49 protein-coding genes and 1 pseudogene (1 of these 50 running past the window's edge) are annotated in these 57,671 nt (G+C 71.1%); 27 read left to right on the top strand and 23 right to left on the bottom strand.

All coding sequences use genetic code 11. The annotated features are described in order from the left end of the window. Positions 1-988 carry the 5' portion of a LacI family DNA-binding transcriptional regulator gene (locus tag BKA14_RS16955; protein ID WP_184951900.1) on the bottom strand. 5 nt of this gene lie to the left of the window's left edge, so the window shows 988 of its 993 coding nt (coding positions 1-988); it begins with the start codon at positions 986-988; its stop codon lies beyond the left edge, outside the window. Positions 989-1,099: 111 nt separating this feature from the next. Here BKA14_RS16955 and BKA14_RS16950 point away from each other — a divergent pair, with 111 nt between their 5' ends. Then, positions 1,100-1,951, top strand: a complete 852-nt coding sequence (locus BKA14_RS16950) for a hypothetical protein (RefSeq protein WP_203722869.1) — start codon at positions 1,100-1,102, stop codon at positions 1,949-1,951. 536 nt (positions 1,952-2,487) lie between these two features. Here the strand turns inward: BKA14_RS16950 and BKA14_RS16945 are convergent. Further along, a complete protein-coding gene (locus BKA14_RS16945; protein ID WP_184951899.1) occupies positions 2,488-3,228 on the bottom strand; it encodes an SDR family oxidoreductase in 741 nt (246 codons plus the stop codon). A 186-nt stretch (positions 3,229-3,414) separates the two neighbouring features. Between BKA14_RS16945 and BKA14_RS16940 the strand changes: the two genes are divergently transcribed. Continuing rightward, a complete protein-coding gene (locus tag BKA14_RS16940) occupies positions 3,415-5,064 on the top strand; it encodes an MDR family MFS transporter (protein ID WP_184951898.1) in 1,650 nt (549 codons plus the stop codon). Positions 5,065-5,069: 5 nt separating this feature from the next. On the opposite strand, the gene BKA14_RS16935 is transcribed toward BKA14_RS16940, so the two are convergent. Then, positions 5,070-5,438 (bottom strand): hypothetical protein, encoded by a 369-nt coding sequence (locus BKA14_RS16935; RefSeq protein WP_184951897.1) that lies wholly within the window; start codon positions 5,436-5,438, stop codon positions 5,070-5,072. A gap of 235 nt (positions 5,439-5,673) precedes the next feature. Between BKA14_RS16935 and BKA14_RS16930 the strand changes: the two genes are divergently transcribed. Then, positions 5,674-8,475 (top strand): AfsR/SARP family transcriptional regulator, encoded by a 2,802-nt coding sequence (locus tag BKA14_RS16930; protein ID WP_203722866.1) that lies wholly within the window; start codon positions 5,674-5,676, stop codon positions 8,473-8,475. Positions 8,476-8,491: 16 nt separating this feature from the next. Here BKA14_RS16930 and BKA14_RS16925 read toward each other — a convergent pair whose 3' ends face one another. The 8 genes from BKA14_RS16925 to BKA14_RS16890 form a co-directional block, all read right to left on the bottom strand. Next, positions 8,492-9,529: a hypothetical protein gene (locus BKA14_RS16925; RefSeq protein ID WP_184951896.1), complete on the bottom strand. Its 1,038-nt coding sequence runs from the start codon at positions 9,527-9,529 to the stop codon at positions 8,492-8,494. Between the two features lie 45 nt (positions 9,530-9,574). Then, positions 9,575-10,801 carry an iron-containing alcohol dehydrogenase gene (locus BKA14_RS16920; protein ID WP_184951895.1) on the bottom strand — a complete coding sequence of 409 codons (1,227 nt, stop codon included), beginning with the start codon at positions 10,799-10,801 and terminating at the stop codon, positions 9,575-9,577. Between the two features lie 18 nt (positions 10,802-10,819). After that, complete coding sequence (locus tag BKA14_RS16915) at positions 10,820-12,259, bottom strand: NAD-dependent succinate-semialdehyde dehydrogenase (protein ID WP_184956789.1); 1,440 nt, start codon at positions 12,257-12,259, stop codon at positions 10,820-10,822. A 13-nt stretch (positions 12,260-12,272) separates the two neighbouring features. Next, on the bottom strand, positions 12,273-13,349 hold the full coding sequence (locus tag BKA14_RS16910; protein ID WP_184951894.1) for an ABC transporter ATP-binding protein: 1,077 nt from the start codon (positions 13,347-13,349) through the stop codon (positions 12,273-12,275). Further along, positions 13,349-14,416: an ABC transporter ATP-binding protein gene (locus tag BKA14_RS16905; RefSeq protein ID WP_184951893.1), complete on the bottom strand. Its 1,068-nt coding sequence runs from the start codon at positions 14,414-14,416 to the stop codon at positions 13,349-13,351. Before BKA14_RS16905 ends, BKA14_RS16910 begins: the two co-directional genes overlap by 1 nt. After that, positions 14,416-15,327: a carbohydrate ABC transporter permease gene (locus BKA14_RS16900; protein WP_184951892.1), complete on the bottom strand. Its 912-nt coding sequence runs from the start codon at positions 15,325-15,327 to the stop codon at positions 14,416-14,418. The genes BKA14_RS16905 and BKA14_RS16900 overlap by 1 nt, the downstream gene beginning before the upstream one ends. Then, complete coding sequence (locus BKA14_RS16895; RefSeq protein ID WP_239093616.1) at positions 15,327-16,193, bottom strand: carbohydrate ABC transporter permease; 867 nt, start codon at positions 16,191-16,193, stop codon at positions 15,327-15,329. Before BKA14_RS16895 ends, BKA14_RS16900 begins: the two co-directional genes overlap by 1 nt. 80 nt (positions 16,194-16,273) lie before the next feature. Further along, positions 16,274-17,701, bottom strand: a complete 1,428-nt coding sequence (locus BKA14_RS16890; RefSeq protein ID WP_184951890.1) for an ABC transporter substrate-binding protein — start codon at positions 17,699-17,701, stop codon at positions 16,274-16,276. Positions 17,702-18,060: 359 nt separating this feature from the next. Between BKA14_RS16890 and BKA14_RS16885 the strand changes: the two genes are divergently transcribed. The 3 genes from BKA14_RS16885 to BKA14_RS16875 all read left to right on the top strand — a co-directional run bounded on the left by BKA14_RS16885 (position 18,061) and on the right by BKA14_RS16875 (position 20,258). Beyond that, positions 18,061-18,789, top strand: a complete 729-nt coding sequence (locus tag BKA14_RS16885) for a GntR family transcriptional regulator (RefSeq protein ID WP_239093615.1) — start codon at positions 18,061-18,063, stop codon at positions 18,787-18,789. Positions 18,790-18,879: 90 nt separating this feature from the next. Beyond that, on the top strand, positions 18,880-19,443 hold the full coding sequence (locus tag BKA14_RS16880; protein ID WP_184951888.1) for a DJ-1/PfpI family protein: 564 nt from the start codon (positions 18,880-18,882) through the stop codon (positions 19,441-19,443). Next, positions 19,440-20,258 (top strand): alpha/beta fold hydrolase, encoded by an 819-nt coding sequence (locus tag BKA14_RS16875; RefSeq protein WP_184951887.1) that lies wholly within the window; start codon positions 19,440-19,442, stop codon positions 20,256-20,258. Before BKA14_RS16880 ends, BKA14_RS16875 begins: the two co-directional genes overlap by 4 nt. A gap of 51 nt (positions 20,259-20,309) precedes the next feature. Here the strand turns inward: BKA14_RS16875 and BKA14_RS16870 are convergent, their stop codons facing one another. Beyond that, positions 20,310-21,446, bottom strand: coding sequence for an endo-1,4-beta-xylanase (locus BKA14_RS16870; protein WP_203722864.1), 1,137 nt, complete (start codon positions 21,444-21,446; stop codon positions 20,310-20,312). A 569-nt stretch (positions 21,447-22,015) separates the two neighbouring features. Between BKA14_RS16870 and BKA14_RS16865 the strand changes: the two genes are divergently transcribed. The 9 genes and pseudogenes from BKA14_RS16865 to BKA14_RS16830 all read left to right on the top strand — a co-directional run bounded on the left by BKA14_RS16865 (position 22,016) and on the right by BKA14_RS16830 (position 36,453). Next, positions 22,016-24,847: a PQQ-dependent sugar dehydrogenase gene (locus tag BKA14_RS16865; RefSeq protein ID WP_184951886.1), complete on the top strand. Its 2,832-nt coding sequence runs from the start codon at positions 22,016-22,018 to the stop codon at positions 24,845-24,847. Between the two features lie 14 nt (positions 24,848-24,861). Further along, on the top strand, positions 24,862-26,535 hold the full coding sequence (locus BKA14_RS16860; RefSeq protein WP_184951885.1) for a ThuA domain-containing protein: 1,674 nt from the start codon (positions 24,862-24,864) through the stop codon (positions 26,533-26,535). Continuing rightward, complete coding sequence (locus BKA14_RS16855; RefSeq protein WP_184951884.1) at positions 26,532-29,390, top strand: glycosyl hydrolase family 95 catalytic domain-containing protein; 2,859 nt, start codon at positions 26,532-26,534, stop codon at positions 29,388-29,390. The genes BKA14_RS16860 and BKA14_RS16855 overlap by 4 nt, the downstream gene beginning before the upstream one ends. 14 nt (positions 29,391-29,404) lie before the next feature. Then, a pseudogene (locus BKA14_RS45710) lies at positions 29,405-29,521 on the top strand (cellulose binding domain-containing protein); the annotation flags it as partial. A gap of 71 nt (positions 29,522-29,592) precedes the next feature. Then, on the top strand, positions 29,593-30,534 hold the full coding sequence (locus BKA14_RS43215) for a hypothetical protein (RefSeq protein WP_203722862.1): 942 nt from the start codon (positions 29,593-29,595) through the stop codon (positions 30,532-30,534). A 40-nt stretch (positions 30,535-30,574) separates the two neighbouring features. Beyond that, entirely contained in the window at positions 30,575-31,051 is a 477-nt protein-coding gene (locus BKA14_RS43210; RefSeq protein WP_203722860.1) for an RICIN domain-containing protein, read from the top strand. 50 nt (positions 31,052-31,101) lie between these two features. Then, positions 31,102-31,824: a cellulose binding domain-containing protein gene (locus tag BKA14_RS16840; RefSeq protein ID WP_239093614.1), complete on the top strand. Its 723-nt coding sequence runs from the start codon at positions 31,102-31,104 to the stop codon at positions 31,822-31,824. A 295-nt stretch (positions 31,825-32,119) separates the two neighbouring features. Further along, positions 32,120-33,649, top strand: coding sequence for a GGDEF domain-containing protein (locus BKA14_RS16835; RefSeq protein WP_184951883.1), 1,530 nt, complete (start codon positions 32,120-32,122; stop codon positions 33,647-33,649). Between the two features lie 389 nt (positions 33,650-34,038). Continuing rightward, positions 34,039-36,453 carry a ricin-type beta-trefoil lectin domain protein gene (locus tag BKA14_RS16830; RefSeq protein WP_184951882.1) on the top strand — a complete coding sequence of 805 codons (2,415 nt, stop codon included), beginning with the start codon at positions 34,039-34,041 and terminating at the stop codon, positions 36,451-36,453. A 101-nt stretch (positions 36,454-36,554) separates the two neighbouring features. Here the strand turns inward: BKA14_RS16830 and BKA14_RS16825 are convergent, their stop codons facing one another. After that, a complete protein-coding gene (locus BKA14_RS16825; protein WP_203722858.1) occupies positions 36,555-37,112 on the bottom strand; it encodes a TetR/AcrR family transcriptional regulator in 558 nt (185 codons plus the stop codon). A gap of 81 nt (positions 37,113-37,193) precedes the next feature. Between BKA14_RS16825 and BKA14_RS16820 the strand changes: the two genes are divergently transcribed. Together BKA14_RS16820 and BKA14_RS16815 are read left to right on the top strand one after the other, a co-directional pair. Beyond that, positions 37,194-37,991: a CE1 family esterase gene (locus tag BKA14_RS16820; RefSeq protein ID WP_184951880.1), complete on the top strand. Its 798-nt coding sequence runs from the start codon at positions 37,194-37,196 to the stop codon at positions 37,989-37,991. Between the two features lie 92 nt (positions 37,992-38,083). Continuing rightward, a complete protein-coding gene (locus BKA14_RS16815; protein ID WP_438861888.1) occupies positions 38,084-38,359 on the top strand; it encodes a hypothetical protein in 276 nt (91 codons plus the stop codon). A 20-nt stretch (positions 38,360-38,379) separates the two neighbouring features. Here BKA14_RS16815 and BKA14_RS16810 read toward each other — a convergent pair whose 3' ends face one another. From BKA14_RS16810 to BKA14_RS16800, 3 genes are all read right to left on the bottom strand, one after another. After that, positions 38,380-38,610 (bottom strand): BON domain-containing protein, encoded by a 231-nt coding sequence (locus BKA14_RS16810; RefSeq protein WP_184951879.1) that lies wholly within the window; start codon positions 38,608-38,610, stop codon positions 38,380-38,382. A gap of 254 nt (positions 38,611-38,864) precedes the next feature. Further along, positions 38,865-39,458, bottom strand: a complete 594-nt coding sequence (locus BKA14_RS16805) for a hypothetical protein (protein ID WP_184951878.1) — start codon at positions 39,456-39,458, stop codon at positions 38,865-38,867. Positions 39,459-39,657: 199 nt separating this feature from the next. After that, complete coding sequence (locus tag BKA14_RS16800) at positions 39,658-40,665, bottom strand: ArsR/SmtB family transcription factor (RefSeq protein WP_184951877.1); 1,008 nt, start codon at positions 40,663-40,665, stop codon at positions 39,658-39,660. 111 nt (positions 40,666-40,776) lie between these two features. Between BKA14_RS16800 and BKA14_RS16795 the strand changes: the two genes are divergently transcribed. From BKA14_RS16795 to BKA14_RS16775, 5 genes are all read left to right on the top strand, one after another. After that, the gene (locus BKA14_RS16795) at positions 40,777-41,871 is read left to right on the top strand and encodes an epoxide hydrolase family protein (RefSeq protein ID WP_239093612.1); all 1,095 of its coding nucleotides are present in this window, start codon (positions 40,777-40,779) and stop codon (positions 41,869-41,871) included. Between the two features lie 252 nt (positions 41,872-42,123). Then, complete coding sequence (locus tag BKA14_RS16790; RefSeq protein ID WP_239093610.1) at positions 42,124-44,877, top strand: transglycosylase domain-containing protein; 2,754 nt, start codon at positions 42,124-42,126, stop codon at positions 44,875-44,877. A 63-nt stretch (positions 44,878-44,940) separates the two neighbouring features. Then, complete coding sequence (locus tag BKA14_RS16785; protein ID WP_184951874.1) at positions 44,941-45,615, top strand: pyridoxine/pyridoxamine 5'-phosphate oxidase; 675 nt, start codon at positions 44,941-44,943, stop codon at positions 45,613-45,615. 13 nt (positions 45,616-45,628) lie between these two features. Then, positions 45,629-46,009 carry an HAD family hydrolase gene (locus BKA14_RS16780; protein ID WP_184951873.1) on the top strand — a complete coding sequence of 127 codons (381 nt, stop codon included), beginning with the start codon at positions 45,629-45,631 and terminating at the stop codon, positions 46,007-46,009. 106 nt (positions 46,010-46,115) lie between these two features. Continuing rightward, the gene (locus BKA14_RS16775; protein ID WP_184951872.1) at positions 46,116-47,072 is read left to right on the top strand and encodes a hypothetical protein; all 957 of its coding nucleotides are present in this window, start codon (positions 46,116-46,118) and stop codon (positions 47,070-47,072) included. 63 nt (positions 47,073-47,135) lie between these two features. Here the strand turns inward: BKA14_RS16775 and BKA14_RS16770 are convergent, their stop codons facing one another. Together BKA14_RS16770 and BKA14_RS16765 are read right to left on the bottom strand one after the other, a co-directional pair. Beyond that, positions 47,136-47,600, bottom strand: a complete 465-nt coding sequence (locus tag BKA14_RS16770; RefSeq protein WP_184951871.1) for a MarR family winged helix-turn-helix transcriptional regulator — start codon at positions 47,598-47,600, stop codon at positions 47,136-47,138. A gap of 45 nt (positions 47,601-47,645) precedes the next feature. Beyond that, positions 47,646-48,041, bottom strand: a complete 396-nt coding sequence (locus tag BKA14_RS16765; protein WP_184951870.1) for a nuclear transport factor 2 family protein — start codon at positions 48,039-48,041, stop codon at positions 47,646-47,648. Between the two features lie 161 nt (positions 48,042-48,202). On the opposite strand from BKA14_RS16765, the gene BKA14_RS16760 reads away from it, so the two are divergent. The 3 genes from BKA14_RS16760 to BKA14_RS16750 all read left to right on the top strand — a co-directional run bounded on the left by BKA14_RS16760 (position 48,203) and on the right by BKA14_RS16750 (position 50,613). Continuing rightward, complete coding sequence (locus tag BKA14_RS16760; protein ID WP_184951869.1) at positions 48,203-48,679, top strand: MarR family winged helix-turn-helix transcriptional regulator; 477 nt, start codon at positions 48,203-48,205, stop codon at positions 48,677-48,679. 90 nt (positions 48,680-48,769) lie between these two features. Beyond that, positions 48,770-49,933 carry a CE1758 family FMN-dependent luciferase-like monooxygenase gene (locus BKA14_RS16755; RefSeq protein ID WP_184951868.1) on the top strand — a complete coding sequence of 388 codons (1,164 nt, stop codon included), beginning with the start codon at positions 48,770-48,772 and terminating at the stop codon, positions 49,931-49,933. After that, positions 49,930-50,613, top strand: coding sequence for a CE1759 family FMN reductase (locus tag BKA14_RS16750; protein WP_184951867.1), 684 nt, complete (start codon positions 49,930-49,932; stop codon positions 50,611-50,613). Before BKA14_RS16755 ends, BKA14_RS16750 begins: the two co-directional genes overlap by 4 nt. Positions 50,614-50,620: 7 nt before the next feature. On the opposite strand, the gene BKA14_RS16745 is transcribed toward BKA14_RS16750, so the two are convergent. The 3 genes from BKA14_RS16745 to BKA14_RS43205 form a co-directional block, all read right to left on the bottom strand. After that, a complete protein-coding gene (locus BKA14_RS16745; RefSeq protein ID WP_203722856.1) occupies positions 50,621-51,814 on the bottom strand; it encodes an MFS transporter in 1,194 nt (397 codons plus the stop codon). Between the two features lie 31 nt (positions 51,815-51,845). Then, entirely contained in the window at positions 51,846-52,619 is a 774-nt protein-coding gene (locus tag BKA14_RS16740) for an alpha/beta fold hydrolase (RefSeq protein WP_184951866.1), read from the bottom strand. Between the two features lie 83 nt (positions 52,620-52,702). Next, positions 52,703-53,677, bottom strand: a complete 975-nt coding sequence (locus tag BKA14_RS43205; protein ID WP_203722854.1) for a helix-turn-helix domain-containing protein — start codon at positions 53,675-53,677, stop codon at positions 52,703-52,705. 89 nt (positions 53,678-53,766) lie between these two features. Between BKA14_RS43205 and BKA14_RS16730 the strand changes: the two genes are divergently transcribed. Beyond that, on the top strand, positions 53,767-54,579 hold the full coding sequence (locus BKA14_RS16730) for an SDR family oxidoreductase (RefSeq protein ID WP_184951865.1): 813 nt from the start codon (positions 53,767-53,769) through the stop codon (positions 54,577-54,579). Between the two features lie 8 nt (positions 54,580-54,587). Here BKA14_RS16730 and BKA14_RS16725 read toward each other — a convergent pair whose 3' ends face one another. Both BKA14_RS16725 and BKA14_RS16720 read right to left on the bottom strand, forming a co-directional pair. Next, positions 54,588-55,844, bottom strand: coding sequence for an FAD-binding oxidoreductase (locus BKA14_RS16725; protein WP_184951864.1), 1,257 nt, complete (start codon positions 55,842-55,844; stop codon positions 54,588-54,590). Between the two features lie 74 nt (positions 55,845-55,918). Then, positions 55,919-56,872, bottom strand: a complete 954-nt coding sequence (locus BKA14_RS16720) for a CPBP family intramembrane glutamic endopeptidase (protein ID WP_184951863.1) — start codon at positions 56,870-56,872, stop codon at positions 55,919-55,921. Between the two features lie 91 nt (positions 56,873-56,963). Between BKA14_RS16720 and BKA14_RS16715 the strand changes: the two genes are divergently transcribed. Further along, positions 56,964-57,566 (top strand): TetR/AcrR family transcriptional regulator, encoded by a 603-nt coding sequence (locus tag BKA14_RS16715; RefSeq protein ID WP_184951862.1) that lies wholly within the window; start codon positions 56,964-56,966, stop codon positions 57,564-57,566. Positions 57,567-57,671 lie beyond the last annotated feature (105 nt).

Genomic DNA, 57,671 nt, shown 5'->3' with positions numbered 1-57,671 from the left:
TCGTGGATCGAGCGATCAGGCGGACGTCGAGCACGGTGGTCGAGCGCAGATCGGACCCGCCGAGGTGCCCCAGCAGCACGCTCAGCGCGGTGCTGCCGGACTCCTCGAACGGCTGGCGCACTGTGGTCAGGTCGGCCGCCACTGCCATCTCGCCGTCGTCGAAACCCATCACGGCCACGTCCTGCGGCACCCGCAACCCACGGTCCCGGGCCGCGAGCAGGACACCGATCGCGAGCGCGTCATGGTGCGCCATGATCGCCGTCGGCCGGTCGGCCGCATCGAGCAGGGCAGCGGCGGCGCGGCGGCCGTTGTCGACCGAGTTGTCGCTGCGAGCCACGGTGACCGAACCGCCGGCCGCGGCGATCACCTCGCGGAAGCCGGCCAGCCGCTTGATCGCCTGCGACTCGTAGTCCGAGACCTGCCGCTCGAGCAGATAACCGACGTGGCGGTGACCGCGCTCGCGCAGATGCTCCGCCGCCGTCCGGCCGCCCGCATGGTCGTCGATCATCACCCGGCTGAACAGCGCGCTGTCGGCGTCGACGGCCACCGTGGGCAGGCGCCGCTCCCGCAGCCGGTCGGCGATGGCGTCCTCGATGCGCAGACCCATCACGACCAGCCCGTCGAGCCGTCCGTGGACCGGCATGCTGGCCAGCACCGGCGAGGAGGCCAGCGCGGCCGACTCGTGGTCGAACACCAGCACGTCGATCTCGAGCTCGGTGGCCGCCGTCAGCAGGCCGGACAACCGGCGCAGATACGACCCGTACGAGGTGAACGGGGCCATCACGCCGATCCGGCCGGTGCCCCGCCGGGCCAGGCTGACCGCCTGCACCTTGGGGACGAAACCCAGCGCGTCGACGGCCGCCAGCACCCGTTCCCGCGTCTCCCGGCTCACCCGGTCCGGCTTGTTGAGTACGTTGGAGACGGTCGAGATGCTGACCCCGGCACGGTCGGCGACCTCGTAGATGGTGACTCGATGACCCGCCGCCAACGCTCCAGCCCCGCTTCCGGCGGGCGCACCGACCCGGGCCCGCACCGCTTCAAATGCTTTGCTGGAAGCACTCTACATGGCCTTCCCAGCACCGGCGGCGACAGTCGACCGGTGGTCCTCGGCCTGGCCGGCGCGCTGGGGTCGGCGCTCTGCTACGGCGTCGCCTCGACCCTGCAGGCCCTGGCCGCGCGGCTCACGGCGCCGGCCGGAGGCCTGGATCCGCGCCTGCTGGTGCGGCTCGCCCGATCGTGGCGATACGTGCTGGGCCTGGTCCTCGACGGCGCGGCCTTCCTGCTCTCGCTGGCCGCCCTGCGGACCCTGCCGCTGTTCGTCGTGCAGCCGATCGTGGCGAGCTTCCTGGCCGTCACCGCGGTTCTGGGGGCCCTGGTCGGCAAGCTGCCGCTGCGGCGAAGCGACAAGATCGGCATCGCCGTCGTGGTGGCGGGCCTTGCCCTGATCGGTCTCGCCGCGACCGGCGACTCCCCGCGACCCGTCCCCGCTGCCGTCAGCTGGGCCGTTCTGCTCACGGCGATCCTGCTCGTCGCGGTGGCCCTCCCGCTCGGCCGGCTGCCGGGCCCGCGCGGCGCGGCGGCCCTCGGGGCTGTCGCCGGCGCCGGGTTCGCCGTGGTCGCGGTGGCCACCCGCACGCTGCCGGCCCCGCTGACGCTCGGCGGCGTGCTCGCCGATCCGGCGGCCTACGGGCTGCTCATCGGCGGGGCGGTCGCCATGCTGGCCTACCCGACCGCGCTGCAACGCGGCTCCGTGACCCTGGCGACGGCGCCGCTCGTCGTCCTGGAGACCGTCCTGCCGGCCGCGGCCGGTCTGCTCCTGCTGGGCGGCACGACCCGGCCGGGCTGGGGCGCGGTGGCCGCGGCCGGCTTCGTGACGGCCGTCGCCGGGGCGCTGAGCCTGGCCCGGCACGGCGAACTCCAGCCCGGACGTCCCGCGCGAGGCCCCCGGTAAGCACCCCGGCCGGGCGCGCCTCAGGGCGCCCGCGCCGACCAGGTGACGGCGATGGCGCGGGGACGGGCCGGGTGCCCTCCGCGGAGCCGGCCGTGGCCCGTTGCGGCGCGTAACCGGGCGGCTGCCGGGGTGCGGCCGGCAACGGCTTGAACGGCACGACCGTACGCTCCACGGGCTGGCCCGAGGCCTGCTCGCGCAGCCCGCCGAACCCCCTCGACGATCGCCGGCCGGGCCCCGGCCGGCGAGGCCAGGTGCAACCCGTGGCGACAGAGCTGGACGTACGGCGCCCGCAGCATCAGCGGCTCACCCGGATGCTCCGGGGTGAAGTCCCGCGGCGCGTACCGATGAAACCGGTGGACTGCTGTTGCACGCCGAGCCGGTCGTCGCAGGGGAGGTGCGCCGCGTGCCACGACGCGATGCCGTCGACCTCGCCGGCCTGACGGCGTACGGGTGGGCGGCGAGCTGTGTGACCGCGAACACGGCACCTCCGGCGAGCTTCCAGCACGTCGCTCCACCCGCGCGCCGAGAACCCGTGCTCAGCTCTGCTGCTCGGTGCTCCACAGCTGCCACACCGTCGTCCGCACCGAGCGGGGCTGCTCCAGCACGACGCGGATCGTGTGCGCGACGTCTTCGGGACGAAGGTAGGCGTCGAGGTCGGGGGAGCCTTCGGTGCGGCCGGCGCCGATCGCGAACTCGGTCGCCGTCCCGGCCGGGCAGATGAGGGTGACGCGGATACCTTCGGCGCGCAGTTCCCGGTCGAGGGAGCCGGCCAGGCCCACCTGAGCGTGCTTGGTGCCCGCGTACACGGCCTCGTCCGCACCGCCGCGGAACCCGGCCACCGAGGAGACGACGATGATGTCACCGCCGCCGTCCTGCGCGCGGAACTGCTTGACGGCCGACCGCACACTCCAAACGGTGCCCAAGTAGTTGGTCTCGACCATTTCGGTCAGGGTGTCGTCGTCGAGGTCGAGGATCCCGCCGTACGCGCCGATGCCGGCGTTGGCCACCATCGTGTCGAGCCGTCCCCACTTGTCGACGGCCGCCTTGACCAGGGCGTCGTTCAGGCCGGGATCGCGGACGTCGCCGACGACCGGCACCACCTTGTCCTCGCCCAGGTCACTGACGATCTTGGCCAGGCGGTCCTCGCGGCGCGCCGACACGGCGACGCGCGCGCCCGCGTCGACCAGGGAATAGACGGAGGCCGCACCGATACCGGCGCTGGCACCGGTGATCGCGACGACGGTGCCGTCCAGGGAACGAGTGGTGGCGTAGGGCATGAGGCTCTCCCGGTTGATCTGATCTTGTGCAGTGTGCGCTTACCCAGCCTCGCCCGAAGTACAGCTGCGCGCGGACGCTTCTTCGGGTTTCGCCGGTCGGCCGCGGGGGATGCATCGCCGGCGCCACCGCTTCACCCGGTTCCTCGAACGGTCCCTGACCAGCCACGACAGCCTGGAGGCGGCGCGATGAGCGCATCCACTACGCCGGCCGGCACGGCAGCCGCCGGACCGATGAGCCACCGGCAGACGCTGCAGGCTCTCAGCGGACTGCTGCTGGTGCTCTTCGTCGCCATGCTCAGCGCCACCGTCGTCTCCACCGCGCTGCCCACCATCATCGGCTCGCTGAACGGGTCGCAGACCCAGTACACGTGGGTGGTGACGGCGACCCTGCTCACCGCCACGGCGGCCACGCCGATCTGGGGCAAGCTGGCTGACCTGTTCAGCAAGAAGCTGCTGATCCAGGTCGCGATCGGCGTCTTCGTCGTCGGGTCGGTCCTGGCCGGCTTCAGCCAGTCCGCCGGCCAGTTGATCGCGTCCCGCGCCTTCCAGGGCGTCGGGGTCGGCGGTCTGCAGGCCCTCGTCCAGGTCGCCATCGCCGCGATGATCCCGCCGCGGGAGCGCGGCCGCTACAACGGCTACCTCGGCGGCGTCATGGCGGTGGCGACGGTCGGTGGTCCGCTGCTGGGTGGTCTGATCGTCGACACCTCGTGGCTGGGCTGGCGCTGGTGCTTCTTCGTCGGCGTCCCCGTCGCGGCGATCGCGCTGGTGCTGTTGCAGTTCACCTTGAAGCTGCAGACCGTGCGCCGCGACACCGTGCGCATCGATTACCTGGGCGCCACGTTGATCGCCGCGGGCGTCAGCCTCCTGCTCATCTGGGTCTCGTTCGTCGGCGGTTCGTTCCCCTGGTTGTCCTGGCCGACCGCCGCCATGGTGACCGGCTCGGTCGTCCTGCTGGCTCTGGCCGTACGGGTGGAGGTGCACGCGGCCGAGCCGATCGTGCCGTTGCCCGTCCTGCGCGCCCGTAATACTGCCCTGGCCATCGTGGCCAGCCTCGCGGTCGGCATGGCCATGTTCGGCGGTGCGGTCTTCCTGGGCCAGTACTTCCAGGTCGGCCGTGGTTACAGCCCCACCCAGGCGGGCCTGCTCACCGTCCCGATGATGGCGGGTGTGCTGCTCACCTCGATCGTGGCCGGCCGCATGATCACTGCCAGCGGCCGGGTCAAGCCCTACATCGTCACCGGCACCGTCGTGCTGGTGGCCGGCTTCGCCGTGCTGGCCACGATCGACCACCGGACCCCGCTGTGGTTCGTCGGCGCGGGCATGTTCCTGGTCGGCGCGGGCGTCGGCCTGGCGATGCAGAACCTGGTCCTCGCGGTGCAGAACAGCGTCTCGCTCTCCGACATCGGCGCCGCCAGCTCGGCGGTGGCGTTCTTCCGGTCGCTGGGCGGCACGATCGGCGTGTCAGTGCTCGGTGCGGTGCTGGCCCGCCGGGTGGCCGACCAGATCAGCCGGGATCTGGCCGCGGCCGGGATCCCCGCCGCCGGTAGCGGCGGCGGGGGCAGCAGCCTCAACCTCGACGTGCTGCCTGACGCCGTGCAGCAGATCGTCCGCGCCGCCTACGGTGACGCCACCGGCCACATTTTCCTGCTCTCGGCCGTCATCGCGGTGGTCGGCGTCCTGGCGGCGGCCGCCCTGAGGCCGGTCACCCTGCGCGACAGCCTGGACCTGAACGACCGGGGCGCGGCCACTGCCGTCGGCGCCCACGCCCTGCACTGCGCCCCGGCCATCGACCAGGTCGGGCCCCTGGCCGGTCAGGAGCCGGCCGGCCGGCGTTGAGGCGGTCAGGGGCGCCTGGGTGAGCCCGGTCGCCGGGAGCCGGGTCGCCGGCCGTGACGCGGGGATCCGGAGCTGCGCCGGGCCGGCTGGTCGGACGGGCCGTCGACGGCGCCGGGGCTCGAGAACGTCACCGAAGGCGCGGTGGGCCGGGAGGACACCGGTGGCGGCCATTGCGACGCGACGAGCTGCGCTCCGGTGACGGGCAGCGCGGGTGAGATCTGGTCGAGCAGGCGCTGCGCGGTGGCGGCGTCGATCTCGAGATCGGCGCTGATCCGCACGTCGGCCGCCGTGGCCAGGTCCACGACGTCGTCGTCGGTGAAGTCATCGGTTCCGAGGGCACTGAGCCGCCGCGCCAATTCATGCACATTCACCATCTGCTGCCTCACCACGCATCGCTGTCGACCCAGCGTAGCCGCCGCCCTCACGGTCCGGCGGCGGGCCTCGCCCGAACCGCACTCGTGGATGCGAATCTGCCGGTGATCGGCGGCCGGAGTGTTCCGGCCGCCGATCAGCGACCCCCGTTGTGACGTCCTCATCCAGGATCGCTGATGCCGCCCTGCGGTTCGCTTGTGAAATCCTTGTGGCTCGGAGCAAGTGGGCGGGAGCGGCGTGATCGAGTTTCAGTTGCTGGGCCCGGTGGAAATGGTGGCCGGCGGCCGGCGCGTCGACGCCGGCCAGCCACGGCAGCGGGCGATCCTGGCGGCGCTGCTGGCGGACGCCGGTCGGCCCGTCCCGGTCGGCACGCTGATCGAGCGGGTGTGGGGGCCGGAGCCGCCCCGCACGGTCCGCGCGTCGCTGCAGGCACACATCACCCGGATCCGGCAGACGCTCGAGCAGGCGGCGGCACCGGGTGAGAAAGTGATAACGCTTGGCAACAAGGCTGGCTCGTATCTGCTCGACGTCGATCCGCTGCAGGTCGATCTGCACCGTTTCCGGCATCTCGCCGCCTCGGGCGGGCTGGAGCCGCTGCGCCAGGCCATCGGGCTGTGGCACGGGGAACCGCTGGCCGACGTGAGCGGGGCCTGGGCCGAGCGGGCCCGGCAGGCCTGGCGGCGCGAACATCTGGCCGCGTCGGTGGCCTGGGGCCGGGCCGAGCTGACGGCGAACCCGGCCGCCGTCGTTCCGGCCCTCGGCGACTTGGCTCGGGAACATCCGCTCAACGAGGCGCTGGCCGCGGTCGTCATCGAGGCGCTGGCCGCGGCGGGCCAGCCGGCCGAGGCGTTGTCCTACTACGAGGACGTACGCCGGAAACTGCTCGAGGAGCTCGGTGCCGACCCGAGCGCCGAGCTGCAGAAGATTCACCGGTCGATCCTGCGGGGCGTGGCGCCGCCCGCGCCGGCCCCCGCGGCCCCGGCCCCGGCCGCTCCGGCGCAGCTGCCCGCCGACGTCTCCGGCTTCGCCGGCCGCGACGACCAGCTCGCCCTGCTGGACGACCTCCTGCGGACCACCCCGCCGGGGAGCCTTCAGGCGGGGCCCGGGGCGCCGGTCATCGCCGTCTCCGGTGTGGCCGGGGTCGGCAAGACCACCCTGGTGGTGCACTGGGCGCACCGGGTCGCGAACGACTTCCCCGACGGTCAGCTGTACGTGAATCTTCGCGGGTTCGACCTGTCCGGGCGGCCGATGGACCCGGCCGACGCCGTGCGCGGCTTCCTTGACGCCCTCGGTGTGCCCACCGGCCGCATCCCCGCCGGCCTGGACGCTCAGGCGGGGCTCTACCGTAGCCTGCTGTCCGGCCGGCGGATCCTGATCGTGCTCGACAACGCCCGGGACGCCGAGCAGGTCCGCCCGCTGCTGCCGGCCACGCCCGGGGCCCTGGTCGTGGTGACCTCCCGCAACCGGCTGACCGGGCTGGTGGCGACCGTCGGCGCACATCCGGTGACACTGGGCGTGCTGTCCCTGCCGGAAGCGCGTGACCTGCTCAGCCGCCGGCTCGGCACGGCCCGGACTCGCCGGGAACCGCACGCGGTGAACAGCATCATCGCCTCCTGCGCGCGCCTGCCGATCGCGTTGGCTATCACCGCGGCCCGCGCCCGGCAGAACGACTTCCCGCTCGCCGCGCTGGCCGGCGAACTCGCCGGCCCGGACGACCGCTTGGACGCCTTGGACACCGGCGACCCGGCGGTGCAGGTGCGGGCGGTGTTCTCCTGGTCGTACGCCGCCCTGAGCGACGCCGCGCAGCGGCTGTTCCGGCTGCTGAGCCTGCATCCCGGGCCGGACGTCGCGACGTCCGCGGCGGCCGCCCTCGGCGGGCAGCGCCCGGCCCAGGCCCGGCGCCTCCTGGGCGAGCTGACCCAGGCCAGCCTGCTCGCCGAGCACTCCCCGGGCCGGTACTCGTGGCACGACCTGGTGCGCGTGTACGCCGGCGACCTGACCGCCGTCCACGACTCCGACGCCGACCGCGACGCCGCGACCGTCCGTCTGATCGACTACTACGCGCACACCGCGCACGCCGCGGACCGGATGCTCTATCCGGCCCGCGACCCGATCGACGTGCCGTTGCCGCCGGACACCGGCTCCGGTGCGGACGCCTTCACCGACCACCGGCAAGCCCTGGCCTGGTTCGCCGCCGAGCGGCCGGCGCTGCTGGCCGTCGCCCGCACTGCCGCCGCCTCCGGGCGGGACGCGCGGGCCTGGCAGCTCGCCTGGGCGCTCGACACCTACCTCTTCCGCGGCGGGCACCGCCACGACCGGCTCGAGGCCTGGACGAACGCGCTCGCAGGGGCGGAGCGCCTCGGTGGGGAACCACTGGCCGGCGCCCACCGGAGTCTGTCCCGGGCCAACATCATCCTCGGCCGGCTCGACGTGGCCCGCTCCCATCTGGGCCGCGCCCTGGAGTTGAGCGTCCGCTCCGGCAACCGCGGCGGTCAGGCGTTCGTGCACAACACCTTGGCGGTCATCAACGGCATCGAGCACCAGCACGCGCAGGCCCTGGAGCATGCCCGCAAGGCCCTCGCGCTCTACGAGGAGGCCGGCAACCTGCGGGGACAGGCCGTGGCGCTGAGCAGTATGGCCTGGCACAGCACGCTCGGCGGGGACCATCACGAGGCCATCGAGTACGGGCAGCGGTCGCTCGCGGTGAACCAGCGGGTCGGCGACAAACGCGGGCAGGCCGACGTGTGGGACACCATCGGCCACGCCCATCACCACCTCGGCCGCTACGACGAGGCAAGGGAGTGTTACCGGCGCAGCGTGGACCTGACCCGCGACATCGGCGACCGGCTGGCCGAGGCGCAGATCCTGGTGCATCTGGGCGACACGCACGAGGCGGCCGGCAACCCCGCGGCGGCGCGCGGCGAATGGACCGATGCGCTGCGCATCTTCGTCGACCTCGACCACACCGACGCGCAGGGCGTCCGGGACCGGCTGGAGGCTCTGCCCGGCGTCGGCCACGGCTTGCGGCCGGCGCACTGACGGCGGGCCGGCCCGCTCACGGCGGGGCGAACCTCGTCCGGAGGATGCTGCTGGTCACGCCGAGCAGCAGCAGGTCGACGCCGAGGCCGGCGACCGCGGTGAACTGGGAGGCCGCGAAGTGGAACACCTGCGTCACCAGCAGGCTGGTCAACGCCGAGCGCTGCAGCCACTCCACGGCGGCGCGCCCGGCGCCGGTCCGCCACCGCCACAGCCCCACGGTGGTGCAGATCAAGCAGACGGCCGTTCCGGTCAGGGTGCCCGCGGTGACCAGGACGTACGACTCGTTCGCGCGCCACAGTGAGACGACGACGGCAGTGGCGCCGAGTGCCTGCAGGACCAGCAGCGTCGCCACCACGGTGACGGCGAAACGGGACGACGCCACCCGGGCCAGGGCCGCCGTGACCCGATGCCACAGCAGCTCGAAGCGCTGGGGGAGCGGGGAGACCCGCGGTTCCACGTCGGCCAGCAGGTCGCGCAGCTGCTGGGCACCCTTGACGGTGCTGATCGCGTCGAGGGTGCGCAGAACCTCCTGCCGCCGGCGGTCGGGCAGTCGTCCGGCCAGCCCGTCGACGAGCACGTGGGCCGCGTTGGCCACCTTCTCCTGGTCGCTCAGGGGGCGCCGGCGGCGACCGGCCTGGGCCGCCACGACGAGGGTCACGAAAACGACGTACATGATGGCCGGGGCCGGCTCGAAGAAGTAGTCGTTGTCGGCCGTGACGAACTTGCCGACCTCGTCGATGAACAGCCCGAAGCCCACCCCGCCGAGCAGCGCGGCCACCGGACGGGGGCCGCGGCCGATGAAGGCGAACCCCGTCACGAGGCCGGCCAGCATCAGCAGGCCGCCGGGAAGCACATGGGCGATGTGCAGGCCGGTGTCGCCACCGATCTGCGGGTATCCGGTCAAGGCCAGAAACGCGCGGGTGATCAGGATGGTCGAGACCGCCGAGACGACGAACGTCGTCAGGTGAACGGTCGCCTTCTCCGACCGTACGAGATCGAGGTGAAGCAGCTGCCGCACCTGCTGAGCTGCGGCAATCTTGGTCGGTGGGGGCACCGGCCCACGATAGGCCGTACCGGCGGTGACGCGGGGAGCGGCCGGTCACGGCGTCAGGACGGGGCGGCTGCGGTCTCCGGTCCAGGCCGCTTCGAGCAGCGCGGTCAGGCTGGCGGTGTCGGTCGGGCCGGGATGGTTCTGGATCAGGCGGGTGACACCGCTCGCCATCTCCGCGAAACGCGGGAGGTCGGCCCGGGCGACCCCGATGTCGGCCAGGGTGGCCGGAATGCCGATGTCCGCCAGGAGTGCGTCGAGCCAGGTGAGAAACGTGTCGGCCGCTTCGCCCGCCGAGGCGCCGGCCACGTCCAGCCCGCACACCGTGGCCAGGGTGGCCAACCGGTCGCCGATGGCCTCGCGCGCCGCGTCCAGCGCGTAGGGCAGCAGCAACCCGACGCCCAGCCCGTGCGGCGTGTGCGTGGCCGCGCCGATCGGGTACTGGAGGGCGTGCGGGGCCGCGTTGCCCGCGTGCGAGAACGCGAGGCCGGCGAGCATGGACCCGTAGGACATGTCCGCGCGCGCCGTCGTGTCGCCACCGTCCTCGACCGCGCGGCGCAGGCTCCGGGCGATCCGCTCCGCGGCCTGCAGCGCGTAGTGGTCGGTGACCGGGTTGCGGCCGAGGAAGACCTGCTCCACCGGGTCGCGCGGCCCGTGCGCCCGCGGCCGCGCGGTGTAGCTCTCGACCGCGTGACAGAAGGCGTCGATACCGGAGTGGGCGGTGACGGTCGCCGGGCAGCTGTAGGTGAGCTCGGGGTCGACGATGGCGAAGTCGGGCACGATGTGAACGCTGGAGACCCCCACCTTCAGCGCCCGGTCCGGGTCGGTCAGCACCGAGACGGGGGTGAGCTCGGAGCCGGTGCCGGACGTGGTGGGCACGGCGACGAGCGGAATCGTCGGTCCCGGCACCTTCGACTCGCCGTAGAAGTCGCGCGGCGTCCCACCGTGACGCCGGATGACGCCGACGATCTTGGCGAGGTCGATCACCGTGCCACCCCCGACGGCCAGGATCACGTCGGCGTCCACCTCGGCCGCGGCCGCGACGGCCAGGCTCACGTCGGTCAGCGGGACGTCCGGGGTCGCGTCGGCGAAGACCTCCACGAGCTCGACCCTCTCCCGTACGGCGGCCACGATCGCGGCCACGGCCGGCTGCCCCAGGAGAATGCGATCGGTCACGACGAGCACGCGCGAGCCGCTCTCGGCCACCACTCGAGGGATGTTCTGCGCGACCCCTTCGCCCACTATCAACTGGCGTGGCCCGCGGACGGTTTCCAGCATGTCGATGCCTTTCCGAGGTCACGGTAGGTCGATCGCGGCGTAGGTGAGGTCGAGGTACTCTCCGATGCCCTCGTGCGACCCCTCCTTGCCGATCCCGGACTGTTTCACGCCGCCGAACGGGGCCGACGGGTCCGATATGAGGCCGCGGTTGATGCCGAGCATTCCGGTGTCCAGCCCTTCGGCGAACCGGAGCGCCCGCTGCAGGTCGCGGGTGAAGACGTACGCGACCAGGCCGTACTCGGTGTCGTTGGCCTTCGCCAGCACCTCGTCGTCGGACGTGAACGCGAGAATCGGGGCGACCGGGCCGAAGATCTCGGTCCGCAGCATCCGCGCCTCCGCGGGCACGTCCACCAGGACCGTGGGCGGATAGAAGGAGCCCGGCCCGTCCGGACGCGCGCCGCCCACCAGGACCCGGGCACCGCGCCCGGCCGCATCGGCGACGAGTTCGTCGATCCTGGTCACCGAGGCCTCGTCGATCAGCGCGCCGACGGTCACGCCGTCGTCGAGTCCATGGCCCAGGCGCAGCGCGCCCATCCGCTCGGCGAAGCGCGCCGTGAACTCCTCGCGCACCGGCTCCTCGACGTAGATCCGGTTGGCCGCGACGCAGGACTCCCCGATGTTGCGCATCTTGGCCACCATGGCCCCGTCGACCGCGACGTCCAGGTCGGCGTCCGCGCAGACGATCAGGGCCGCGTTGCCGCCCAGTTCCATCGAGGTGCGCAGCACGTTGTCCGCGGCCTGCCGCAGCAGCACCCGCCCGACCTCGGTCGACCCGGTGAACGAGAGCTTGCGGGTGCGGCTGTCGGCCAGCAGCGCCGAGACCACCGCGCCGGACCGTCTGGTGGTCACCACGTTGACCACGCCCGGCGGCACGCCGGCTTCCTCCATGATGCGGGCCAGCAGCAGCATGGTCAGCGGGGTCTGCGCGGCCGGCTTGGTGATCGTCGTGCACCCCGCGGCCAGCGCCGGAGCGATCTTGCGGGCGCCCATGGCCAGCGGGAAGTTCCAGGGTGTCACGAAGACGCACGGCCCGACCGGCTTGGGCACGGTGAGGATGCGGTAGCCGCCCTGCGGAGCGGTGTTGTAACGCCCCTCGACGCGTACGGCCTCCTCGGCGAACCAGCGGAAGAACTCGGCGCCGTACGCGACCTCGGCCCGGGCTTCGGCGAGCGGCTTGCCCATCTCGAGCGTGATCAGCCGGGCGACCTCCTCGGACCGCGCGGTCAGGGCCCGGTACGTCGCGGTCAGCAACTCCGACCGTCGCCGCGGCGGGGTCGCCGCCCACCGCGGCCCGGCCGCGCTCGCCGCGTCCAGAGCGGCGAGCCCGTCCGCGACATCGGCGTCCGCCACCTCGGCGAGGGGTTTGCCGGTGGCCGGATCTTCGACCGTGAAGGTGGCTCCGCCGGTGGCGTCGCGCCAGGCGTCGCCGATCCGGAGCCGTCGGTGCCCGGGAGCCAGAACGTCCACGCGATCACCGCCCGGCCGAGGACAACGACAGCCCGGTGCCGGCGTCGAACAGATGCGCCCGGTCCAGGTCGACCGTGACGTGCAGCCGCTCGCCGGGCGTGCCGGTGATGGTGGGCCGGGCCTTGACCTTCAAGATCTCCGTGCCGACCCGGACGTCGACCACCGTGCGGTCCCCGAGCGGCTCCAGCCCGTAGACCTCGCCCGGCAACGACGCGTTCCCGCGCCGCTCGACGGACAGGTCCTCGGCCCGCAGGCCCAGCAGCAGCGGGCGGCGGTCCTCGGCGGTGGTCCAGCGCGGCCGCGGCAGCGTCCAGCCGTCCGCACCGACCAGACGGTCGCCCTCGGCGTGGCAGGCGAGCAGGCTGATCGGCGGGCTCCCGACGAACCCCGCGACCCATCGGTCGGCCGGACGCTCGTACACCTCGGCCGGCGTGCCGACCTGCTGCACCTTGCCCTCCTTGAGGATCGCGACCTGATCGGCCATGGACAACGCCTCCACCTGGTCGTTGGTCACGTAGACGAAGGTGGCGCCGAGGCTGCGGTGGATGCGGGTGAGCTCGGTGCGCATCTCGACGCGGAGCTTGAGGTCGAGATTGGTCAGCGGCTCGTCCATGAGGAACGCGCGCGGGCGGCGCACCAGCGCCCGGGCCAGGGCGACCCGCTGCATCTCGCCGCCCGACAACTGCGCCGGACGCCGTTGCAGCAGACGTTCGATGTGCAGCAGGCTCGCCACCCGTTGCACGGCCTCGGCGATCTCGCCCGCGGAGCTGCGGCGGGCCCGCAACGGCGAGGCGATGTTCTCGTACGCGGTGCGTCGCGGATAGAGGGCGTAGCTCTGGAAGACCATAGCCAGGTCGCGTGCGGCAGGGGTGTCCGCGGTGGCGTCCCGGCCGTCCAGGTGCACCGAGCCGGCGTCGAGGCGCTCGAGGCCGGCGATCGCCCGCAGGGTCGTCGTCTTGCCCGCCCCGGACGGCCCGAGCACGACGAAGAACGAGCCGTCCGGCACGTCGAGCGTCACCCCGTCCAGGGCTTGGACCTTGCCGAAGGACTTGCGCAGCCCGTGCGCCGCCACGGTTCCCATCAGGCCACCAACTCTTCCGTGCGTACGTCGTAGACCGCCGGGGTCCCGCCGGTGTGCCGCAGCCCGACCGGTGCGTCGGCGGCGAAACGGACCGTCGGCGCCATCCGCACCCGCACGTCGCGCCGCCCGCCGTGGTCGACCACGTAGATGATTTCGTCGCCCAGCCACTCCGCCGAGATGACGCGGGCCGGGATCGAGCGGTCCGCACCGGGCTCGGTGACTTCCAGCGCCTCCGGCCGGACACCGGCGACCAGGGCACGGTCGCGGGGCAGACCGGGCGGTGGGGTGAGGGCCAGCCCGCCCTGACCGCGCAGCTTCCCGTCGGCCACGTCCACCTCGATCAGGTTCATCGGCGGGGAGCCGATGAAGGCGGCGCAGAACAGACTGGCCGGACGGTCGTAGACCTCCAGCGGGGTGCCGATCTGCTCCACGCGGCCCTTGTTGAGGATGGCGATCCGGTGCCCGAGCGACATGGCCTCGACCTGGTCGTGGGTGACGTACACCATCGTCGTGCCCAGCTCGCCCTGCAAGTGCTTGATCTCCGTACGCATGTCCGCCCTCAGCTCCGCGTCCAGGTTGGTGAGCGGCTCGTCCATGAGGAAGGCGCGCGGCCGTCGCACCAGGGCGCGGGCGAGCGCGACGCGCTGCTGCTCGCCGCCGGACAGCTGGCGGGGGCGCCGGTCCAGCAGGGGAGCCAGCCGCATCAGCCGGGCGGCCTCGTCGACGCGCTCGCGTACCTGCGCCTTGGGCAGTCCCTCGGCCCGCAGCGGGAACGCGAGGTTGTCGCGGGTCCGCAGGTGCGGGTAGAGCGCGTAGAACTGGAACACCATGGCGATGTCGCGCTGGGCGGGCGGCAGATCGTTGACCAGGGTGGGCCCGATGCGGATGTCGCCGCTGGTCTGTCTCTCCAGGCCGGCCACGGCTCGCAGTGTGGTGGTCTTGCCGCAGCCCGACGGGCCGAGCATCACGAACAGCTCGCCGTCGCCGATGGACAGGTCCACGTGCTCGACCGCCACCGTCCCGTCGGGGTAGCGCTTGTGCAGGGCGGTCACCTCGATGCCGGCCATCAGCGTCGCACCGCCCCGAGCGTCACACCGGCGACGAGGTGCTTGCGCACCAGGTAGGCGAAGACGAGCACCGGCAGGGCGAACACCACCGATGACGCGGCCACGAGCCCCCAGTCCACTGTGGTGCCGCCGATCAGACCCGCGATCGCGGGCGGGGCCGTCCGTACCTCGTCGCTGGAGGTGAGGAAGATGGCGAACACGAACTCGTTCCACGAGAAGATGAGGGCGAAGACCGCGGTGGCGGCGATGCCGGGCACGAGCAGCGGCAGCGTGAACTTGCGGAACGCCTGCAAGCGCGTGTAGCCGTCGAGCATCGCGGCATCCTCGTACTCCGCGGGCACCTCGTCGACGAACCCCTTCATCATCCAGATCGTGAACGGGACGTTGAATGCGGTGTAGATGAGGATCAGGCCGAGCGCGCTGTCGATGAGCCCGACCTGGCGGTACATCAGGAAGATCGGGATCACGACCACCACCGGCGGCATGAACCGGGTGGACAGGATGAAGAACAGCTGGTCCTTCTTGGCTTTCAGGGCGAAGCGCGAGTAGGCCCAGGCCGCCGGGACCCCGAGCACAGTGGCCAGCAGCGTGGAGACCCCGGCGACGATCACGGAGTTGAGGAACGACGTGGACAGGGTGGAACGTCCGCCGCCGGAGGAGACGAACACGTCGCGGTAATGGTCCAGGGTGACCGTGAAGTCGAAGAACTTGGCCGGTACGGCGTAGACGTCCCGGTTCTCCTTGAGCGAGGTCTCGATCATCCACAGCACCGGGAAGAGCATCACGACGGCCAGCAGGGTCAGCAGCGCGATCTCGAGCACGGAGCGGCCCCGGCCGGCGAGACGGCGCGTGGGTGGCGCGTGGTCCCGGACGGGACCCGGGGCGACGGCCTCGTTGACGGAGACGGCCATCAGTCCTCCTTGAGCTTGTTCAGGTAGCGCAGGTAGAGCTGCGTGAGGACGATGACGACGAGGACCATGAGGATCCCGTACGCCGACGCGGTTCCGGTGTTGAAGCCGAGGAACGCGACCTTGTAGACGTGGAACGACAACGTCTCGGTCGAGACCCCCGGCCCTCCGCTGGTGAGGATGTAGACGAGGTCGAACAGCCGGAACGCCTCGATGGCCCGGAACAGCACGGCGATCAGCAGCAGCGGCCACACCAGCGGCAGGGTGATGGTGCGGAAGCGGAACCACTCCGACGCCCGGTCGATCGAGGCCGCCTCGTACAGGTACTTGGGCACCGCGGTCAGCCCGGCCAGGGCGATGAGCATGATGAACGGCGTCCACTGCCAGGTGTCCACCACGATCAGCGAGACCAGCGCCGTACGCTGCCGGGTCAGCCACTCCACCGGTTCCAGCCCGAGCGAGCCGAGCAGGCTGTTGACCACGCCGAACTGCGCGTCGAGCATGAAGCGCCAGAACAGCCCGACCACGACCGGCGACAACATCATCGGCACCAGGAACAGGGTGGTCAGCAGGCCCCGCCCGTGCGTACGCCGGGAGATCAGGTAGGCGATGGTGAACCCGAGCACGGTCTGCAGGCCGACCGCGCCCACCACGTAAACCAGCGTCGTCAAGGCCCGCTGGTGGACCTGCGCCGACGTGAGAATGGCGGTGTAGTTGCCGAACCAGACGAAGGCCGCCGGCCCGCCCCGGGTGGCCGAGTAGTCGGTGAAGGACAGGTACAGCGCCCACAGCAACGGGAACACCGACATGGCGAGCAACAGCAGCAGCGCGGGCGCGATGAAGACCACGGCGAGCCGGCGGTCCGTCATCCTCGGGGACCGGTCCCGGGCCGGCGGCGTCGGCGTCGCCACCGGCCCGGGACGGTCGGTCGTCGCAGCGGCGGGATCACTCACAGTCCGCCGCCGCCCTTGCGGCCACTGGAGTCGAGCACGCTCTGCTGCTCCTTGGCGATGTCGTCGAGCGCCTGCTTGGGCTCCTTCGCGCCGTTGAGGGCCGCGTTCACGTTGGTGTTCTCGATGTCGACCAGGCGCGCGTACTCCGGCACGTTCCACATGTCGCGCATCCGTGGCACCGAGTCGGCGTACACCTTGTTGAAAGGCCCGGCGTTGAGGAACTCGGGCGACTGGATGGCGTCGGTGCGCGAGGGCACCCCACCGGCCGCGGCCCACTTCTTCTGGATGTCGGCCTGCTCGAACCACTTCATGAAGTTCAGAGCCTCGGCCTGCTGCGCCGCGGGGGAGTAGGCCGACACGTGCATCCCCATGCCGCCGAGCGGAACCAGGTCCGTCTTCTGTCTGGGCAGGGTGGCGAAACCCAGCTTGCCGAGGATCTGCTCACGCGTCTTGCCCAGAGCCGACTGCTTCGGGTCGAGCAGACCGCCGCTGGCCGCGATCCAGTTGAATGCGATGCAGGCCTTGCCCTGGGCGACCGCCGCGTTCACCTCGTCGATGAACCAGTTTCCGGAGCCCTTGGCCGTCAGCGGCTTCATCTTGGTGACCAGGACGTCCATCGCCTCCTGGCCGGCCGCGTCGTTCAGCACGCCCTCGATCTTCTTGGTCTTGGCGTCCCAGAGGTTGCCGCCGTAGACGCCGTTGACCGTGTTGTAGGTGACGGCCGCGGCGTCGGAGCCGTTGGCCTGGTGGAAGGCCAGCCCGCTGACGCCGGGGTTCTCCGCCTGGCACTTAGCGGCGGCCGCGATCATGTCGTCCCACGTCTGCGGCGGATCGCCGATCAGGTCCTTGCGGTAGATCATCGTCCAGGTGTCGCCGAGCAGCGGCAGCCCGTACAGGCTGGCGTTCTCGTCGCGTTGACCGGTCTCGGCCTGCGGGAACTGGCCGTAGGCGGCCAGCAGGTACGGGTCGTAGGCGTCGACCTCGATGTTGTTCTTGACGAAGTCGGTGAGGTCGAGAATGTTGCCGTTCGTCACGGCCTCGCCGATGTGCTGCGAGTCCAGGATCGCGATGTCGAAGTCGGTCTTACGCGCGGCGAACTGGGTGAACATGGCGTCGTGCCAGTTCGCGTTGGGCACGGTGTTGACCTTGATGGTCGTGTTCGGCCGCACCTTCTTGTACTCCTCGTTCGCGAAGGCCTCCAGCGCTTTCGCGGGGGGCCACTCGAACCAGACGAAGCTGAGAGTGAGCGGGTCCGTGCTGAGTTCCGGAACGGCCGCCGGCGCCTTGGGGGCTCCCGTCGTCGCGTCGTCGTCCTGACCGCCGCCGCACGCCGCCACTGTGGTGACCATGAGCAGCATGGCCGCCGTGGCCAGCCGCACGCGACCGGGAACGGCCGGTCGTCCTCTTCGCTTCGGGTACCGCATATCGCTGCCTGCTTTCTGGGAGGGGACGTGTGCGGCCTCGCTTCGGTGCGCTGAGCGGCAGGTCTCGGGTCTCGGCCACGGTGTTCGCGTGGTCTGCGGACCGGCGCGGCGAGCGCACTGCGGCGTCCGTACGCCGATCGCCCGATGCCGTCGGAAAGGCCCGGTGGTCCGGTGGCGGACCGAGCGGGACGTCGAGCATGCTGACGGTGCTGGAAATGATCAAAGGAGGTGCTCGACGAAGATCATTCGTCGTGTTTCCTATACGATCTGGTGGGCGTCAGCATGTCGCAGCCCTGTAACTGCTGTCAACAGGCTCGCGACGACGCGAGAGAGGACCTCACGTCACGATGGACGAAGCGATGATCACTCGGAGCCGCCGGGACCCGACGGGAGGTGTGCCACCGGGGCGATCACGCGGCCGGCTGGCCGACGAGGTGTACGACACGCTGCTGGGGCAGTTGATGTCGCTGCGGATCGAACCGGGCTCGCGCGTCACGATCGACGTCCTCGCGCGTGAGCTGGGAGTCTCGCAGACGCCGATCCGGGACGCCCTGAACCGGATGGAGGCCGAGGGGCTGGTCGTCCGGGTGCCCCACGCCGGCTACCGCATCCCGCCCCAGATCACCCGCGACCGGTTCGAGGACATGCTCGAAGTTCGCCTGCTCCTGGAGCCGGCGGCGGCCCGCCGCTCGGCTGAGCGCGCCTCGTTGGAGCAGGTGGCGGCCCTGCGGCGGATGCTGACGGAGATGGCCGAGCTGGAGGGCAGCAGCGGGCCCATGGCCTACGGCGCCTTCGGGCTGCGCGACGCCGCGCTGCACGATCTCGTCGCCGCCAGCGCGGAGAACCAGGTCATCCGGGAGGCGCTCGCGCGCCTGCACAGCCACGTGCATCTGTTCCGGCTGCACCGCGACACGCAGGTCACCCACCTGGCCATGGCCGAGCACGAACAGGTCGTGGCCGCGATCGCCGCGCGGGACCCGGACGCCGCCGCTTACGCGATGCGCCGGCACATCCTGCGCTCGGGCGACCGGTTCCGGCGGGTGTTCGACGAGATCGAGGATGCGGGCCCGGAGGCGGTGGAGGCTTGACGGTCGGCCGGGGCAGGGTAATGCTGGCTCCACCGGATCAGATCGGATTGGATCCGCCCTCACCCGACCCCCCGATGCGAGGAGAAGCAGGTGCCCAGAGCGCTGCTCCTGACCGGCGACGCCGCCGAGGAGCTCGACACGATGTACCCCTACTATCGCGTGCAGGAGGGCGGCTGGGACGTCGACGTCGCGTCCCGGACGACGCGCGACGTGCAGCTGGTCATCCACGAATTCGACCCCAACTCCGACGCCTACGTGGAGAAGAACGGTCGCAAGCTGCCGGTCGACGTGCCCTGGGCCGAGGTCGACGTCGAGCGCTACGACGCGCTCATCATCCCCGGCGGGCGCGCTCCCGAGTGGATCCGGGTCGACGCCGACGTCCGGCGCATCACCGAGCACTTCTTCGCGCGCAACCTGCCCATCGCGCTCGTGTGCCACGGCGCGCAGGTGCCGGCGGTGTACGGACTGCTGAAGGGACGTAAGACGGCGTGTTTCCCGCCCATCACCGGTGACATGGAGAACGCCGGCGCGACGGTCATCGACGCTCCCGACGTCGTGGACGGCAACCTCGTCTCGTGCCGGGGCTGGCCCGACATGCCGCAGTTCGGCCGGGCGATGATGGAGGTCTTCTCGAAGTCCGTCAGTTCCGCGTGACGGCTCGGACCGTCACCGTCGGCGGTTCCGCCGTCCACGTCCTGGAGGTCGGCACCGGGCCCGTGGTGCTGATGCTGCACGGCTCCGGACCCGGCACGACCGGGGCCGGGGCCTGGGCCGCCACCGCGCAGGCGCTGGGCCCTTCCTGGCATCTGGTGGCTCCCGACCAGGCGGGCTTCGGACGCACCCCCGTGCCGCCGGGCGCCCGGGGCGGGCTTCGGCTGTGGACGGAGCAGGCCGCGGCTCTGATGGAGACGATCGGTGCCGAGCGCTATGCCGTCGTGGGTCATTCCATGGGCGGGGCCGTGGCGCTGGCGCTGGCCGCCGCGCGGCCGGAGCAGGTCACCCGGGTCGTGGCGGTCTCGACGATGGGTGCCCCCGGAGCGCCGCTGTCGGCCGATCTCGACGCGCTCTGGGCCGCTCCCGCCGGACCGGCCGGGGCCCGCGACATGCTGAGCCGCCTCGTGCTCGACCAAGCGCTCGTCACCCGGGCCGCAATCGACGCCCGGGCCGCCGCGATGCGAGCGGGGGCGGCCGCCTTCGCGTCGTTGTTCCCGCCGCCGAGGGCGCGGTGGGCCGAAGACCTCACCCTCCCGGCGCCGGCCCTGGCCGCGATCCGGGCCCCCGTGCTGCTCGTGCACGGCGCGCAGGACAGCGTGACCCCGCTCGGGACCGCGGCCCTGCCCCTGCTCGACCACCTGACCGACGTCCGTCTGCACGTGCTCGGCCGGTGCGGGCACGTGCCGGCCATCGAGCACCCGGACGAGTTCCGGCAGCTTCTGTCGTGCTTCCTGGCCCGCGGCCGAGGCGGCTGACTGCCGCCGCCCGTTGCCGCCGGCTGCGCACCGGCGGCAACGGGCGCGTGCTCAGCGGCGCGGAGCCCCTGAGGCTAGCGCCAGATCCTGCCGCAGCACGTCGAACTGACCCTTCGGGTTCAGCTGCTCGTCGTAGATGAGGGCGGCGCCCTCCTGCGGTTCGGTGAACCAGCCCGGCACCCACGAGTAGGCGTCGCCGAAGCCCCACGGCGTGAACGAGATGCAGGCCCGGACGGCCAGGCACGCCTGCAGGGTGCGCGACCAGTAGCTCTCCTGGGCGTACGGGGCGAGCGCGTTCACCGGCTCGTTCACCGCGTCCGGCTTGGTCTGCGTGCGCACGTCCACCTCGGTCAGCGCGACCTTCAGCCCGAGGGCGGCGAAGCGCTCGAGGTTGTTGCTCAGGTCGGGATAGCCGTACTGGGTGGAGAGGTGGCCCTGGAACCCGACGCCGTGGATCGGCACGCGCTGCGCCTGCAGCGAGCGGACCATCGCGTACACGGCGTCGCTTTTGACCCCGGTGAACTCGAGGTTGTAGTCGTTGTAGAACAACAGGGCCTTGGGGTCGGCCTGGTGCGCCCAGCGGAACGCGTCGGCGATGTAGCCGGTGCCACCCCACGCCTTGTACCAGATCGACTGGCGGGGCTGCCCGTTGTCGTCGAAGGCCTCGTTGACCACGTCCCACTGCCAGATGTCGCCCTTGAAGTGGCGCATCGTTTCGAAGATGTGCTTCTTCAGGGCCGCCTTCACCTCGTCGTCCGACAGGGTGGTCGTGGTGCCGTCGGCGGACAACCACGTGGGCAGCTGGTTGTGCCAGACCAGCGTGTGACCCCGGACCAGCTGCTTGTTCTTCTTCGCGAAGGCGACGAGCTGGTCGGCCTTCTGGAAGGTGTAGGTGCCGCGGACGGCCTCCACCTCGGCCCACTTCATGGCGTTCTCCGCGGTGACTGAGGAGAACTGCTGAGCGGTGATCTGCGTGTATTTCTCGTTGGTGCCTAGTTGGTCGGCGTTCACGGCCGTGCCGATGCGCAGGCCCACGCGGGCGGCGAGCGCGCGCAGCGAATCGGCGGGGTAGGCCTGGGGCGCCGACGGCTTCGCCGGCGGCGGTGTGGCGCCGGCCGGGGGCGGGCCGGCGAAGGTCAGCAGCATCGCGGCGCTGACCACAGAAAGGGGAAGTCGAAGACGACGCACGGGAACTCCTGCAGCGGGACGGTGAGGACGGGATTCCGAAACTTCCGGAAATCTTCCGGAAGTAACGACAGGAATCTATGCGCTGCCGCTCCGGCCGGTCAAGAGTTCCGGCACCGCTCCGTAGCGCAGCGTGATCATGGACCGGTGTTGCGACGGTGGCCCGGCTGAGACTGAAAAGTGTGCGGATTGTTCGCAGGGCGCGATTTTTCCCGGCCGGAAAGTGTTACGCCGGGCGCGCCGTCGAATCGCGGTCGGGCGCAAATGAACTTGACCTTGTTGCAGCTATGTGAACGATGCATCAACTATTGACTGCTTTCTATCTTCCGCTTAGCGTGTGACGTCATACGAATCCCCCCCCACATCTGCTGCCCGGCAGGCTTGTAGCCCCTTGGGCGGCCGGTTGTTAACGCTCACTCCACATGTGGCTCCTCGCTGCTCCGGTGCCGGATGCGTTGGAATGCATCGTGTCCCGCCGGCATGAGCCAGTGGCTTTTCAGCTCATTGTCGGGCGGTCTGCCCCAAGCGCGGACGCCATTTATCGAATGCGAAGCCGACGAGGTGATTAATCCATGAGAAAACGAGCTCTGGCGGTGGTCGCCACCGCGGTCCTGGCGGCCGCCGGGCTGGTGTCAGCCGTGACCGGCCCGGCCTCCCCGGCCTCCGCCCATCCGGTCAACGCGTCCGACTATCAGCAGGTCGAACTGGCGCGCGGCGTGGGCGAACTGGGCGAGCCGATGTCGATGGCGGTGCTGCCCGACCGCTCGGTGCTGCACACGGCTCGCAACGGCGTCCTGCGCCGCACCACCGCGGCCGGGGTCACCTCGGTGATCGGCACTCTGCCGGTCTACACGCACGACGAGGAGGGCCTGCAGGGCGTAGGGGTGGATCCCGGCTTCGCGAGCAACCGGTTCATCTATCTCTTCTACGCGCCCCCGTTGAACACACCCAGCGGTGACGCGCCGGCCACCGGCACGGACTTCTCGGTCTGGAACGGGGTCAACCGGCTGTCCCGATTCACCCTCAACGCCGACTACACGCTCAACACCGGCAGCCAGGTGACCGTCCTGGAGGTCGCGACCAACCGGGGCATGTGCTGCCACGTCGGCGGTGACATCGACTTCGACGCGGCCGGCAACCTCTACCTGTCCACCGGCGACGACTCGAACCCGTTCGACTCGAGCGGCTACACGCCCATCGACGAGCGCAGCAACCGCAATCCGGTCTACGACGCCCAGCGCACCGCGGGCAACACCAACGACCTGCGCGGCAAGGTGCTCCGGATCAAGGTGAACGCGAACGGGACGTACTCGATCCCGTCGGGCAATCTGTTCCCGCCCGGCACCGCCGGCACCCGGCCCGAGATCTACGCCATGGGCCTGCGCAACCCGTTCCGCATCGGCGTCGACAAGGCGACCGGCGCGCTGTACGTCGGCGACTACGGACCCGACGCCGGCACGACCAGTTCGACGCGCGGCCCGGCGGGCCAGGTCGAGTTCAACCGCATCACCTCGGCCGGCAACTACGGCTGGCCCTACTGCACCGGCTCCAACACGACGAACGAGACCTATGTGGACTACACGTTCCCGTCCGGGCCCTCGGGGAACCGGTTCAACTGCGCCGCCCCGGTGAACAACTCACCGCGCAACACCGGCCTGACCAGCCTGCCGGCCGCACGGCCCGCCTGGATCAAGTACGACAACTGCTCGCTGGCCGCCTTCGGCTGCGGGTCGGAGTCGCCCATGGGCGGCGCGGTCTACCGGTACGACGCGGCCAACCCGTCCACGGTCAAGTTCCCGCCCCTGCTGGACGGGCACTTCTTCGCGATGGAGTTCGGCCGGCGCTGGATCAAGAGCATCGACGTCAACGCCGACGGATCGGCCGGGCAGATCAGCGAGTTCCCGTGGCGCGGCACGCAGGTCATGGACAGCGCCTTCGGGCCCGACGGCGCCCTGTACGTGCTCGACTACGGCACCGGCTGGGGCAACGGCGACGCCAGTTCCGCCCTGTACCGCATCGAGTACCGGGGGGCCGGCAACACCAACCAGGCGCCGATCGCCCGCGTCGCGGCCAACCCCTCGTCCGGAGCGGCTCCGCTGACCGTCGCCTTCTCCTCGAACGGCTCGTCGGACCCCGAGGGCGGCGCGCTGACCTACGCCTGGAATTTCGGCGACGGCGGCACCTCGGCGGCGGCCAACCCCACCCACACCTACACCACAGCCGGCGAGCGCACCGTGAGCCTGACCGTGACCGATCCCGCCGGCCTCACCGCCAGCGCCTCCATGACGGTCACCGTCGGCAACACCGCACCCACGGTCGTGCTGAACACACCGGTCGACGGGGGGCTGTTCAGCTTCGGCGACAGCGTGCCGTACACGATCACGGTGTCCGACCCCGAGGACGGCACCATCGACTGCAGCCGGGTCAAACTGAGCTACCTGCTCGGCCACGACGACCACGCGCACCCGATCAGCTCGAGCACCGGATGCACGGGCACACTGCAGATCCCGGTGGACGGCGAGCACGACACGGCGGCCAACCTGTTCGCGGTGCTCGACGCCGAATACACCGACCGGGGCGCCAACGGCCAGCCCGCGCTGACCACCCGGGCCCAGAAGATCCTGCAGCCCCGGCACCGGCAGGCCGAGCACCGCAACAGCCAGTCCGGCACCGCGCTCTACAGCAAGACGACAGCCGAGGGCGGGCAGACCGTCGGCGACATCCAGAACGGTGACTGGATCGCGTTCCAGCGGTACTCGCTCGCGGGCGAGACGCGGTTCACGGCCCGGGTCTCGTCCGGCGGAGCCGGCGGCACGATCTCGGTGCGTGCCGGATCGGCCACCGGCACCGTGCTCGGAACCGTCACCGTGCCGGTCACCGGCAGCTACGAGACCTTCACCGACGTCTCGACGACCCTGTCCAACGTGCCCTCCGGCCCGACCACCCTGTACCTGACCTTCTCCGGCGGCTCCGGGACGCTGTTCGACGTCGACGCCTTCACCTTCGGCGGCGCCCCGGGCAGCGGTGGCACGGGCCGGATCGTCGGGGCGAGCGGCTCGTGCGTCGACGTCAACGCCTCCGGCACCGCCGACGGCACCAAGATCCAGCTGTGGACGTGCGGCACCGGCGCCAACCAGCAGTGGACCCGCACCGGCAGCACCTGGCGGTCCCTGGGCAAGTGCATGGGCGTGGCCGGTGGCGCCACGGCGGACGGCAGCGCGGTGCAGCTGTCGGCCTGCACCGGCTCGGCCGCGCAGAACTGGACCGCGGGCACCAACGGAACCCTGGTCAACGGCTCGTCGAACAAGTGTCTCGACGCCAACGGCGGCAGCACCGCCAACGGCACCCAGCTGATCATCTGGACCTGCCACGGCGGCACCAACCAGCGCTGGACCCTGCCATGAGAGGAATCCCCGTCATGCGCCCCCTCACCCGCGTTCTCGCCACGGCCGCAGCGGCGCTGCTGGCCATGGCCGGCACCGGCGGCACCCCGGCCAGTGCGGCCGACGCGCCGTACGACGTGTTGGTCTTCTCCAAGACGGCCGGCTTCCGGCACGACGCCATCCCGGCCGGTATCCAGCTGATCCGGGACCTCGGGGCGGCCAACAGCTTCACGGTGACCGCGACCGAGGACGCCGGCCGGTTCACCGCGACCAACCTGGCCCAGTTCGAGGCCGTCGTCTTCCTCAACACCACCGGCGACGTGCTCAACTCCACCCAGCAGACCGCCTTCGAGAACTACATCCGGGCCGGCGGCGGCTACGTGGGTGTGCACGCGGCCTCGGACACCGAATACGACTGGCCGTTCTACGGCGAGCTGGTCGGGGCGTACTTCGCCTCGCACCCGGCGATCCAGGCGGCGACCGTACGGACCGAGAACCGGGCGCACGCCGCCACGGCCGGGCTGGCTCCGGCCGCGACCCGCACCGACGAGTGGTACAACTTCCGCAGCAACCCCCGATCGTCGGCCCGGGTGCTGTCCACCCTGGACGAGTCGAGTTACTCCGGCGGCAGCATGGGTGGCGACCACCCGCACACCTGGTGCAAGACCTACCAGGGCGGGCGCTCGTTCTACACCGGCGCCGGTCACACCCAGTCCTCCTACACCGAGTCCGGCTTCCGGGCGCTGATCCTCGGCGGCATCCGGTACGCGGCCAACCGTACGAAGGCCGACTGCCGCCCCGAGACCGGCTACACCACCCTCTACAACGGCTCCACCACCGGCTGGTCGCAGGCCGGACCGGGCTCGTTCGGCAACAGCAACGCCACGCTGACCTCCACCGGGGGGCCGGGACTGCTCTGGTACAACGCCAAAGAATTCCGCTCGTACTCGCTCAAGCTCGACTGGATGACGCCGGGCAACGACGACTCCGGGGTGCTGATCGGGTTCCCGGCCGGCAGCGACCCGAACGCGGCGGCCGCCGGCGGACACGAGGTGCAGATCGGCGCCGGCGGTACCGGGGCGGTGTCCGGGTTCCAACCGGCCGACACCACTGCCCGCGACGCCGCACTGAACCCGCCGGGGGAGTGGAACACCTACGAGCTGCTGGTCGAGGGGGAGAGGCTGCAGGTCTTCCTGAACGGCGTACGGGTCAACGACTTCACCAACACCGACCCGGCGCGCTCGCTCACCTCCGGCTACCTCGGGCTGCAGAACAACGGCACCGCCTCCTTCCGCAACGTGCGGATCAAGGAGCTGGGCGGTACGACACCCCGGACCGGCCGGATCACCAGCTCCACCGGCAAGTGCGTCGACGTGGCCGGGAACAGCTCGGCCGACGGCACCAAGATCCAGCTGTGGAGCTGCACCAGCGGCACCAACCAGCAGTGGACGGTCAACGGGAGCACCCTGCGCGCGCTCGGCAAGTGCATGGGCGTGGCCGGCGGCAGCACCGCGAACGGTGGCCTGGTCCAGTTGTCGTCCTGCACCGGCGCGGCCGGGCAGAACTGGACCGCCGGGGCCAACGGATCCCTGGTCAATGTCGCCTCGGGTCGATGCCTGGACGCCAACGGCGCCAGCACCGCGGACGGCACCCAACTGATCATCTGGGGCTGCCACGGCGCCGCCAACCAGAGGTGGGTTCTGCCATGACCGACGTGACACGCAGGAAGCTGCTCGCGGCGGGTATGGCCGGGGCCGGGGCCACCATGCTGCCGACGGGGTGGGCCGCGGCCGCGCGGCCCGGCGGGGCAGCGGTGACGGCGGCGGCCGGGGATCTGGCGCTGCGCTACGACGAGGGCGCCGGAACGGACTGGCTGCGGGCCCTGCCCGTCGGCAACGGACGCCTCGGCGCCATGGTGTTCGGCAACGCCGACACCGAACGGCTGCAACTCAATGAGGACACCGTGTGGGCCGGCGGCCCGTACGACTCGGCCAACACTCAGGGTGCGGCCAACCTGGCCGAGATCCGGCGCCGCGTCTTCGCCGACCAGTGGATCCCGGCCCAGGATCTGATCAACCAGACGATGCTCGGCAACCCCGCCGGGCAGCTGGCCTATCAGCCGGTGGGCAACCTGCGGCTGGCCTTCGGCAGCGCCAGTGGCGCGTCGCAGTACACGCGGACGCTCGACCTGACGACGGCCACGGTGACCACCTCGTACGTGCTCAACGGGGTTCGCTTTCAGCGGGAGGTGTTCGCGAGCGCACCCGATCAGGTGGTGGCCGTGCGGCTGACGGCCGACCGGGCCGGCGCCGTCACGTTCACCGCGACGTTCGACAGCCCGCAGCAGACGACCGTGTCCAGCCCCGACTCGGCGACGATCGGCCTCGACGGCATCTCCGGTTCCATGGAGGGCAAAGCGGGGTCGGTCCGGTTCCTCGCCCTGGCCGGCGCGAGCGTCACCGGGGGCACCGTCAGCAGCTCGGGCGGCACCCTGCGGGTCAGCGGGGCCACGAGCGTGACCGTGCTGGTGTCCATCGGCTCCAGCTACGTCAACTACCGTACGGTCAACGGTGACTACCAAGGCATCGCGCGGCGGCACCTGACCGCGGCCCGGACGGTGGACTTCGACCAGCTGCGGGCCCGCCACGTGGCCGACCACCAGGCGCTGTTCAACCGGGTGACGATCGACCTGGGGCGCACGGCGGCGGCCGACCAGATGACCGACGTCCGCATCGCGCAGCACGCCTCGCAGAACGACCCGCAGTTCGCCGCCCTGCTCTTCCAGTACGGCCGATACCTGCTGATCGCCTCGTCCCGGCCGGGCACCCAGCCGGCCAACCTGCAGGGCCTGTGGAACCAGGAGATGGCCCCCTCCTGGGACTCCAAATACACCATCAACGCGAACCTGCCGATGAACTACTGGCCGGCGTGCACCACGAACCTCGCCGAATGCCACCTACCGGTGTTCGATCTGATCAAGGACCTGGCGGTGACCGGGGCCCGCACCGCGAGCGTCCAGTACGGCGCGGGCGGCTGGGTGACGCACCACAACACCGACGCCTGGCGCGGGTCCTCGGTCGTCGACGGCGCGCTGTGGGGCATGTGGCAGACCGGCGGGGCCTGGCTGGCCACGCTGATCTGGGAGCACTACCTGTTCACCGGGGACGTGGAGTTCCTGCGCACCAACTACGCCGCGATGAAGGGGGCCGCCCAGTTCTTCCTCGACTCGCTGGTCACCCACCCGTCGCTCGGCTACCTGGTCACCAACCCGTCCAACTCCCCGGAGCTGCCGCACCACGCGAACGCCAGCGTGTGCGCCGGGCCGACCATGGACAACCAGATCCTGCGGGACCTGTTCAACGGCGTCGCCCGGGCCGCGGAGGTGCTCGGGGTGGATCCGGGCTTCCGTACGCAGGTCCTGGCCGCCCGCGACCGGCTGGCCCCGATGCGGGTCGGCTCGCGCGGCAACATCCAGGAGTGGCTGGCCGACTGGGTGGAGACCGAGCGCAACCATCGCCATGTCTCCCACCTGTACGGCCTGCATCCGAGCAACCAGATCACCCGGCGCGGCACCCCGCAGCTGCACCAGGCCGCGCGCCAGACCCTGGAACTGCGAGGTGACGACGGGACCGGCTGGTCGCTCGCCTGGAAGATCAACTTCTGGGCGCGGCTGGAGGACGGCGGACGGGCCCACAAACTCCTGCGCGACCTCGTGCGGACGGACCGGCTGGCGCCCAACATGTTCGACCTGCACCCGCCGTTCCAGATCGACGGCAACTTCGGCGCCACCTCCGGGATCGCCGAGATGCTGCTGCAGAGCCACAACGGTGAGCTGCACGTGCTCCCGGCACTGCCGTCGGCCTGGCCGTCCGGCAGCGTCACCGGGTTGCGCGGCCGCGGCGGTCACACGGTCGGCGCCGCCTGGAACGCCACGAGCACCGAGCTCACCGTGCGACCCGATCGGGCGGGGACGGTCCGGGTCCGCAGCCGGGTCTTCGCCGGGACCTTCGAGCTGCGCGACGAGACGGGCGGCACCGCGGTCCAGCCCACCCGGATCGAGTCCGACCTGGTGGAGTTCGCCGGACAGGCCGGCCGCGTCTACCGGGCGTCGGCCGTCCGATCGAGCACAGGTCCGGTCGAGACCGGCGTCCACTACCGGCTGGTGGCCCAGCACAGCGGGAAGGCGGCCGACATCAGCGGAGCCTCGACCGGCGCCGGGGCCCCGCTGATCCAGTGGACACCCGGCAGCGCGGCCAACCAGCAGTTCGACTTCGTGCCCGCCGACAGCGGCTACTACCGGATCCGGGCCCGGCACAGCGGCCTCGTGCTCCAGGTGGCCGGCACCGGCACCGGGGCCGACATCACCCAGCAGGCCGACGCCAACGCCACGAGTCAGCAGTGGCGGGTCGACGACCAGGGCAGCGGGGTGGTCCGGCTGATCAACCGGCTGAGCGGAATGGCCATGGACGTCTGGCAGGCGGCCACAACCGACGGCGCTCGCATCTCCCAGTGGACCCCCGGGTCAGGCGCCAACCAGCGCTTCCAGCTCGTGGCGGCGTCATGACGGCCTTCCTGCGGTTCAGCTACGGCGGGGCGATGAGCTACGCCCTGGCGTGCGCCCGGCCGGCCGTGTTCCGGGCGGTGGCCGCCGTCGCCGCCCCGGGCCCGATCAGCGGGTGCGACGGCGGGCACCAGCAGGGGCCGGTCGACAGCTGCGCGGGCTGTGAGAGCGGCGCCCCCGCTCCCGGCCAGCGCTGGAACAGAGCGTGAATAACGCCCGGCGGATACGCGCCGGCGCCGCCGCGGCCGTCACCGGCCCCGTTTTCGCGGCCGATCAGACCGTCTACGCCGCCCCGTCCGGATCCGGTACGCGTTGCCCCGCGGCCCAGCCCTGCTCGCTGTCCACAGCCCAACTGGTTCAGGTGGGTGGCACCTACGACACACCCGCGCACCACATCACGTTCAGCGACATCACCACCGGCACGAGCTGGCTGGGCCCGGACAGCAGCCAGGGCTACGCCGACCAGCAGACCGGGGCGTACATCACCGGCAACGGGAGCCGGCCCGCCTTCACCTCGTGCCATCAGGGCTGCCCGCAGTTCGAGGCGACCCGTCCCCACTGGCAGCAGTCACCTGCCGCGGTGCAGGTCTCGGCGGCCGACAACGTCACCTTCACCGGCTCGCAGTTCGCCGATCTGGGGCAGACCGCGATCGGCATCGGCGACGACGCCAACGCGCACGGCGGCGGCGTCGGGCTCGGTGCCACCGACATCACGGTGAACCGGTCGGAGATCGCGCGCAACGTGGCCGGTGGCATCATCGTGGGCAGCGTCCGGGCCGGCGCGCACCACCCGGGCGACTCGCGCATGGTCAATCGCAACATCACCGTCAGCCGTACACCGGAATGTCCATCGGCTCCGGCTGGGGCTCCAACGACGCCGGGGGCAGCAACCACTACGCCGACCGGGGTTGTACAACTACCAGCCGCGCTGTTCCACGGCCACCACCGCGTCCGGCAACCAGATCGTCGGCAACTACATCCACGACGTCATGCAGCAGATGAACGACGGCGGCTGCATCTACACCCTCTCGGCCACCCGGGCTCGCCGAGAACATGGGCAACTTCACCGTCACCGGTAACTGGTCGACCAACGGCAGCACCAACGTTACGAACGGCGACCGGGGCAACGTCGTGTCGGGCAACGTGACCGTGAGCGGTGGCAACCGGCCGGCCGGGCCCGGGCCGTGATGGCCGCGGCCGGGCCGCAGAGCACCGGGACCGAGCAGGCCGTCCAGCTCGTGGGCACCCGGTCGGGCCGCTGCGTCGAGGCCGCGGCCACCGGCAACGGCAGCGCGGCGCAGCTCGGCAACTGTGTCAGCGGCAGCAACCAGCGGTGGACGTACACCACCGGACGGCAACGGTGCCTGGACGGCAACAAGTGCCTCGACGCGTCCGGCCAGGGCACGGCGAACGGCACCGCGGTCATCGTCCGGGACTGCGGCGGACAGGTCAACCAGCAGTGGAACCTCAACGCGAACGGCACCGTCACGGGTGTGCAGGCCGGGCTGTGTCCCGACGCCGTCGGCAACGCCACCGCCGCCGGCACCAGGATCGATCTGTGGGCCTGCCACGGCGGCGCCAACCAGCAGTGGAGCCCGCGAGGCGTCGGAGGCGCAAGGCGGGTCCGGCGCTGTCGCCCCGGCACCGGACCCGCCTTCAACTGATCGTCATTCTTCGATATACATAGGGGGCGGCCGACGTGGAGGAGGTAGCTGTGCGCCACAGATTCGCTGTTGTGCTCGGTGGGGCGATCCTGATGCTGACGACGTTCGCGGGCGGCGCGGCCGCGGCCCCGGTGCCGTCCACGCCCGTCCCCACCCCCGGGCCCACCTGCCCACCGGCGTTGCCGCTGACCGGGTCTGTCACGGGGGCGACCACCGACAGCCTGACCGTCAGCTATTCACTGTTCTTCGCCCCACCCTGTGGCTACAACCCGCCCGTCACCGTCACCCTGTTCGCCGCCGCTCAGGACGCCCGGGACTGGGTGAACCCGGTGGCCGAGGCGGTGTCCGGTCCCGAGCGCAACGGAAAGGTCACCATCGGCGGGCTGACTCCGGGCACCGAGTACTGGTTCCGGTTCAGCGCCGACGGCAAGCGCGACCCGTACATGATCGGATCGGGGCGCACGGAGGCCACGCGGGCCTGCGCCGCGACCGTGGCGGTGGGCAGCGCCTGGAGCGGGGGCTTCGTGGCCACGGTGACCGTGCGCAACACCGGCACCGAGCCGGCGGCTTCCTGGTTGGTCTCGTGGCGCTGGACCGGGGACGAACGCATCGTGTCGCTGTGGAACGGCGTGGAACGGCCCGGCGACGACGGCGTCACGATCGGCAACGCCACCTGGAACGGGAGCCTCCCGCCGGCCGGCTCGGCCACCTTCGGCCTCGTCGTGGCCACGAGCGGAGCGCCCGGCACCATCGTGCCCACCTGCCGGGTCTGATCCGGGCTTCTTGCTGGCTCCTCGCGAGCGGGCCGGAGCCTGATCCGGGCTGTGTACGCCGAACAGGCAGAAAGAACCGGCATCACGATCATGATCGCTGCGGGCGGCCAGGACATTCCGGGCCGCCCGCAGCGAGCCGTCGGCGTACCGGCGGAAGGCCCGGACCGCGGTGAACGCGTGACGGTCTGACCTTTCCCGGCATCGGCCAGGGATGCCCGGCTAATGCCTCACCCGAGACGACTGGCGTCCGAAGAGAAAGGCGGGAGCTCGTCGCGGCGTACGGGAGGCGGTCGAGATGGCAGAGCCGGCCACCGCCGGCCGGCGCATGCTGGCCGATGGTCCGTGCCGCGTCGCGGTGATCGCCGGCCTGGCCTGGTTGGTGTGCTACGGCACGCTGACCGGGCTCACCGCGGATTCGCCGCGCGGGGCCATGTTCGTGGGCGACATCCTGTACTTGCTGCCGATCATCGCCGGCCCGATCGCGGCCACCGTCGCAGCGCGCCGCCTGACCGGCCGGCACCGCCGGCTCTGGCTGTTGCTGGCCATCGCCTACGGCGCGCAGCTGGCCGGGGAGTGCACCTGGGCCGGGTACGACTACCTGACCACGGACGGGCCACCGGATCCCTCGGTGGCCGACGTGTTCTACCTGACCGCTTCCGTGACCACCGTGGTCGCGATCCTGGCCGGTTTCGGTGGTGCGGGCCGTCTCCGGCACCTGCGTGGTCTGCTCGACTCGCTGCTGCTGATCGTCAGCGCCGGCGCGATGGGGTGGCAAGTTCTGGTCCGGCCGCAACTGTCCGGATCGCTGGACTGGTCGAACCTGTTCACCGTCGCCTACCCGATGCTCGACGTCATGCTGATCTGTGCCCTGAGCATCGTCGGCATCGGTGGACACCAGCGGGTGCCGCTCTCGCTGCGCCTGGTCGGTTTTGCCGGCGCTCTCAACGCGGTCAGCGACATGTTCTACACCTACCTGCTGGTGTTCAGCCACTATGAGAGCGGCAGCTGGGTCGATGTCGCCTTCGAGGCGAGTTCGGTCTGCTCGTTCGTGGCCGCGGTCGTGGCCGTCCGGCTGCGGGAGCCGGCGGCGCAACGGCGGGTCTTCGACCGCGGCCTCACGGTGCTGCCCGTGCTCACCGCCACGCTGGCCTCGCTCGCGCTGGTCGTCGTCGAACGGGTGACCACCGGGGTGACCAGCGTCTTCACCCTGGTCGTGGTCGGCCTGCTGTTCGTGGCCATGATGGTCCGGCAGTACCTCTTCGTGGCCGACCGGGCGGCGCTGGCCGAGGAGCTGCGGGAGGCGGTGCGCGAGCAGGAGCGGCTGGCCGTCACCGACGGTCTGACCGGCCTGCACAACCGGCGATTCCTGACTGAGCGGATGACGGCCGAGGAGAGCGCCGATCCGGTCCGGCCGCTGAGCCTGCTCGTGATCGACCTCGACCACTTCAAGACGGTCAACGACACGTGGGGGCATCCGGTGGGCGACGTGGTGCTGCGTGAATGTGCCGGTCGCATCACGGCCGCGTGCCGGGCCGGTGACGTCGTGGCCCGCTACGGGGGCGAGGAGTTCGTGGTCTGCTGCCCGGACACCGGCGAGCCGGAGGCGCTGGCCCTGGCCGAGCGGATCCGCGAGCGGATCGCCGGCACCCCGGTCGAGCACGACGGCCCGTCCATCCGGGTGACCGCCTCGGTCGGCGTGGCGACCCGGCCCGCCGGGGCCGCGGCCGCGTTGATGGTTGCGGCCGATCAGGCGCTGTACCGGGCCAAGGTGGCGGGCCGGGACCGGGTCGCTGTGGCCGTCTCGCCGGTCGCCGAGCACCACTGATCAGCCGGACCGGCCGGCGTCGCGACGTCATGTGAACCTTCACGACGACCCATCATTGACAGCCGTATTTGTTCAAGTCTGTTTGACGCAGAGCGAAAACTATTGCTGGCCGGGAACTGTTACGCGACCCGGGACGATACACGGATCGGCAGGAGCGAGGGCGCCAAAACCGAACTTTACCGGCATTACTACCCGCTTTCTGATCCGCGGAAGACTGCGGAGGCATCGAATATTGATCGATGAACGTCATTGCCGTGTTACCTCGTTATCGCTAACTTAACAATTCTCCACCGGCCTGGCGGACGGACGGCCGTGAGTTCCGTGCACCGATCCCCGGGACGTCGAGAAAGTATCGGGAGGCGGTAGTGACCATGACCGGCAAGATCAGAATGAGGCGACCGGAACGGGCGGGCCGGTCGGTCCGCCGGCCTCGGCACTCGCGCGTCCGGGCCGGCGCGCTCGCGTTCCTGCTGACGGTGGCGGCCGTCCTGACCGTGTCCCCGCAGCCGGCGCAGGCCGCGACGGCGATCACGATCAACGGGTCGTCCGGCGGGCGGGTGTTCGACGGGGTGGGCGCGATCAGCGGCGGCGGGGGCAACAGCCGCCTGCTGATCGACTACCCCGAACCGGAGCGCGGCGAGATCCTCGACTACCTGTTCAAGCCGGGTTACGGCGCGGCCATGCAGATCATGAAGGTGGAGATCGGCGGGGACACGAACTCGACCTCCGGAGCGGAGCCGAGCCACCAGCACACCCGGGGCGCGGTGAACTGCGACCGCGGGTACGAGTGGTGGATGATGGAGCAGGCCAAGGCCCGCAACCCGAACATCAAGCTGGTCGGGCTGTCCTGGGGCGCCCCCGGGTGGATCGGGAACGGCAACTTCTGGTCGAACGACTCGATCGACTATCTGATCTCCTGGCTCGGCTGCGCCACCTCGCACGGCCTGACCATCGACTACCTCGGTGGCTGGAACGAGCGGGGCCGCGACCTCACCTGGTACAAGAACCTGCGGTCGGCGCTCAACTCCCGCGGCTACGCGAGCGTGCAGATCGTCGCGTCCGACGACTTCGGCTGGGGCTCGGCCGACGACGCGCTGCGCGACCCCGCATTCGGCGCCGCGATCTCGGTGTACGGCAGCCACTACGTCTGCGGCTATCGCAGCGCGCAGACCTCGTGCCCGAGCTCGGCCACCGCGATCAACTCCGGCAAGACGCTGTGGGCCAGCGAGAACGGCTCCGACGACTACAACGGCGGCGCGCCCGCCCTCGCCCGCGGCATCAACCGCGATTACGTCGACGGGAAGATGACCGCGTACCTGAACTGGCCGGTCATCGCCGCCGTGACCCCGAACGTGCCGTGGGCGACCACGGGCGTGGCGGTGGCGCCGCAACCCTGGTCCGGCTACTACTCGATCGGCCGCAGCACCTGGACGATGGCGCAGACCACCCAGTTCACCGCGCCCGGCTGGCGGTATCTGGACAGCTCCAGCGGCTACCTCGGCGGCAATCGCGGCAACGGCAGCTTCGTCTCGCTGAAGTCGCCGAACAACCGCGACTACAGCACCATCATCGAGACGATCGACGCCTCAGCGGCCCAGGATCTGCAGTTCACGGTGACCGGGGGACTGTCCACCGGCACGGTGCACGTGTGGTCGACGGACCTGCGGTCGAACAACCCGGCCGACCACTTCGTGCGGCGCGCCGACCTCACCCCGGCCAACGGCACGTTCGCGCTGACCGTGCAGCCCGGCCACGTCTACAGCCTCACCACCACGACCGGGCAGGGCAAGGGCACCGCGACCAGCCCGGCCCAGGGTGGGCTGGCCTTGCCCTACAGCGACGACTTCGACGCGTACGCCACCGGCCGCGAGGCGAAGTACCTGGCCGACCACCAGGGCTCGTTCGAGGTGACCCCGTGCGCGGCGGGGCGGGCCGGTCAGTGCATCCGCCAGATGTCGGAGCAGGCGCCGATCTTCTGGACGACCGGTCACGCCGAGCCGTTCACCCTGCTCGGTGACGTCAACTGGCGCAACTACACGGTCTCGTCCGACGTCCTGCTGGAGAAGAGCGGCTACGCCCAGCTGATCGGCCGGGCCGGCAACTACAACCACGACGGCCCGCAGAACCTCAACGCCTACTACCTGCGCGTCGCCGACAACGGGTCCTGGTCGATCCGCAGCAACAGCACCGCGGGCGCCCAGCGGACCCTGGCCGGCGGCACGACCGCGGCCCTGGGCACCGGTCGCTGGCACAAACTGGCGCTCACGGTCAACGGCTCGACCCTGACCGCCGCGCTCGACGGTGTCACCCTCGGCAGCGTCACCGATGCGGCCTGGGTCGCCGGTCAGGTCGGCTACGCCACCGGGCAGGGGGTGACGGCGCAGTTCGACAACCTGTCGATCACGCCGCTGGCCGGGCCCGCCCCGACCGGTGAGATCCGCGGCGCCGGCTCCAACCGGTGCCTGGACGTCAACGGGCAGAGCCAGGCCGACGGGTCGGTCGTGCAGATCTGGGACTGCAACGGTGGCGCCAACCAGAGGTGGACGTCGACCTCGAGCAACCAGCTGACCGTGTACGGCTCCAAGTGCCTGAACGCCCCCAACCCGACGGCGGGCGCCCGCGTCCAGATCACCACCTGCAACGGCGGCGCCGGCCAGCAATGGCGGATCAACGCCGACGGCACCATCACCGGCCTGCAGTCGGGTCTGTGCCTGGACGTCACCGGGCAGGGAACCGCCAACGGCACGGCCGTCGCCCTGTGGGCCTGCAACGGCGGCAGCAACCAGCGGTGGATCCGGTCCTGACCCGCGAGCTTGCCTCGGGTTCCTCCCGGCCGCCTCGATCGCGGTGCCCCGGACAATGGCTGTCCGGGGCACCGCGATCGAGCCGGTGGCCGGGCTCACCGTCACGCGCGGACGGCCAGGCCTTCGAGTACGACATCGAGGTAGCGGCGGGTCAGGCCGGGGCGTTCGCCGGGTGCCGCGTGCACCGTGGCCGCGAACACCACGCCGCACATCAGCCGCACCACGTCGGCTCGCTGCACGTGCGGCCGGATGCGGCCCGCCGTGTGCGCCCACGCCAGCAGTTCGCCGGTCAGCGCGTCCAGGCGTGCCACCAGCTCGGCCGTCTCGGGCAGCTCGTGGGTGGTCGCGGCGAAGATCGGCTGCAGTGCCGGGTCGGCCAGCTGTGCGTCGATGCCGGCCACCAGGAAACCCGCGAACGCCGCCCAGGCATCGTCGCCCCGCAGGGCGGCCTCGGCTTCCCTGACCAGCTTTTCGAGGCCGGGCCGGGCCAGGGTTTCCAGCAAGGCCTCGGCGGTCGGGAAGTGGCGGTAGACCGTGGCCACCCCGATCGCGGCCTCGCGGGCGACCTCGTTGAGCCGCAGCGGACGACCCTCGTCGAGGAAGGTGCGGCCGGTGTCGACGATGTGCTGCCAGTTGCGGGCGGCGTCTCTGCGGGTCACGGTGACCAGGATAACCGGATACGTCATCCGGATACTGCTACGCTGAAACGGATAGATTATCCGTACGGCGAAGGGCGCACTGTGCAGATCGATGCGGCGGGACGTACCCGCAGTTACACGTTGCTCGAGCCGGCCGGCGGACACGACCGCCTGCTCCTCGTCTTCCACGGCTCCACCCAGAACGGCGCCAAGTTCCGCTCCTTCACCGGCCACGCGTTCGACGCCGTACCCGGCACGGCCGTCGCCTACCTGGACGGCTACCGCGGGAACTGGAACGACGCCCGCCTCGGCAGCCGCTTCCCGGCCCGGCGGGCCGGTGTGGACGACGTGGCGTTCGCCGAAGCGGTGATCAAACGACACGCGTACGGCCGTGAGGTCTACGCGGCCGGCTATTCCAACGGTGGCGGCCTGGTGGTGCGCCTGCTGCACGAGCGCCCCGATCTGCTCGCCGGCGCCGCGATCATCGCGGCGCAGCAGCCTGCCCCGTCGAACTTCCTGGACCCCGGACTGCCGGTTGTGCCGAAACCGGTTCTGATCGTGCACGGCACCGCCGACCGGATCATCCCCTACCGGGGCGGCGAAATGGCCGCGTGGGCCCGGCTGGCCTTCAAGGTCAGCGGGGAGATGCTCAGCGCGCCCGAGACTGCCGCCTACTTCGCCGCCCGCAACGGCATCACCACGCCCCCGACCTCGGTCGACCTGTCCGGCTCGCTGACCCGCACCGACCACCGCCAGGACGGCAAGCCCCCCGTACGCCTCTTCACCGCCCATGGCGCCGGCCACACCGTCCCCGGTCCCCACGCGGCGCCCCGCCTGGTCGGCCGCACCAACCACGAACTCCACGTCACCACAGCAATGGCCGACTTCCTCTGGCCGTGACGCCACGACCCGCTGACTGCCTCGCGCGTCGAAGATTGCGATGGGGAGTCTGTGGGCATCACTGCGCTGCCGCAGATCCTGCCTTGGAGAACATGATGATCAATCCGCGTGTCACGCTCGACGCCGACACTCTCGGCCCGGTCGGCCAGAAGCTGCAGAAGCCCCTGGAGCAGCAGCTCACCTCGGCCCTGCAGCACGCCACGCAGACCGTCGACGATCACTACCACGGCGAAAGCGTCCCCGAGGTGGCTCTGGAGCTGCTGGAGGAAACGAAGGAAGGACTGCACCCCGACATCGCCGACGCTTTCGAGCCGAGCACCGACCAGCTGCAAGCCGTCGCCGCCGCCATCGTCGACGAGCACCGCTAGCGGGCCCGCCGTCCGCCGCACTACCGGCGCTTGCGGGCCGGGGAGGGCGAGACGGTGAGCTGGTTGAGCACGTCGCGTACGCCCGGGGTGGCCATTGCTTGCTCCGCCGCGGCGTCGCAGGCCTCCTGCGTCTCCAAGGAGCCGGCGAGGACGGCCACGCCGTTCTGGACGTCGACGACCAGGTGCCCGCTGGCGACCAAGGGAGCACGCAGGAGCGCCATCGCCACGCGCCGGGCGAGCGCATCGTCCACCGTCAAGTCGTCGCCGCCAGGACCCGGCGGATGTGCGCGCCGGGGACAGCTTTCCGAGTACGGCCAGTACGGAAACATCTGTGCCTCCTCACCTCGCTGGCGTTCCAGGCTGGCGGCGGGATGTCGCACGGCTGCCGCGACCACGTGACGAACACATGACAGTCGGCCGCCGTGACCCGCTCGGCCGGCCGCGGAGGCGCCACGGCGAAAGCCCGCGGATGCCGAAGCATCCGCGGGCTTGAGGGGCCGGCAGGTCAGGCGAGGAAGCGGAGAGCTTCGATGCTCAGCGACCGGCCGACGGTGCCGACCTCGAGCTGTCCGTTGCGGCCGGTGCACTGCAGCTTCTGCCAGCCGATGGTGGCCACGTGGGCCTGGGCGCAGACGCCGGGGCGGGTGCTGAGCCGCAGGGCCTCCAGGCGCAGGGACCGGCCCTGGGTGCCGATGGCCATGTTGCCCCGCGGACCCGTGCACCTGGTGCGCTGCCAGCCCTGATCCTGCACGTGGGCCTGAGCGCAGACGCCACCGGCGCGGCGGGTGGAGACGGCCAGGGCCTCCAGGCGCAGCGAGCGGCCGACGGTGCCCACCACAGCGGCACGGCGGTTGCTGGAGCAGCGCCAGCCCTGCCAGCCGACGTTCTGCACGTGCGCGTTGACGCAGACGGCGTTGCGGTCGCGCCGCATCGCCAGCTTGGCCGCGGGGCTCAGCATCGGAGCGTTGACGACCGTGGGCGGGGCGGCGGGAGCGGCCGGCGCGGCCGAAGCGGAGCCGCCGGCCACGGACAGGGACATCGCGGAGACGGCGAGGCCCGCCATCACCGCACTGCGGAGAAACTTCGTGAGCTTGGACATGCCGGGGGCAACTGCGGAAACCGGGCCGAGGTTGTGTGTCGTCGGCCAGTTGGCGCCTTCCCCTCCGTACGGGCTAAAAAATGTCGGATTTCAGCGGGTATTTGCGAGCAACTGCGGTGTTTGAACCGGGTCGGACACGCCTTGAACCGGCTCGGCTTGATAACAATGAAGGTGGCGTTGTGCGGCCGGCCCGGGCGGGTCAGCGCAGCAGGACCTGGGAAAGATCGGTGCCGAGGGCGTTGACGGCGGTCATGTCGAGGCGGTAGAGCACCGAGCGGCCGCTGCGGTGGCAGTGGGCCAGCCCGGCCTCGTGCAGGGTGCGCAGATGGCGGGCCACCCGGCTGCGCTGCAGATGCCACAGCCGGCTGATCTCGGATGCGGAGCGGGCCTCCGTGGTGATGGCCCGCGCCACCTGCAGGCGCTCGGGATGGGCCAGCGCCTGCAGGCGCCGGTGCAGAACGCCCGCGGTGAGCGGCGCCGAGCCCACGGGAGGGTAGATGACCGTGATCGGCAGCGCCGGCTCGTCGGCCAGATACAGATGGGGTGCGACCGCCGACGAGGGGATCAGCACCAGCCCCGGCCGCTCGGCTGCGGAAAGCCGTTTGCCGCGGATCTTGTCCAGCACCACCGTGCCGTCGCCGGCGTAGCCGATGCCGGGCAGGTCCTGCAGCGCCGCGGCCAGCCCCTGGCGCTGCAGCAACTGACGCCGGTGCAGCACCTCGCCGGCCAGGACCGTGCCGTGCTGCCCCCACCACGCCCCGAAGAATCGCTCCCAGCAGGTCTGCAGCAAGGCCACGAACTGCTCACGGGCCGCCCGCGGATCGGCCAGGACACCGGCGACCGTGCCGGCGTCGAGGCTGTCCCGGTCGCGATACCGTTGCGCGCCTGCCGTCCCGCCCAGCGGACGGAGCAACGCATCACGCATCGCCGTCGCGTCCAGGCGCTGGACTGCCTCCAAGCAGGAGTCCCAGCTGGTGTGGCCGGCGATCGAGACGTCGACGAACATGCGCGCGCGGATGGCCCGGACCACGAACGCCCACCGCGTCAGCGCCGGAAGCAGCTCGGCCACAGCGGGCTTGGCGGCCCATTGCGCGGCTTGGCTGTGGTGTTCCGGGGTCAGCACCGCGTGCAGCACGTTGCCCAGCTCGACCAGCGCGCCGGTGGCGAAACGCACGTTGCCGCCCGGTGCCGCGTCGAGCCCTACCACGGTGACGGCGATGCTCGGCCTCCTGTGCTGCGATCGGACACACCACGCCGCATGAACCCTCGTACGCGGAAATCATCGCATCTGTCGTCGACCGTACGAGGGAGCTGTTTCGTGACCACTCCGACCGTAGACATCCGTCCGCTTCATGTCGGGATCCCCGAGTCCGCTCTCGAGGACCTGCGAGCCCGGCTGGCCCGGACCCGTTATCCCCGCTCGGCCCCGGGCGACGACTGGGCGTACGGGACGCCGGTCTCCTACCTGACCGACATGGTCAGGCGCTGGCAGCAGTTCGACTGGCGCGCCGAGGAGGCCCGGATCAACGCGGTGCCGAACTTCACCACCGGGGTCGACGGCCAGACCCTCCACTTCGTCCACGTCCGCTCGGCCCGCGCGGACGCGCCGCCGCTGCTGCTCCTGCACACCTACCCGGGTTCGTTCACCGAGTTCCTCGACCTGGTGCCGCTGCTCACCGACGACTTCCACCTCGTCATCCCGTCGATGCCGGGGTTCGCCTTCAGCGTTCCGGTCGTCGGCAGCGGCTGGACGATGGACCGGGTCGCCCGCGCGTACGACACCCTGATGCGCCGGCTGGGCTACGACTCGTACGGCGCGCACGGCAGCGACGGCGGCGCGATGGTCGGTCGGGAGCTCGCGGTGCTCGACCCTGCCGGTTTCCTGGGCGCACACGTGCTCCAGCTGTTCTCCTTCCCGTCCGGTGACCCGGCGGAGTTCGAGGCGTTCGGGCCCAAGGAGTACGCCGCCCTGGAGTTCGCCGGCTGGTTCCAGTCGGTCGGCGGCTACAACGCGATGAACGGCACCCGGCCGCAGACGATCGCGGCCGCGCTGTCGGACTCCCCGGTCGGCCAGCTCGCGTACAACGAGTTGTTCGAGAACTTCGGCAACGGCACCAGCCTGGTCACGCCCGAGCAGGTGCTGGCACAGGTCTCGCTGTACTGGCTCACCAACACCTCGGCCGGCGCGGTCCGCTACCACTACGCCGAGCAGCACCCGCCCCGGGAGACCGTGGTCAGCCACGGCCGGCTCGGTGTCGCCGTCTTCAAGGACGACTTCCAGACCATCCGGCCGCTCGCCGAGCGCGACAACAAGGGAATCGCGCACTGGTCCGAGTTCGACCGCGGCGGGCACTTCGCGGCCCTCGAAGTGCCCGACCTGCTCGCCGCGGATCTGCGCGCCTTCTTCAGCTGAAGGAGCGCAGACCGACAGCTCGATCAGGGCGGGCGGGCTCGTGTTCTGCCGGAGGGCGTCGCGGAACCCGTCCGCCCTCTGCTGACGGCGATGACGACCAGGGCCTCAGCCGGCGGTGTCGTAGAAACGGAGGGTTGCACAGATTGGCGGTGAAAAGAACCACATAGGCCAGGGTGCACGAAATCGCTGTCGCATCCGTCTTGGTCTATGGCGCCGGCCGGCGTCCTCGCCGCTGCGAAAGGGACCGTGTGCGTGGCTTCGTCCGAGGGCAGACCCGCGTGGAAGAGGCCGGTCGACTGGTTCCGGCGGTGGCCCCGCTGGTGCCGCTGGACGGCCGCCGCGGTCGTCGCGGTGGAGTTGGCGCTGGTCTCGGTGGCCGTCGTCTACGTCGCGAGCGTCGACCTGCCGCCGGACCCGGCGCCGCCGCAGGCCTCGGTGCTCTACTACCGCGACGGCCGGACCGTGCTGGCCCGGGTCGGCCTGACCGATCGCACCGATGTGACGCTCGACCAGATTCCGCCGGTGGTGCGGCAGGCCTTCCTGGCCGCCGAGGACCGCGGCTTCTACGACCACTTCGGCATGTCGGTGCGCGGAGTGGTGCGGGCGCTGTGGGCGAACGTCGTCACCGACTCCGGGCAGGGTGCGTCCACGATCACCCAGCAGTACGTGCGTAACGCCTATCTGACCCAGGAACGGACCGTCAGTCGCAAGAGCCGGGAAGCCGCGCTCGCGCTCAAGGTCGAGCAGCGGTACAGCAAGGACGAGATCCTCGAGCGCTATCTCAACACGATCTACTTCGGACGAGGCGCGTACGGCATCGAAGCGGCCTCCCGCGCCTACTTCGGTACGGGGGTGGGCCGGCTCGACGGGTACCGGGCCGCCGTGCTCGCGGCACTGGTCAAGGATCCGACCCGCGGCGATCCTGCCGCCGACCCGAAGTGGGCCCGGGAACGCTGGGTGTGGGTGCTGCGCGCCATGTCCGAGCAGGGCTGGCTGCCCGAAGGGGAGGCCGATCGGGCGCCGTACCCGAAAGTGGCCCCGGAATCGGTGACGGCGAGCGCCGTCGAGGGACCGGCCGGGCTGATCGTCGACCGGGTCGAGGACGAGCTCGTGGCCGCGGGCATCAGCCGGCAGCAGCTCCGCACCGGTGGGCTCCAGGTGACGACCACGATCGACGCCGGTGTCCAGAAGGCGGCCACCAGCGGCATCGCGACCGCCCTGCGCGGGCAACCGAAGGAACTGCGCAGCGCCCTGGTGGCGGTCGGTCCCGAGGACGGCGGGGTTCGTGCCTACTACGGCGGCGACCGGGGCCGCGGGTACTACGACGACGCGCTCGCCGCCCGTCCGCCCGCCTCGACCTTCAAGCCGGTCGTGCTGGCCGCGGCCGAGGAGCGCGACATCGGCTACCAGTCGCTCTACAACGGCAGCTCACCGCGGCTGTTCTCCGATCGCGACGGCGCACCGCTCTACAACCAGAAGAACCTGCAGTGCCCGGTGTGCCCGCTGAACATCGCGATGGTGTACTCGCTGAACACCCCCTTCTACGCGCTGACCGAGCAGATCGGGCCGGACTCCGTACGCGACCTGGCCCACCGGCTCGGCGTGCCCCGCCGCTACGGCGACCAGGAGACACTGGTCGACGTCAAGGGTGAGCCGGAGCCCGGCCGTACCCGCTCGGACATCGCCCTCGGCCGTTACCCGGTCACCCCGGCCGACCTGGCCAGCATGTACGCCACGCTGGCGGCGGGCGGGCAGCGGGCGGAAAGGCACTTCGTCCGCTCGGTGGCCCGGGGCGACGGCGTCAAGATCTACGAGTACGAGAAGCAGACGCGTCAGGTGCTCTCCAGCGCGGTGGCGGCCGACGTCGGCGCCGTGCTGTCCGAGGTGGTCGATCACCACGGCCGGGTGCCCGGCGTACCGGCCGCGGCGAAGACCGGTTCCCAGCAATGGGGCAACACCGGCGACTCGTCCGACGCCTGGACCGCCGGGTGGGCCACGGGCCTGGCCGCGGTCGTCTGGGTCGGCCGCGAGCTGCCCGGCCCGATCCGGGAGAAGGGCGGCCAAGCGGTCAACGGGGAGGGCATGCCGTACCGGATCTGGCGGGCCTTCATGGCCGGCGCGATGCGGGGCCGGACCGGCGAGGCGCTTCCCCGGCCCGCGCGGATCGGGCGGGTGGGAAAGGGCGATCTCGCGTCACTCGGACCCGACGTTCCCCGGGGCAAAGCCCTCGTCTTCCCCGGGCCGCAGCGCGGTGACCTGGTCGACCGGTCGAAGGCGACCGGTTCCTGGGCGGAACGCGTCGAACGGCTGACCGGTGCGCTCGGTAAGTACGCGGAGAGCGCGCCGGACTTCTCGGTCGCGGTGGTGGACCGCCGTTCCGGGCGCAGCTACGACTACCGCGGGGACCGGCGGTTCGAGACGGCCAGCATCGTGAAGGCCGAGCTGCTGGCAGCGTTGCTGCTGCGGGCGCAGGACGAGGGGCGGGAACTCACCGCGGACGAACGGGCCCGCGTCCGCAAGATGATCGTCGCCAGTGACAACGACGCCGCGGCCCGGGTCTACGACGACCTCGGCGGCGCGACCGGGCTGCGGCAGGCCGGTGAGCGTCTGGGGTTGCGAGCCACCGACCCGGCCCGGCAGGTCGGGCTCAGCCACACCACCGCGATCGACCAGACTCGGCTGATCGGCGCGCTGACCGCGTCGCAGAGCCCGCTCAACCGTGCGTCGCGCGAGCTGATCCTGTCGTTGATGTCGTCGGTCAACGCCGACCAGAACTGGGGGATCAGCGCCGCCTCCTTCTCGGGCGAACAGGTGGCGCTGAAGAACGGCTGGTTGTCCCGCTCGGCCGAGCAGGGCCGGTGGATCGTCAACAGCATCGGCCGGATCAGCGACGAGGACACCGACGTCTCGGTGGTGGTGCTGTCCCACGGCCACGCGAACCAGGCCGACGGCGTCGCCGAGGTGGAACGTATCGCCGCCCTGACCCGCAGCTACCTCGGCTGGTGACTGTCGAAGTGGCTCAAGGGCGGGCTTGACCTGCACCCCGAGGTGCGGGTTTAGCGTCACGACATGACCGATGCTCCCGCGCTGCGCCCGATCATGAGGGACTTCCTGCGCAGCCTGCCCGTGTTCACCGGGGACCTGCCCGCCTTCGACCCGGCCTCGGCGCCGTCGCAGCCGCACGAGCTGTTCGCCGTCTGGCTCACCGCGGCGGTCGAGGCCGGCGTACGGGAACCGCACGCCATGACCCTGTCGACGGTGGGCGCCGACGGCAACCCGTCCGCGCGCATCCTGATCCTCAAGAACGTCGACGAGCACGGCTGGCAGTTCGCCGCTCACGCGGACAGCCCCAAAGGCCAGGACCTGGCCCGGCACCCGGCGGCCGCCCTCACTTTCTCCTGGCCGGCGCAGGGCCGCCAGATCCGCGTGCGGGGACCCGTACGGCCGGAACCCGCCGACCGCAGTGCCGCCGACTTCCTCGCGCGGCCGCTCGGGTCGCGGGCCGAGGCGTCGATCGGTCGCCAGAGCCGGCCCCTGCCCGACCGCCGGACGCTCGACGCCGCCGTGGAGCAGGCCGGCCGCCGGATCGCCGGCGAACCCGGCTTCGTCGTGCCGCAGTGGACGCTGTACAGCCTCATCGCGGGTGAGGTCGAGTTCTGGCAGGCCGATCAGCAGCGCAAGCACACCCGGCTGCGCTACACCCGTACGGAGGCGAGCTGGACCCACGAGATGCTGTGGCCGTGACAGGGTCACCCGCATGACGCTGCCCGCGACCGCCGTGGCCAGCAACAGCCCACGCGCGTTCGTCGACGCCGTGCTGATCTCGGCCGGGCTCGACGACCTGTTCGCCGAGATTTTCTCCGCCGCCGACGTCGAACACCCGAAGCCGGCGCCCGACCTCTACCTGACGGCGTGCGCCGCTCTGGGCGCCGACCCGGTGCGGGCCGTGGCGTTCGAGGATTCCCGTACGGGGGTGGCCTCGGCCCGTGCGGCCGGCATGGTGGTCGTCGGCGTACCGTCCCGGCCCGACGCCGACCTAGGCACGGACGCGCTGTTCGCCAGGCCCACTTCCGGGCCTCCCTCGACTTCGTCGAAATACTCGACTTGCTCCGCGCCGTACCCGACGGCCTTGATCTAAGAGACAGACCCCAAGGCGCTCGTGGTGTTGTCCGATTGCGCGTGACCGTGCGGCCTCATTGATTCACGCATGCAGATCAACCGATAGGCCTGCCTACGGTGCCCGTATGAGAAGAGTCCTGTACCGGCTGTCGGTCGCCGGTCTGATCGTCCTCGTCGCGCCGGTAGCCGGCCCGGTTCCGGTGGCCCGGGCGGCCCTTCCGGCTTTCTCGGTCGGCGCCACCACCTCGGCCGGCGACACGGTCGGCAGTGGCAACACGTGTGCCGGTTTTCTCGACGAGCGAACCCATCTCGGTGACCTGGGGGTGCGGCGGGTTTTCGCCTCCGCCGGACAGGTCCCGCCGGCGGACGCGATCGACTGTCACACCATGTTCGGGGCCACGCTGTGGTACTCGTTCAAGACGTCCTGTGCCCCGGTGTCCGTGGCGGCCGGGCTGTGTGACACCGAGATCCAGAACATTGCGCTGGCGATGCCGCCGGGCAGCCTGCTCACGTACTTCCACGAGCCGGAGGACGACATGACGGGCACCCAGTTCGTCAACGCCTTCATCCGCGCCTATCAGGTCGCCAAGGCCGTGAACGCCGCGGTCAGTGTGGTGCCGGTCCACATGTCCTACCAGTGGCGGCCGGGTTCGTCCGGTGTCACCAACAACGGTACCGGCGGCGACCGTGAGGTGCGGGACTGGATCGTTCCGCCGCAGTACGCCGACGCGTACGCGTTCGATCTGTACTGGCAGGCCAGTACGCGCGGCAGCGAGCCCGACAATCCCGTCAGCGTCGGCAGCGACCCCCGCATGACCCGCTGGTACAACGCTTTCAGCGGGCGGGGGCGTCCGCTCGCACTCGCGGAGTGGGGTATCGACGACGACCTCGGGGTCCGGGCGTCCCGCGGACCGGCGATCAGAGCCTCGCGAACGTGGCTGACTGCCCGTGACTTCAGGATCGTCAACTACTGGCAGATGGACAACTGGTATCTGGGCGCGACCACCGTTCCGGCCGGCGCTTATCCGGACCCCGACGGCGTGGCCGCGTATCAGGAGTTCGTGGCGTCCGCGACACCTTGAGCGGGCCGGGACATCCACCGCGCCGCCCGCCAGTTGCTGTTCAGCTGACGGCGATCCGGCCCGCTATCCGGTCATCTCGTCGAGCACCTTGATGACGCGGGCGCTCAGCGCGCCGAGGGTGGCGGTGCCGGACGGGCCCAGGTTGTCGAAGATGGCGTCGCGGATCTCCTCGCGTTGCCCGCGAAGCACCCGGGCCACGAGCCGCCGGCCCGACGGGGTCAGGGTGGCCTCGTACGCCCGCCGGCCTTCGGGCACCCGTCCGCGGGTGACCAGACCCTGGCGCTCCAGGACGGTCAGCGTGTGGCTGACCCGGCTGGGGGAGAAGCGCAGCGTGCCGGCCAGCGTCTTCAGCCCCAGGGTCCGGTCCTCCGCGGCGTTGAGCAGGAGCAGCACCTTGAAGTGCCCGTGCGAGATGGTCCCGTCGCGCTGGGACTGGCGTTCCAGCGCGGCCTCGAGGAGGTGGGCCGCGAGCACCAGGTCCTGCCATGCCGCGGCCCGTCCGGGATCGTCGTCACGTCGCTCGGTCACGGTGCCCATCTTCGCGTCGGCACCGCGACGTGTCGACGTGCCCCGCTACACCATCGGGTTGCCGTTGGCGGACGCGTCGGCCGCGACGATGTCCTGGACGACGTCCCAGTGCTCGACTATTCGTCCGTTCTCCAGGCGGAAGATGTCGACGATGGCCACCGGGTTCGGGGCCCAGCCGTGCACGATGCTGTGCCTGAAGACCAGGTCGCCCTGGGCCGCGGTGCGTTGCGGCTCCCAGGAGAAGCCTTCCAGGCCGGGCACGACGCTGCGCAGGGTGCTGAGCCCGTTGGGCATCTGTGGGCTGTGCTGGACGTACGGTTCGGCCCAGTAGCGGTCGATCGCGGTGAGGTCCTTCTGCCCGAACAGCTCGCGCATCGCGGTCAGCACGATCTCGGTGTTGCGCTTCGCCTGGTCGTCCTGGGTCGGGTCGGTGCCGGTCATGGTCAGGCCTCCGTGATCGTGCCGATCTCGTGCAGGTCCAGGGCCACGCTGAGTTGAACCTTCAACTCAGCACCGCTGTTCCGGGCTCCCGTGGGATCCGGGTCACAGTGTTGACATGTCAATCCGTACGTTAGGGTTGACGTGTCAATCCGGGAGGCGTGATGAAACGGGTCAGGCGCAGGGCGTTGCCGACCAGGGAGCAGTTGCGGATCTGGCGCAACTACGTCGAGACGGCCGAGGTGGTGCGGCTGCGCCTGGCCGGCCGCTTGCAGAGTGAGACGTCGTTGTCCTCGGGTGACTACGTGGTGCTGCTCGCGCTGAGCGAGGCCGAAGGGCAGACCCTGCGGTCCTCGGTTTTGGCGGCCCGGATCGAGTGGGAACGCAGCCGCTTGTCGCACCACCTAGGGCGGATGGAGAAACGCGGGCTCTTGCGCCGGGTCCCCTGCGCCGACGACGTGCACGGCATCGACGTGGTCATGACGGAGGTGGGCGCGGAGACCTTCCACGCGGCCACCGTGCCGCATCTGAAAGCCGTGCGGGAAATGTTCGCCGACGCGCTCACCGACGACCAGCTGAGCCACCTCGACGAGGCGACCCAGGCCTTGCGGCGGCATCTCGCCCTGGACCCCCGCGACTGACTTCCGACCCGTCTCGCGACGACCGCGCGCTCCGGCCTCCATGCACCCGCACGGTCTCTTCACTTCGTCACCAGTGAAAGGACCCTTGTCATGCAGTTCGGCATCTTCGGCGTCGGCGACATCGCCCCCGACCCGGCCACCGGCATCCCCCGTTCCGAGGCGCAGCGCATCCAGGACACCATCCGGGTCGCCCGGGCCGCCGACGAGCTGGGCCTGGACGTGTTCGCCGTCGGCGAGCACCACAACCCGCCGTTCGTGGCGTCCAGCCCACCCGCCCTGCTCGGCTACCTGGCCGCGGCGACCCGGCAGATCCTGCTGTCCACCTCGATCACCCTGGTCACCACCAACGACCCCGTACGGATCGCCGAGGACTACGCGTTCGTGCAGCACCTCGCCCAGGGCCGGGTGGACCTCATGCTGGGCCGGGGCAACACCGTGCCGGTCTACCCCTGGTTCGGCCAGGACATCCGCCAGGGCATCCCGCTCGCGCTGGAGAACTACAACCTGCTGCACCGGCTGTGGCGCGAGGACGTCGTGGACTGGGAGGGCAAGTTCCGCACCCCGTTGCAGGGGTTCACCGCGACGCCGCGGCCCCTCGACGGAGTCCCGCCGTTCGTGTGGCACGGCGCGATCCGCACGCCCGAGATCGCCGAGCAGGCCGCCTTCTACGGCAACGGCTATTTCGCCAACCACATCCTGGCCCCCGACTTCCACTTCAAGCCGCTGGTCGACTTCTACCGGCAGCGGTTCGAGCACTACGGGCACGGCCGGGCCCAGGACGCGTTCGTCGGGCTCGGTGGGCAGGCGTTCATCGCCCAGAGGTCGCAGGACGCGTACGACCGGTTCCGGCCGTACTTCGAGAACTACCCGATGTTCCGGGGCAGCCGCCTGGAGGAGTTCGCCCAGGGCACGCCGCTGTCGGTCGGCTCACCGCAGGAAGTGATCGACAAGACGCTGACCTTCCGGGAAGGCTTCGGCGACTACCAGCGGCAACTGTGGCTGCTCGACCTCGGCTCGATGCCTGTCGAACTCGTGCTCGACCAGGTCGAGCTGCTGGCCACCGAGGTCGTGCCGGTCCTGCGGAAAGAGATGGCGGCCCGGCGCGCGCCCGGCGTCCCGGACGCCCCGACCCACGGCTCCCTGATCGCGGCGGCCTACGGCGACGGCGAGACACGCAAGGCCCGGCCCCGGCCCAACCAGGGCGACAACACCTCAGGCGCGCTGCCCTACCTGGACACGGCGAGGGCCGCATGAGCTTCGGTGAGGCCCCCGCGCAGATCACCGTGATCAGCGCCGGCACCAGCGAACCGTCCACCACGCGCCTGCTCGCCGATCGGGCCGCGCACGCGGTCGTCACCCGGCTGCGCGACAGCGGGCGCAACACCACGGTCCACGTGATCGAGCTGGCACCGATCGCTGCGGAGGTCGCCCGTACGCTGGTCAGCGGGTTGCCGGCCGCAGCCGTGCAGGAGGCGATCGGGCACCTCGGGGCGGCTGACGCCGTCATCGCCTCCACCCCGGTCTACAAGGCGGGGATCAGCGGGCTGTTCAAGTCGTTCGTCGACGTGCTCGACAACGACCTGCTGATCGCCAAGCCCGTCCTGCTCGCCGCGACGGCGGGTTCGGCCCGCCACGCGATGGTGGCCGACGACCACCTGCGGCCGCTGTTCGCGTTCCTGCGGGCCATGCCGGTGCCCACCGCCCTGTTCGCGGCGCCCGAGGACTGGGGTGCGGCCGACCTGTCCAAGCGCGTCGACCGGGCCGCCGGCGAGCTGGCCGCCCTGGTCGTCAGCGGCGTCGGCCGCGAGATCGCCGACGGTGGCTGGTCCGGCTACCAGCACACCTTCGGCGGTAACGCGACCCGGGCCCAGCGCACCGCGGCCGATGTCGATCTGGACAGCGACCTGATGCGCCTGGCCCGCGGCGAAAGCTGACCGGCGGTCAGGCCGGGCCGCCCGGGACGGGGGCGGGCGCGGCGGTGCGGGACCGGCCGAGGCCGGCCAGCACTGCCGCGCCGATCAGGGCGGCACCGGCGCCGAGCCCGAGCGCGCTCGGTTCCCCGGAGCGGTCCACCATGATCCCGCCGAGCAGGGCGCCCGCGCCGATCGAGGCCTGCGACACCGAGACGAACGCGGCGGCGACGCTTTCCAGGCGGTCCGGGGCCGCCGTGAACAGATAGGTCTGCGTGGCGACCGGGATGGCGCCGAACGCGAACCCCCATACGATCACGGCGGCCACGGTTCCGATCGCGTGGCCCGCCACGAGCAGCATCACTGCCACGGCCGCGCTCAGCAGGGCGGGCGCCGCGGCGGCGGTGGGGCGCACCGCGTACCGGGCCGCGAAGCCGCCGGCCAGGTTGCCGAGGAACCCGGCCCCACCGAAGGCGAGCAGGACGGCGCTCAGCGTGGCCCCGTCGGCCTCGAGGGCGTCGTTGAGGAACGGGGTGATGTAGGTGTAGGCGGCGAAGTGACCGGCGAACACGAAGACCCCGGCGATCAGACCGGCCCGCACCGCTGCGGACCGTAGAACCATGGGGACGCCTCGAATGCCGGCGCCCGGTTGCGGCGCAACCGGCGGCACGAACGCCACGATCGCGGCCACCACCAGCAGCCCGAGGACCGCGGAGGCCACGAAGACCAGCCGCCAGCCGAGCAGCGAGCCGATCAGCGCCCCGGCCGGGAGCCCGGCGACGGTGCCCAGGGAGACGCCGGACAGGATGATGGAGCTGGCCCGGGCGCCGTCGGGTCCCTCCCGCAGCCGGGGCCCCAGGGAGCCGCCGATGCTCCAGAAGCCGCCGATCGCGATGCCGAGCAGGACGCGTCCGATCAGGAGCGGCACGACATGCGTCGCGGAGGCGACCACGATGTTCGACGCGACGAGCAGAAGCAGCAGGGCGTAGAGCACCCGGCGCCGGTCGACCCCACCGGCCAGCGCCACGACGGCCGGTGCCGCGACGGCGGCGGCCACGCCGGGGATGGTCACCATGAGGCCCGCCGTGCCCTCGGTGATGCCGAGGTCGCGGGCGATCTCGGGGAGCAGGCCGATGGGCAGGAACTCGGTCGTCACGAGAGCGAAAGTGCCGACACCGACGGAGACGACCGCCGCCCAGGACGCCGGCTTGTGGTTGGTCTGCACGGGAATCCTTTCTCCAGGAGCGGACCCGGCGTCAGACGGTCGCCCAGAACGCGGTCAGCATGAGGGCGGCTCGCTTCGGGTCCTCGAGCATCCACCAGTGATCGGAGCCCGCCATCTCGCGGATCTCCTTGGCGCCGGCGCGTCCGGCGGCCCGGCGGCGCTGCTCGACCGAGCCGACGGCGTGGTCGGCTGTGCCGATGATGGCCAGCCCGGGCCGGGCGGCCGCCTTGGTCAGGTCCCGGCCCCGCTCGGCCATGACCGGCTGGGCGGCCGAACGGTACAGCGAAAGAACCGCCCGTTCCATGTCGGCGTTCAGAGCCGGGGCGACCTGTTCGGCCGTCGGTGACGGGATGCCGGCCTTGCGCAGCAGGCCGGCCCGGTAGGCGTCGGTGCCGGTGAACACGTCCTTGTTGAAGGCCTCGCCGACCTCGGGGGTCTGCCAGATCCGGGCGGTCTCGTGCCACTCGTAATCCGGCTCCAGGACCCCGAGCACGTCGTTGGCCCAGCTGTGGATCAGATCGGGACGGTCCATCATGACCCAAGCCGCGTGAATGCCGCCGAAGTCGTGGCCCACCAGGTCGACCGGCGCGTCGAACGTCGTGAGCTCGTCGATCAGCCAGTCCCGGTAGCCGTCGAGGGTCGCCTCGAAGCCCGCGGGCAGCGGTGCGCCGAAGCCGGGCGGGTTCAGCGTGACCACGTTCCCGGCGCCGAGCGCGGCCAGTTCGCTCAGCAGCGGCTGCCAGATGGCCGTGGTCTCGGGAACTCCGTGAACCAATACCCGCGTACGGCGGTTGTCGCTGGACATCGCTCGTCCTTTCATTTCCAGATCGATCGGTACGGAAGTCAGCGTAACACTTCTGCACCGATCGATCCAGAACTATTGCGTGATCAGCGCCACCCCGATCGGCGGGCCTGGGCTTCCGACCGGGCGTACTCCCCGGGCGTCAAGCCGTAGTGGGCCTTGAAGGCCCGGCTGAAGTGGCTGCTGTCCGCGAAATGCCAGGAGGCGGCGATCTCGGTGACGCTCACGCGGCGGCCCGGCGCGCCCAGGGCCAGGCGTGCCTGTTCCAGCCGCCGGCGCCGGATGTAGGCGCCCGCGGGCTCCCCGGCCGCGGCGAACGCTCGTTGCAGGGTGCGCGGCGAGACCCGAAGCGCGCGCGCCAGCATCACCGGCGACAGCTCGCGATCACGCAGCCGCTGGTCGGCCAGATCCTTCGCGGCCCGCGTGAGCGCGGGCGCCAGCACCGGCTCCGCATCGTCGAACCGGCCCGCCGCAACGGCTTTCGCCAGCTCCAGCAGACTGCGGTAGGCGGCTTCGGCACCGGCCGGGCCCAGGCCGGCGAGGGTGGCCATGACCATGCCGGTGTGCGCAGTCAGCAGGCGGACCTCGGCCGAGTCCGCCGGTCCGACGACGGCCCGGTTACCGAGCTCGGAGGCGAGCACGGCGGCGGGCAGCACGAGAATCTTCGCGTTCGTCTGCGGTGCCGTCTCGAACGGCGTGGGCCGCACCATGTGATGGAGGAGGAACTGCCCGGCCGGTACGGCGGTGTGGCCGGCGGCGAGCGGCGCACCGCCCAGCGTCCACGTTCCACGCCGTACGACGTACATCTTCACCAGGTCCTCGACGTCGTCCGGATCCTCCAGGGTCCGCAGGGCCGAGACGGCATGCGCGTCGACGACCGTGATGTCGCGCAGCCGGGCCACCCGTGCCCGGCCGCGGTAGTCCGCCTTGGTGGCCTGGTCGAAAGCCGGCATCGGCAAACCGTCACCGAGCTGTGCCGCCCACGCGTCCTGGAAGGCGGCGAACGTCGGATGCGTAGCGCCGTTGAGGTCCATCGGATGTCCCTTCCGGATGGCGGTCATGTCCCGAGATCTTGTCGCTGCCGTTCATGTGCGGGCCGAGGCCGTCCTCCTACGCTCGACGGGATCGGACCCACAGTGCAGGAGACACCATGGCCTACCTCGTCACAGGAGCTTCCAGCGGCATCGGCCGGGCGATCGCAACACATCTGGCCGGCCGGGGGCACGAAGTCGTCGCCGGGGTGAGGCGGGTCGCCGACGCTCCGCCGGGCCGGGGAATCCGTCCCTTGCTGCTGGACGTCACCGACGGCGCTCAGCTCGCCGCGGCCGCGAAGGAGATCGAGCGGCTCGACGGTCTGGTCAACAACGCCGGAGTCACCTTCGCCGGCCCGCTGGAGTATTTGCCGCTGGAGCGCCTGCGGGACCAATTGGAGATCAACGTCGTCGGGCTGCTCGCGGTGACGCAGGCGTTCCTGCCCGCGATCCGGGCCGGACAGGGCCGGGTCGTCATGATCGGTTCGGCCGGAGGCCTCGTCGCCACCCCCTTCCTCGGCGCCTACAACGCCTCGAAGTTCGCGCTGGAGGCGATCTCCGACGCGTTGCGTCAGGAACTGCGGCCCTGGCGGGTGCCCGTGGTGATCATCGAATCGGGGAGCCACAAGTCGCGGAACCGGGCCGGCACCGAGGTCGCCCTGAAGGCCGACATGGAACGCCTGGGGGAGCAGGCCAAGGGTCGTTACGGTTCCGCCCTGGAGGCCTTCATCCGCTTCAGCCGGAAGGTGGAGGACGGCGCCGGGGACCCCGGCCGGGTCGCGGCCGTCGTCGAACGTGCTCTGACCACTCGCCGGCCCCGGGCGCGTTACTTCGCCGGGGCCGATGTGCGCGGCGTCGTGGCGATGAGCCGGCTGCTGCCGACCGGAGCCATGGACGCCTTGCTTTCCCGTACGGTCGGTCTGCCCCATTGACGGGCGCCCTACGTCAGCGGCCGGGGCAGCGCGGTCGCGGAGAAGACGCCGGCCGGATCGTAGGTCTGCTTCGCGTGGAGCAGGCGATCCGTGTGGGGACCGTACGCGGCGTCGGCCTGATCCTGGTCCTGCGGCCCGATGAGGTTGACGTAACCGCCCGGCAGTGAGTGCGGTCCGAGCTCGGCCCACACGTCGTGCGCCCACGCGGCGTGCTCGCCGGGCAGATCGGGATGCCACACCGCGGCGATCTCGGCCACGAAGTGCGGGGCACGGTAGGCGAAGGCGGTGTCACCGGGGCCGACCTTCGTGGACGGTCCGCGGAGATGGTTGATCGGGATGCCGGACATCGGCGTGGTCAGCGTGTCCCCGGCGTGCACCAGGGCGCGCGCGACGGCGGGCGTGATCTCCGGGACCGTGCGGGTCCGCATGGCGACCTGCCGGCCGGGCGGGGTCAGCGTTTCGTACAGCGCCATCAGGTCGGCGTAGCCCATCTCGCTGATCCGGGCGGACGTCAGGGTGCCCAGGGCCGCGAACTTGTCGATCTCGGCCCGGCCCTCGTCGGGATGGCCGGACCAGGCGGGCAGCGCGAACAGTCCCGGCCCGCCGCCGGGTGCGGTGAAGACGCCGAGCTGGGTGGTGAGGGCCTCCGGCGCGTCGTGCATGTAGCGGGCCAGCAGCGGGAACAGCTGCTCGGCCTCCGCCCAGGCGAAGAAGAGGATGCCGGCGGTGAGCTGCTCGACGGGATGCAGCCGGACCCGCAGTTCGGTGACGACACCGAAGTTGCCCCCGCCACCCCGGATCGCCCAGAACAGCTCCGGCTCGCGCGTCTCGTCGGTCTCGACGATGCGGCCGTCGGCCAGCACCACCTGCGCGCCGACGATGTTGTCCACGGCCAGACCGTACGAGCCGGACAGGGGACCGTACCCGCCACCGAGGCTGAGCCCGGCGAACCCGACCGAGCCGACGTTGCCGGCCGCGGCGGCCAGCCCGTGAGCGGCGGCCGCGGCCGCCACGGCGGCGGAGGTGGCGCCCCCGCCGATCCGCGCGATCCGGCGGCCGGCGTCGATGTGAACCGTGCTCAGGTCGCGGATGTCCAGCACGAGTCCGCCGTCGCGGACCGAACGGCCGGCGGGATCGTGCCCGCCTGACCGTACCGACAGGGCCAGCTCGCCCCGTTCGACGACGGCTTGCGCCACCTGCTCGGCGGTTACGGGCCGCACCACTGCAGCCGGGCGGTGCTTGACGGCCCCGTTCCACACGTCCACGTGAGTCTCCTATGCTCGGTCCTTCGCAGCGAACACTGTGTGGCAGGAACACGGTCAAGCGAGCGCCGCCGCTGTCACCTCTCGCCGGCGGTGCGGGCCGGTCCCCGCTTCCGGGTGAACCACCAGACGGCGGCGGTGATGACGACGACTGTCAGGGTGGGGATGAGCTGATACGGCGAGCCGGCCCCGGCCGAGCGGTCCTGCGTCGCGCGGCCGAGGTCCACGCGCAGGGCGGTGGCCAGGAGCAAGGTGAACGTGTTGAGCACGGCGTGCAGCATGACCGCGATCTCCAGCCCGCCGGTGCGCCACGTGATGATGGCCAGCCCGGTCCACAGCACGAAATACCACAGATTGATGTACGGGTCGGTGGAGCCGTGAATCGCGGTGAACAGCACGCTCGAGACCAGAACCCCGGCGATCAGCCCGGCCCGCGGGCTGCGGGCCCAGCCCCCGACGACCCGGAAGATCAGCCCCCGTACGCCGTACTCCTCACCCGCCGACTGCAGCGGGGTGAGCAGCAGCGTGGCGATGAAGATGGCGACGAGGCCGGTCTGCGACCACGGCGACTCCGCGCCGGGCGGGAGGGCGCCGAGGAGGTTGACGACCAGCCAGGCGGGACCGATGACGAGCAGCGACTTGCCGAGCAGGTCGAAGCGGAACCGCGACGTCACCGAGTGCAGAGAGGCCCCGGGTACGCCGTAGAGCCACCGCTGGATGAGCATGCTCCACGGGATGAGCAACGCGAGCGAGAGCATCGAACCGGCGTGGTACAGCGGCGTGTAGTCGGTGCCGCCCACGATCGGCGGGCTGTAGCCGCGCTGCTCGTCGATGAGCGCGGCCGCCCGGCCGATCACGGTGGGAAAGATGACGAGCCCGGCCAGCAGGAGGACGATCGCGAGCAGGCCGCGACCGATCCGGCGTTTGTCGCCGGCGAGAACTCGGTGGTATTCGACTCCGGCAGGAACCGACGGCCCGTTGCGAGGCTCGCCCGGAGTCAGCAGCCAGTTTGGTTTGATCATCCTGGTCATGGCGTCCTCTTCAGGGGTCGCGACAGCACTGACACGCTGTACCAGCGGAAAGTAGCACGGCGTACTAGTACGGTGTAATAGGAGGTGGCGGGTGACACAGGAAGACGGCAGAACCGGCTCACGGGAACGGATTCTGGCCGCCGCGGCGGCGATGCTCGCCGAAGACGTGACGGCGAGTCTGAGCGTGCGCGCGGTCGCGGCGCGGGCCGGGGTGAGCACGGGTTCGCTCCGGTTCCACTTCCCGAACCAGCGCGCGCTGAAGGACGCCGTGCTCGGCCGGATCTACGGCCACATGTTCCCCGACGACCCGATCAAGGACCGGTCGCTGCCCGCCCGGGACCGGCTGGTCACCTGCCTGCGCCAAGTGCTCGCCCCGGCCGGCGTGGGGGAGCAGGCGCGTGAGGCGTGGACCATCGCCTACCGCACGTACATCGCGGCCGAGCCGACCGAGGAGGTGCGCGCGGCGTACCTGGGCCTGGAGCAAGGAGGCTGGCGCCGCATCGAATACTGGCTGTCGGTCCTCGCCGACGAGGGCGCGCTGCCGAAAGAGGACCATGCGCGCCGCGTGAGGTTCCTGCTCACCGTCCTCAACGGACTCTCGATCGAACGGGCCCTGCCCGCCGGGGACTCGATCCTGGAGTCCGAGACCGAGACCCTCTACCTGGCCGTCGACAGCGTGCTCAGCGGGCTGTGACCGGGATAGGGCGCGGTCGCCCCGGCTGCTAGTGACGTCACGTCACTAGTTGCGGTGACGTGACGGCCCTGAACGAGAGGGCCCTGCGGCTGCTGTTGTGGGGGT

This window comes from Paractinoplanes abujensis (assembly GCF_014204895.1).
GTDB classification, from domain to species: domain Bacteria; phylum Actinomycetota; class Actinomycetes; order Mycobacteriales; family Micromonosporaceae; genus Actinoplanes; species Actinoplanes abujensis.
This window is presented reverse-complemented; position numbering and strand designations above follow the sequence as displayed.

Bases quoted from the DNA above. Each gene is read 5' to 3' on its own strand.
- BKA14_RS16865 (WP_184951886.1), top strand. From the start codon at position 22,016: ATGAGAAAACGAGCTCTGGCGGTGGTCGCCACCGCGGTCCTGGCGGCC.
- BKA14_RS43210 (WP_203722860.1), top strand. From the start codon at position 30,575: ATGGCCGCGGCCGGGCCGCAGAGCACCGGGACCGAGCAGGCCGTCCAG.
- BKA14_RS16730 (WP_184951865.1), top strand. From the start codon at position 53,767: ATGGCCTACCTCGTCACAGGAGCTTCCAGCGGCATCGGCCGGGCGATC.
- BKA14_RS16755 (WP_184951868.1), top strand. From the start codon at position 48,770: ATGCAGTTCGGCATCTTCGGCGTCGGCGACATCGCCCCCGACCCGGCC.
- BKA14_RS16905 (WP_184951893.1), bottom strand. From the start codon at position 14,416: ATGGCCGGCATCGAGGTGACCGCCCTGCACAAGCGCTACCCCGACGGG.
- BKA14_RS16835 (WP_184951883.1), top strand. From the start codon at position 32,120: ATGGCAGAGCCGGCCACCGCCGGCCGGCGCATGCTGGCCGATGGTCCG.
- BKA14_RS16855 (WP_184951884.1), top strand. From the start codon at position 26,532: ATGACCGACGTGACACGCAGGAAGCTGCTCGCGGCGGGTATGGCCGGG.
- BKA14_RS16895 (WP_239093616.1), bottom strand. From the start codon at position 16,193: ATGACGGACCGCCGGCTCGCCGTGGTCTTCATCGCGCCCGCGCTGCTG.
- BKA14_RS16785 (WP_184951874.1), top strand. From the start codon at position 44,941: ATGACCGATGCTCCCGCGCTGCGCCCGATCATGAGGGACTTCCTGCGC.
- BKA14_RS16775 (WP_184951872.1), top strand. From the start codon at position 46,116: ATGAGAAGAGTCCTGTACCGGCTGTCGGTCGCCGGTCTGATCGTCCTC.
- BKA14_RS16780 (WP_184951873.1), top strand. From the start codon at position 45,629: ATGACGCTGCCCGCGACCGCCGTGGCCAGCAACAGCCCACGCGCGTTC.
- BKA14_RS16805 (WP_184951878.1), bottom strand. From the start codon at position 39,458: ATGTCCAAGCTCACGAAGTTTCTCCGCAGTGCGGTGATGGCGGGCCTC.
- BKA14_RS16740 (WP_184951866.1), bottom strand. From the start codon at position 52,619: ATGTCCAGCGACAACCGCCGTACGCGGGTATTGGTTCACGGAGTTCCC.
- BKA14_RS16885 (WP_239093615.1), top strand. From the start codon at position 18,061: ATGATCACTCGGAGCCGCCGGGACCCGACGGGAGGTGTGCCACCGGGG.
- BKA14_RS16750 (WP_184951867.1), top strand. From the start codon at position 49,930: ATGAGCTTCGGTGAGGCCCCCGCGCAGATCACCGTGATCAGCGCCGGC.
- BKA14_RS16935 (WP_184951897.1), bottom strand. From the start codon at position 5,438: ATGGTGAATGTGCATGAATTGGCGCGGCGGCTCAGTGCCCTCGGAACC.
- BKA14_RS16720 (WP_184951863.1), bottom strand. From the start codon at position 56,872: ATGACCAGGATGATCAAACCAAACTGGCTGCTGACTCCGGGCGAGCCT.
- BKA14_RS16940 (WP_184951898.1), top strand. From the start codon at position 3,415: ATGAGCGCATCCACTACGCCGGCCGGCACGGCAGCCGCCGGACCGATG.
- BKA14_RS16945 (WP_184951899.1), bottom strand. From the start codon at position 3,228: ATGCCCTACGCCACCACTCGTTCCCTGGACGGCACCGTCGTCGCGATC.
- BKA14_RS16920 (WP_184951895.1), bottom strand. From the start codon at position 10,801: ATGCTGGAAACCGTCCGCGGGCCACGCCAGTTGATAGTGGGCGAAGGG.
- BKA14_RS43205 (WP_203722854.1), bottom strand. From the start codon at position 53,677: ATGACCGCCATCCGGAAGGGACATCCGATGGACCTCAACGGCGCTACG.
- BKA14_RS16765 (WP_184951870.1), bottom strand. From the start codon at position 48,041: ATGACCGGCACCGACCCGACCCAGGACGACCAGGCGAAGCGCAACACC.
- BKA14_RS16830 (WP_184951882.1), top strand. From the start codon at position 34,039: ATGAGGCGACCGGAACGGGCGGGCCGGTCGGTCCGCCGGCCTCGGCAC.
- BKA14_RS16900 (WP_184951892.1), bottom strand. From the start codon at position 15,327: ATGGCCGTCTCCGTCAACGAGGCCGTCGCCCCGGGTCCCGTCCGGGAC.
- BKA14_RS16890 (WP_184951890.1), bottom strand. From the start codon at position 17,701: ATGCGGTACCCGAAGCGAAGAGGACGACCGGCCGTTCCCGGTCGCGTG.
- BKA14_RS16860 (WP_184951885.1), top strand. From the start codon at position 24,862: ATGCGCCCCCTCACCCGCGTTCTCGCCACGGCCGCAGCGGCGCTGCTG.
- BKA14_RS16760 (WP_184951869.1), top strand. From the start codon at position 48,203: ATGAAACGGGTCAGGCGCAGGGCGTTGCCGACCAGGGAGCAGTTGCGG.
- BKA14_RS16910 (WP_184951894.1), bottom strand. From the start codon at position 13,349: ATGGGAACCGTGGCGGCGCACGGGCTGCGCAAGTCCTTCGGCAAGGTC.
- BKA14_RS16815 (WP_438861888.1), top strand. From the start codon at position 38,084: ATGATGATCAATCCGCGTGTCACGCTCGACGCCGACACTCTCGGCCCG.